Here is a 57671-nt window from a genome sequence, read left to right as displayed (position 1 = left end):
AGATGCACCACATCGACCGGAGAACGCCGTGGGAAGAGATCTGGGAGGCATTCAGCGTCCTGCGGCAGCAGGGCAAGGTCCTCTACTTCGGCTCGTCCAACTTCGCCCGCTGGCACATCGCGCAGGCGCAGGAGGCCGCGCGGTCGCGGCACTTCCTCGGACTGGTCAGCGAGCAGTCGATCTACAACCTCATGACCCGCTGGGCCGAGCTGGAGGTGCTGCCCGCCGCACGGCACTACGGGCTGGGAGTGATCCCGTACTCGCCGCTGCACGGCGGAATGCTCAGCGGTGTCCTGCGCAAGCAGCGTGCAGGGCTCGCCGTCCGCAGCGGCTCCGGAATCTGGGCCGCCGCCTTCGCCGAGCAGCGAGAAGCCGTCGAGGCATACGAGAAGTTGTGCGCCGAGATCGGCCAGGACCCCGCCCACGTCGGACTGGCGTGGCTGCTCGCGCAGGACGGGGTGACCGGGCCGATCGTCGGGCCACGGACAGCCGGGCAACTCGACGGAACGCTGCGCGCACTGCAGATCACCCTCGACGGCGACACTCTCGCCAAGCTGGACGAGATCTTCCCTTCTCCCGCACCCAACGGCGCCAGGCCCGCTCCCGAGGCGTACGCCTGGTGAAGGCCGGCTCGTTAACGGGACGCCCTCATCGGGGACGAACACTCCGCGGACAGGAAGCGATCACGGGAGGAGGCCTGTCCGCGCGGGGGCCTTCCAGGACGCGGCCCGCGGCCGGGTAGACCTGGCCCGGATCGAGCGTCACGGGGAGGACATCCTGCGGATCACCCGTTCCATCCTCGCCGGCGCGGTACGCGCCCACGACGTCGTCCGCATGCTGTCCCGGCGTGAGCCCTTCGCCGCGGCGGTCTGCGCGCGGGTTGGGAAACCGGTCTGCGCGGTCCGCCCGCCGGGGTTCTTCGCCCAGTTGGTGCTGCTGGCGCTGCTACGTGCCCCCGCCCGCGAACTCCATGGGCGGGAACTGTCAGAACTGACCGGACTCATGCCCGGCACCACCCACCCAGTCCTGCTGCGGCTGAAGACCGAGGCGTGGCCCACCTCCCGCAAGGAGGACATCGACCCCCACCTGGGAAAGCGGCCTGCCCGCCGCTACTACCGGTTCACGGCGAACGGCGCAGCACAGGCCGGCGCTGCCATGGTCACTGCCCGCCGCCCCCGCAGCACCGCCCTGCGTGGCCCGGCCGAGGAAGGCGCGACCTCCTGGTGGCCTCCCTTCTCCGCAGACGACGTCAACAGTCCCTCAAAACCGCAGCGCGGAGCCTCGGTACCGTGGTCGCGATCACCCTCACCGGCACTCGGACAGCCGGACGCGCGGCCCTCCGGTCAACGACGTGCGTCACCGGGCGCGAGGAGGCTGGTCACCTCGGAGACCGCCTCGTGCCGATGTTCCACAACCCCCTCTTCGTGCTCCCCCAGGACGACCCGGACGACCCCCGCAACCCGCCCGGCACCGCCGACCGGCAGGCGGCCCGGCCGCTGGAGCTGCTGGGCTGACGGACCGCCGGTTCAGCGGCCGAGCGGGAACGACTCCCGCAGGTGCCAGCGCGTGCCGTCGAAGGCCATCAGGTCCACCGCACGGACGCGCGAGGCGACGGGCAGCCGGGCGGCGAGCGCGGCCTCGACGTCCGCCAGGACCGCCTCGTCCTGGCCGTCGGCGACCGTCAGATGCGGGACGACACCGGCGAACCGCCCGCCGTACGGGGGCGCTTCCGGCCAGCGCGCGGCGACCGCCACGCTCAGCTCGGCCAGCGGCCCGTCCGGCTCGGGAACGAGGTACAGCACCCCGGGGAAGCGGCCGCAGCGACGGAACGCCACGTCGAAGGCGGGCCGGCCGGCGAGGAGCGCCGCGAGGTCGGCGCGGGTCGCGCGGTCGAGGCGGTTCCCGTCGAGGAAGGGCACGAGCACCGTGACGTGGGCGGGCACCCCGGCGCGGGCCGAGGGATCGTAGCGCTCCCGCCACCCGCCCACCGCCGGATCCGCCTCCGGAACCCGCACGACGAGCGCGGTCTGCCCCACCCGGAAGCCCCCGCCGTGCGCACCGCCGACCGCCGCGTCGTGCGCGGGGCCGTCCGCGCCGCCGTGAGTGGCACCGTCCGCCGCGGCGAGGGCCCCGCCGCGTGCGGCACTGTGCGCGCCGCCCGCCCCGCCGCCCGCCCCGCCGTGCGCGGCGCCCTTCGCCGCGTCGTCCGTTGCGTCCTGTGTTCCGCCGTCCGCCATGGCGCCGCATCCTGCCACGCCCCGCCCCGCCGGGGCTTCCGATATCCGGTTGAGCGGGGGGACCGGCTGGGCCGAGACTGCGGGGCGTGACCGACAGCGCGCGCGACCTCGTGACGCGGCACTTCGCGTGGAGCGGCGGGCACGCCGACGTCTGGGCCGTCTTCCGGGACGCCGCCGCGCTCGGCGCGGTCGTCGGCGCCCTCGTCGAGCCCTTCCGCGACGCCGGGGTCACCGCGGTGTGCGGGGTCGAGTCGCGCGGCTTCCTGCTCGGCGGGGCGGCCGCGGTGGCGCTGGGCGTCGGGTTCGTGGCCGTCCGCAAGGGCGAGGCGCTCTTTCCGGGGCCGAAGGCCGAGCGCCGCACGGCCCCGGACTACCGGGGCCGGCAGCATGTCCTGCGCCTCCAGCGCGCCGCGCTCGCCCCCGGCGACCGGGTGCTGCTGGTCGACGACTGGATCGAGACGGGCAGTCAGGCCGCCGCCGTCCGTGCGCTGGCCGCCGGGTGCGGCGCGGAATGGGCCGGGTGCAGCGTCGTCGTCGATCAGCTCCCGCCCGCCGGGCACGCGGCCCTCGGGCCCGTCCGCTCGATCCTGACCGCCGCCGAACTCCCGCCGGACGGCACCCTGCACGGCCGCCGCCCGCCTCCCGTCAGACGTCCGGGTCGTCCATGATCTCCCGGACCTCCTGCGCGCAGCGGCACGAGGCGGCGAACCCGGCGGCCCACCGCAGGGCCTCCTCGCGCGAGGGCACGTCGATGACGGAGAAGCCGCCGAGGACGGCCTTGGTCTCCGGGAAGGGGCCGTCCGCGACCGTACCGTCGGTGGCCACCACGCTCGCCCGCTGCCTCAGCAGCCCGCCGCCGAAGACCCACACCCCGGCGGCCTGCGCCTCGCGCACCACCGCGTGCGTGGCCTCGGACACGGCGGGCAGCTCCTCCTCGGTGATGCCGTCCATCGCACCGTCGTCGAACGAGATCAGATACCGCGTCATCGATGGCTCCCTCGCCGTCGGGCCTCCGGTTCGCGCCCACCCTACGACGGCGGTCCCCGCGAGAACGCGCACGGCGCCGGACCGCCGCCGGACCACTGGTCCGTACCTGCCGGGCCCATCGCATTGACAGCGCCCGGCGTTCGCAGTTCGCTTCTGGTGGCATCTGTTGCTTTCAGGATCCCCCTCCCTGTCGACAACGTTGTCCGACCGGCGGAACCCCGCGGCGGACCCCACCGTCGACCAGACCTGAAAGGTCATCATGCGTCTGCACCTCCTGCGGTCCCCGCTGACCGCCCTGACGGCGGCGCTCGCCGCGCTGCTGCTCGGCGCCTCCGGCGTCCACGCGGCGAGCCCGCCCGCCGCGTCCGCCCCCACCGGTACGGCGGCCGCGGCGGCGGCCACCATCTGCAACGCCTACTGCGACGCCCGCGACCCCGCGCTGAGCACCCAGGACCGGCAGCCGGTCACCGCGAGCATCTTCTCCCGCACCCTCACCCTGCACTTCGACGACGCCGACGCGATGGGCTGGGCGTCCGTCGACAACGGCAACCCCGGCGACGAGGTGTGGCTGGACCGCTCCTTCGACGGCGGGCGCACCTGGAGCTCGGGCAGCAAGCTCGGCGACACCACCACGCCCACCGGGCAGCGCGGCTGGCGCACCCTCATGTACAACGTCGACGACTGGAACACCGAGGGCGTCGGCGCGCTGCGCGCCTGCGGCAAGGCCGGCGACCGCCCCGACATCGCCTGCACGCAGTGGGCGCGCACCACCTGGAACGCCTGGGACCGCCGGACGGCCGCCGCGACCGCGCTGATGGCGTCGTTCGACCGCGGCACCAAGCTCTTCGGCGGCAACGGCTGGTGGACCGGCGCGAACGCGCTGACCGCGATCATCGACAACGTCCGGGTCTCCGGCATGCCCAGCTACCGCTACGCGGTCTCCGAGACGTACGACGCCAACCTCGGCGCCCAGCAGGGCAACTTCACCAACGACTACCTGGACGACACCGGCTGGTGGGGACTGGCCTGGGTCGACGCCTACGACCTGACGGGCGACAGCCGCTATCTGGCCACCGCCCGCGCCGACGCCGACCACATGACCGCCTACTGGGACGGCACCTGCGGCGGCGGTGTGTGGTGGAGCCAGGCCCGGTCGTACAAGAACGCCGTCACCAACGAGCTGTACCTCCAGCTCACCGCGGCCCTGCACAACCGTATCGCGGGCGACACCGCCTACCTGGGGCGGGCGCGGGCGGAGTGGGCGTGGTTCCAGGGCAGCGGGATGATCAACGGCGACCACATGATCAACGACGGCCTCACGGGCGCGTGCGCCAACAACGGCCAGACCACCTGGACGTACAACCAGGGGGTGATCCTCGGCGGGCTCACCGAACTGTCCCGCGCCACCGGCGACACCGGGCTGCTGACCACCGCCCGCACCCTCGCCGACGCCTCCACCGTACGGCTCGCGCAGAACGGGGTGCTGCGCGAGCCCGGCGAGGGCGACTCCTGCACCGGCGACGGCCCCAGCTTCAAGGGCGCCTACGTACGGGGCCTGGGCAAGCTGAACACCGCCCTGTCCGGCCGCCCCTACAGCGGTGTGCTGAACACCTGGGCCGACTCCGCCTACGCCCACGACCGCAACGCCCTCGACCAGTACGGCCCGCACTGGGCCGGAGGCGCGGGCAGCAGCGACTACGGCTGCCAGCAGAGCGTCCTGGACCTGCTGAACGCGGCCGGCTGACGTACCGCGGGACCGGCGCGCCCCGCCCGGCGGCGGGGCGCGCCGGAACGGGTCAGACGGCCCCGGTGCCGGCCAGCACCGAGCGGTGGATCTCCTCCGCCCGCACCGCCACGGTCGACAGCAGCGTGCTGGTCAGGCCGTGGCTGTGCTCGGTGCCGCCCTGGAGGTAGATGCCCGCGCTGACCTCCGGCAGCGTCGCGACCCGGTGGTCCCGGCCGACCCGGACGGCGTCCCCGTCGGTGCGCAGGCAGAGCTTGGCGGCCTCGCCGAGCAGCGCCGTCAGGTCGCGGGGGCGGTAGCCGGTGGCGAGGACGAGCACGTCGGCCGCCAGCACCTGCCGTTCACCGGTGGGCAGGTACTCCACCGTGACGTCGAGGCCGCCGTCGCCCGGCTCGACACCGCGGATGCGGGAGACGTTGAGGAAGCGCAGCCGCTCGCGGCCGGCCACCTTCTGCCGGTAGGCGGTGGCGTACAGCGCCTCGATCAGCTCCATGTCCACCACCGAGTAGTTGGTGGAGCGGTGGTAGTCCAGCAGCGACTGCTTGACCTCGGAGGGCGCCGAGAAGTAGACGTCGACCGCTTCGGGATCGAAGATCCGGTTCGCGAACGGGCTGTCGTCGGCCGGGGTGTAGCCGTACTTGGTGAAGACCGAGCACACCTCCGCGTCGGGGAAGGTGCGGTGCAGGTAGTCCACCGCCTCGGCGGCGCTCTGGCCCGCGCCGAGCACCACCACGCGCCGGACCGGGCCGCCGGCGGCGGCGAGTTCCGCGGCCCGCGGTATCAGCTGGCTGTTGTGCCAGACGCGGTCGGTCAGCTCCAGCCCCGGCGGCACGTGCGGCTCCAGGCCCGCGGCGACGCTGACGTTGCGGGTGCGGTGCGTGACGGCCGGTCCGGTTCCACCGGCGCCGCGGCTGGTGACGTCGAAGCAGGCCACGTGCCCGTCTCCGTCCCGCACCGGGACCACCCCGGTCACCTCGCTGCCGTAGGCGACCAGGTGCGCGACCCGGGCGGCGGCCCACTCGAAGTACTCGTGGAACTCCATCCGCAGCGGGAAGAGCGTCTTCTGGTTCAGGAAGTCGATCAGCCTGCCCCGCTCGTGCAGGAAGCACAGGAAGCTGTAGTCGCTGGTCGGATTGCGCAGGGTGACGAGGTCCTTGAGAAAGGACACCTGCATCGTGGCGTCGTCGATGAGCATCCCCCGGTGCCAGCCGAAGCGCGGCTGGCGTTCCAGGAAGAGCGCGTCGAGCCGGCGGTCTGCTGCTGTGAGCCCCGCGTTGTGCTCCTCAACCGCGATGGACAGAGCGAGATTTGACGGGCCGAACCCTACGCCGATGATGTCGTGGACGACGTCGGGACCCATGTGCGGTGACTTCACTTCGGTATCGCCTCCCTCAGGCAGGGCCATGCTAGATAAGGTAAGCCTTACCTAGCAATGGAGCCTTCGGAGGGGAACAACTGTCATGCGGGTCGTCATGCTCGGTTACCAGACGTGGGGTCACCGCACGCTTCAGGCGCTGCTGGACTCCGCACACGAGGTGGTCCTGGTCATCACCCATCCGAAGAGCGAGCACGCCTACGAGAAGATCTGGGACGACAACGTGGCCGAACTGGCCGCGAAGCACGGCGTGCCGGTGCTGCTCCGCAACCGCCCCGACGACGCCGAACTGCTCGCGGCCGTACGGGAGTCGCGCCCGGACATCATCGTGGCGAACAACTGGCGGACCTGGCTGCCGCCGGAGCTGTACGACCTGCCGCCGCACGGCACCCTCAACATCCACGACTCGCTGCTGCCGGCCTACGCCGGCTTCTCGCCCCTCATCTGGGCGCTGATCAACGGCGAGGAGCGCGTCGGCGTGACCGCGCACCGCATGACCGAACGGCTCGACGCGGGCGACATCCTGGTGCAGCGCGCGGTGCCGGTCGGGCCCGCCGACACCGCGACCGACCTCTTCCACCGCACCGTGGACCTGATCGCGCCCCTCGTGCACGAGTCGCTCGGCCTGATCGCCTCGGGCGCGGCGGCCGGGCAGTGGATGCCGCAGGACCCCGCCCGTGCCAGCTTCTTCCACAAGCGCGCCGCCGAGGACAGCCGCATCGACTGGACCTGGCCCGCCGAGCGCCTGGAGCGGCTGGTACGCGCCCAGTCCGACCCGTACCCCAACGCGTACGCCTTCCACCGCGGGGAGCGGCTGAGGATCGTCTCCGCGGGCGTCTCTGAGGGCCGTTACGGCGGCACCCCCGGCCGGATCTTCATCCGGGAGGGCGACGGCGTGGTCGTCGTCGCGGGCGCCGACGCGTACAGCGGGCGCGAGCGGGGTCTGCTGGTGCGCCGGGTGCGCACCGAGGACGGCGCCGAGCACGCGGCGGCCGACTACTTCCGCACCATGGGCGGCTATCTGACGTCCCGCCCGTAGCGGTCCCGGCGGAGGCCCGGCAGCCGCCGGGCCCCCGCCGCCCCGTCAGGCCGTTCCGGCCGCCGCGGGCGCGTTCGTGTCGTCGTGGTGCCGGCCCATCGGAATGACCAGCGGGGTGCCGCTGACCGGGTCGGGGACGACCCGGCAGCGCAGCCCGAAGACGTCCTCGACGGTGGCCTCGGTGACGACCTCGCCCGGCGCGCCCTCCGCGACGATCCGGCCGGACTTCATGGCGATCACATGGTCGGCGTACCGGCAGGCCTGGTTGAGGTCGTGCAGCACCATCACCACGGTACGGCCCTCGCGCCGGTTGAGATCGGTGATCAGGTCCAGCACGTCGATCTGGTGGGCGAGGTCGAGATACGTCGTCGGCTCGTCCAGCAGCAGCACCGGGGTGCCCTGGGCGACGGCCATGGCGATCCAGGCGCGCTGCCGCTGGCCGCCGGAGAGTTCGTCCACCGGCCGGTCCACCAGCTCGGTGAGGTCGGTGGCCGCGAGCGCGGCGCGCACCGCCTCCTCGTCCTTCGCGGACCACTGCCGCCACCACGTCTGGTGCGGTGCGCGGCCCCGGCCCACCAGGTCGCCCACGGTCAGCCCCTCGGGCGCCACCGGGGTCTGCGGCAGGATGCCGAGGCTGCGGGCCAGTTCGCGGGTCGGTATCGAGCGCAGCGCGGTGCCGTCCAGCTCCACGGCGCCCGCGCGCGGGGCGAGCAGCCGGGCCAGCGCCCGCAGCAGCGTCGACTTGCCGCACGCGTTGGCGCCGACGACCGCGGTGATCCGCCCGGTCGGCACGGTGAGGTCCAGGTCCTCCACCACGGGCCGGCCGTCGTAGGCGAGGTGCAGCTGCCTGGCCTGCAGCCGCGGGCCCGGCGGCGGTTCCGCCGCCTTCGCGGCGCCGGCGGGACCGGCGGACGGGCGCGGTGCGCGGGAGTCGGTGGTCGACATGGGATCAGCCTCCAGAGCCCGCGCGGTTGGCGCGGATGAGCAGCCACAGCAGGACCGGCGCGCCCAGGGCGCCGGTGACGATCCCGACCGGCAGTTCCGTCCCGTGGATCGCCTCGCGCGCGAGGAGGTCGGAGCCGAGGACGACGGACGCGCCGGTGAGACCGGAGACGAGCGGGGGCGGCGCCGAGGTGCCCGCCAGCCGCTGGGCGATCTGCGGGCAGGCCAGCGCCACGAAGGCCACCGGTCCGGCCGCGGCCGTGCCGAAGGCGACCAGGCCCACCGCGGCCAGCAGCAGGGCGAGCCGGACGCGCTGCACGGGCGTGCCGAGTCCGGCGGCCACGTCGTCGCCCAGTTGCAGGGTGCGCATCCAGCGGCCCATGCCCAAGGTGACGGGCAGCAGCACGGCCAGCGCGACGGCGAGCGAGTCCACCTGGCCCCAGGTGCGGCCGTTGAGGTTGCCGACGAGCCAGCCCATCGCCTCCTGCGCCTCGAAGCGGTTGCCGCGCGCCACCAGGAAGTCGGTGGCGCTGGTGCAGATCCACGACACGCCGATGCCGACCAGGATGATGCGGTAGCCGGTGGCCCCGCCCTTCCACGCCAGCGCGTACACCAGCAGCGCGGTCGCGAGCGCCCCGAGCAGGCCCAGCGTCGACAGGCCCAGGCCCCCGGTCCAGCCCAGGACCAGCGCGGCCACCACGGCGGTGCCGGCGCCCTCGGTGAGGCCGATCATGTCGGGGCTGGCCAGCGGGTTGCGGGTCATCGTCTGGAAGACCGCGCCCGAGACGCCGAACGCCACGCCGACCAGCAGCCCGACCAGGGCGCGCGGCAGCCGCAGATCGCGGACGACGGTCAGGGTGCCGGGGTCGCCGGCGCCGAACAGCGCCTTGACGACGTCCGGCAGGGACACCGGGTAGTCGCCGAGGGCCAGACCCCAGCAGAACAGCAGGAACGCCGCGGCGGCCATGGCCGCGCCGGTCAGCACCAGGCGGGGGCGCAGCACCCCGGACACCGGCGGCACGGCCAGCCGGAAGGGCCGGTCGCGCAGGGCCGCGCGGCGGGCCGTGGAGGAGGCGGCGGGGGAGGAGCGCAGGGACATCGTCACACCTCCGCGAGCTTGCGGCGGCGGACCAGGACGATGAAGAACGGCCCGCCGAGGAAGGCGACCAGGACGCCCGCCTGGATCTCGGTGGGGCGGTCCACCATCCGGCCCAGGATGTCGGCGGACAGCAGCAGGACGGGCGCGAGGGCGGCCGACAGCGGCAGCAGCCAGCGGTGGTCGGGGCCGATCCCGGCGGCCTGGGCCAGGACCCGGGCGATGTGCGGCACCACCAGGCCGAGGAAGACCACCGGCCCGATGACCGCGACCGACGCGCCGGTCAGCAGCATGACCGCGGTGACGCCCTGCAGCCGTATCAGTCCGAGCCGCCGCCCCAGCGAGGCGGCCACGTCGTCGCCGAGGGCGAGGGAGTTGAGCATGGGCGCGCAGGACAGCGCGAGGACGGCGCCGACGGCGAGGAAGGGCGCGACCCGCAGCAGGTCGCCCGAATCCACGTCGGCCAGCGTGCCCGCCGACCAGAAGCGGTAGCGGTCCAGCGCGTCCTGGTCGGTGAGCACAACGGCGCTGGTCAGCGACGACAGCAGCGAGGTGACGCCCACTCCGGCGAGTGCCAGCTTGACCGGGGTCGCCCCGGACCGGCCCATCCGCCCCAGCAGGAAGACCAGGACGCTCGCGACCAGCGCCCCGCCGAAGGCGAACCACACATAGCCGTAGAGCGAGGCGACCCCGAACACCGCGACCGCCAGGACGATCGCGAAGGACGCTCCGGCGCTGACCCCGAGGATGCCGGGGTCGGCGAGGGGGTTGCGGGTCAGCGCCTGCATCAGCGCGCCGGACAGTCCGAGCGCGGCCCCGGTGCACAGGCCGGTCAGGGTGCGCGGGACCCGTACCGACCAGATGACGTTGTCCACCAGGCGGTCGGGCGGGTGGCCGGACAGCGCTCCGGCGACCTGGCCGAGCGGGATGCTGAGCGCGCCCAGCGCGACGGACAGCAGGGACAGGAGGAGGAGCAGGGCGACGAGCACCGTCACCAGCACCGTGGTGCGAAGTCGTCTGCCTGGGGCCACATGAGCCACTTGAACCACTTGCCGGTCTCCATGCGCTGTGACGGTGGGCTGCGGGAACAGCCCCGGGATGCAGGTTAGGTGAGCTTAACCTCAGTTGCTGTGCCGGAGCAGGTCCGCACCGAGGGGGCCTGTTAAGTAAGGCTATCCTTACTTTAGGATGCGAGCGGTCCCGCGGCTCGGTGAGCCGTCCAACACCGCTTTGGGGAGGCACGGGCAGCTGTGTCGGGCAACTCGCGTTCTACTGCACCCTCTTCGGCCCTTCCGCCGGACGCGCCCGCCGCGACCGCGGCGGCCCACTGGCAGCGGCGGTTCGCCTCACCGGCATCAGCGACCCCGCTGCCGCTCGACCACCCCTACCCGGTGCGTCCCGGCGGAACGCCGCCGCGCGACCGCCGGACAGCCCCGCTCGGCGCGGACGCCGACGAGGACACCCTGCTCGCCGCCTTCGCGGCCCTCCTGCACCGCTACGCGGGCAGCGACGCCGCCGGCGAGGTGACGGTGGCTCACGACGGGCTGCCGCTGCGCGTCGCGGTCGACGACGGCACCCCCTTCGCCGAGCTGCGCGCCCGCGTCGCCGAGACCCGCGAGCAGGCCGCCGCCCACCGGCTGCCGACCGGTCAGCTGCTCGGACTGCTCACCGCGCCGCCCACCCGCGGCGGCGGACTGCTGTGCGCGGCGGGCTTCGGCCCCGCCCCCTGGGACGGCGGCGGCCCCCTCGACCTCGCCCTGTCCACGGCCGACGGCGAGGTGCGCGCCGACTACCGCGGCGACCTCTTCACGCCCGGCACCGCCGACCGGATCCTCGGCCACTACCGCACCCTCCTCGGCGACGCCCTCGCCCGCCCGGACACCCCCGTCGCGGACCTGGCCCTGCTGGAGACGGCCGAACGGCGGCGGATCCTCGCCGACTGGAACGACACCGCGCACGACGTGCCCGCGCGCACCTGGCCGCGGATGTTCGCCGACCAGGTCGCCGCCCGCCCCGGCGAGGTGGCCGTGGTCCACGAGGACGTGCGGCTCACCTACGCCGAACTCGCCGCGCGCGCCGGGCGGCTGGCGCACGCCCTCGCCGCCCGGGGCGCCGGCCCCGAGACCGTCGTCGCGCTGGCGGTACCGCGCTCGGCCGACATGATCGTCGCCGAGGTGGCCGTCCTGCTGGCGGGCGCGGCCTACCTGCCCGTCGACACCGACTACCCGCCGGACCGCATCGCGTACATGCTCGCCGACGCCGCACCCGTCTGCCTCGTCACCACCGCCGAGACCGTCCCCGACCTGCCCGCGGGCACCGACCCGCTGGTCCTCGACGACCCGGCGACCGCCGCGCAGATCGCCGGGCTCCCGGCCCGCGCCCCCGCGTCCGCCGCCGGGCTGACGACCGCGCACGCCGCGTACGTCATCTACACCTCCGGCTCCACGGGACGCCCCAAGGGAACGGTCCTGACGCACGCGGGAGTGGCCGGGCTCGTCGCGACCCAGCGCGAGCGGTTCGGCGTCGGACCGCACAGCAGGATCCTGCAGTTCGCCTCGCCCAGCTTCGACGTGGCCTTCTGGGACCTGTGCCTGGGTCTGCTCTCCGGCGGGCGGCTCGTCGTCGTGCCCGCCGACCGCCGGGTGCCCGACGCGACGCTCGCCGACTACGCCACCGAACACGGCGTCACCTTCATGATCCTGCCGCCCGCGCTGCTCGCCGCCATGCCCGAGGACGTGCACCTGCCGCCCGGCGCGACCCTGCTGGCCGGCACCGAGCGCGTCTCGCCCGAACTGGTCGGGCGGTACGCGCGCGGCCGGATGATGTTCAACGCCTACGGGCCCACCGAGGCCACCACCAACTCCACGCTGGGCCTGTGCGACCCGGACACCCCGCCCGGCGCCGTCGTGCCCATCGGGGTGCCCGACCCCGGCACGCGCGCCTATGTCCTCGACGGCCGGCTGCGGCCCGTGCCCGCCGGAGTCGTCGGCGAGCTGTACCTCGGCGGCGCGGGGCTGGCCCGCGGCTACCTCGGCCGTCCCGCCCTGACCGCCGAGCGCTTCGTCGCCGACCCCTTCGGCGCGCCCGGCGAGCGCCTGTACCGCACCGGCGACCTCGTGCGCTGGAAGGCCGACGGGCGGCTGGAGTTCCACGGCCGGGCCGACAGCCAGGTCAAGATCCGCGGCTTCCGCATCGAGCCCGGCGAGATCGAGTCCGTGCTGCGCTCCCACCCCGGTGTCGACCAGGCCGCCGTGACCGTCCGCGAGGACCGGCCCGGCGAGCGCCGGCTCGCCGCCTACGTCGTCCCCTCGCTCGACGGCGGGCGGGACGCGGCACCGGACGCGGGGGTCGCGGGCTGGAAGGAGCTGCACGACCAGCTCTACGCCGCCGCGGGCGCGGAGGACTTCGAGGAGAACCTCGCGGGCTGGAACAGCATGTACGACGGGCTGCCCATCCCGCTGTCCGACATGCGCGAGTGGCGCGACGCCACGGTCGAGCGCATCCGCGAACTGCGGCCCCGGCGCGTCCTGGAGATCGGCGTCGGCAGCGGCCTGCTGCTGTCCCGGCTGGCACCCGACTGCGAGGCGTACTGGGGCACCGACCTCTCGGACGAGGCCGTACGCGCCCTGTCCGCGCAGGTCACGTCCGTCCCCGCGCTCGCCGGCCGGGTCACCCTGCTCGCCCGTCCCGCCGACGACCTGTCCGGGCTGCCCGAGGGCCACTTCGACACCGTCGTCGTCAACTCCGTCGCCCAGTACTTCCCGGACGCCGACTACCTCACACGGGTGCTGCGCGGCGCCGCCGCGCTCCTGGCGCCCGGCGGAGCCCTGTTCGTGGGCGACGTCCGCAACCTGCGGCTGCTGCGCGTCCTCGCCGCCGCCGTCGAGGGCGGCCGGGCGGAGCGCGCGGGCGCCCCCGCCGACAAGGACGCGCTGCGCGCCGCCGTGGACCGGGCCGTCGCCTGGGAGGGCGAACTCCTCCTCGACCCCGACTACTTCACCGCCCTCGACGGCCTGGCCGCCGACATCCGCGTCAAACGCGGCACCCACCACAACGAGCTGACCCGCTACCGCTACGACGTCGTCCTGCGCCCGCAGCCCGCAGCACCCGCCGGAGCCCCGCCCGGCGCCGGAACGTCCGGCGCCACGACGCCGTGGGCGGCGCTCGGGTCCCTCGACGCACTGGACACGCTCCTCGCGTCCGCGGCCGGGAGGGTACGGGTGACCGGGATACCCAACGCGCGGCTCGCCGCGGACCTGGCCGCGCTCGCCGCGCTCGGGGACAGCAGCACGACCGCCGCCGGGCCGTACGGGGTGGACCCCGAGGACCTGCACACCGCCGCCGCCCGGCACGGCCGCCGGGCCGTGCTCACCTGGAACGGCGAGGCCGACGACGGCAGCCTGGACGCCGGGTTCGCCCCCGTGGACGACGCCCCGGCCCCCGCCCCGTACCGCCGGGGCGGCGGGCGCCCGACCGCGAACCGGCCCGCGCCTTTCCGCAACGTCGGCGCCCTGCTGGCGTCGCTGCACGCGCACGCCGCCGCCCACCTGCCGGACTACATGGTCCCGGCCGCCTTCACCGCCCTGCACCGGCTGCCCGTCACGCCCAGCGGCAAGCTGGACGCCGCCGCGCTGCCCGTCCCCGACCGCGCCGCGGCCGGCACCGGGCGCGCGCCCGCCACCGCGCGCGAGCGGCTGCTGTGCGAGCTGTACGCCGACGCGCTGGGGGTGCCCTCGGTCGGCGCCGACGACGACTTCTTCACCCTCGGCGGCGACAGCATCCTCGCCGTCCGCTTCCTCGTCCTCGCCCGGCGGGCGGGCCTGGAACTCACCTCCCGCGACGTCTTCCGGCACCGCACGGTTGCGGAACTGGCGCAGGTCGCCCGCACCGCCCCGGCCGCCGAGCACGCCGGCGACGGGACGCCGTGGCCGTCGCCCACCGAGGCGGAGACCGCCGCCCTGGCGGCCGCCGTGCCCGCCGTCACCGTCGAGGAGGTGCTGCCCCTCGGCCCGCTCCAGGAGGGCTTCTTCTTCCTCGCCCTGGCCGACGGCGCCGAGCGCGACACGTACGTCGTGCAGCAGGTCGTCGAGCTGTCCGGTCCGGTCGACGGCGCGCTGCTGCGCCGGGCCGCGCAGCGCCTGCTGGAACGGCACGCCCCGCTGCGCGCCTGCTTCCGGCAACTGCCGGGCGGCGGCCCCGTCCAGCTGATCGCCTCCGGCCTGGAGGTGCCCTGGCGCGAGGTCGACCTCACCGCGCAGAACGGCGCCGTGCGCGGCGCCCTCGCCAGGGCCGTCGCCGACGACGAGCGCGCCCGCCCCTTCGACCTGGCCGCCCCGCCGCTGCTGCGCTGCGCCCTCATACGCCTCGGCGCCGCCCGCAGCCGCCTGGTGCTGACCTTCCACCACATCGTCGCGGACGGCTGGTCCCTGCCGGTGCTGCACCGCGAGCTGCTGGCGCTGTACGGCGACACGCCCGCGCCGCTGCCGCCCGTCGCCCCCTACCGCGCGTACCTGCGCCGGATCGCCGCCGCCGACCGCGAGGCGGCCCGCGCTGCCTGGCGGGCCGCGCTCGCCGGGGTCGAGGAGCCGACCCGGCTGGTGGAGGGCCCGGCGGCGGCGGGTCCCGTCGAGCCCGCCCAGATCCGCGTCGAACTGTCCGAGCGCCTCACCGCACGGCTCGCCGCCCGCGCCCGCGAGCGCGGTGTGACCCTCGGCACCGTCGTCCAGGGCGCCTGGGGACTGCTGCTGGGCCGGATGACGGGCCGCCAGGACGTGCTGTTCGGCACCACCGTCGCCGGACGGGACGCCGCCGTCGAGGGCATCGAGTCGATGATCGGCCTGTTCATCAACACCCTGCCCACACGCCTGCGCTGGGCCCCCGCCGACACCCTCGGCGCACTCCTGGACCGGCTCCAGTCCGAGCAGGGCGAGCTGCTCGACCACCAGCACCTCGGCCTCGCCGAGATCCAGCGCACCGCCGGGCACGCCGGGAGCGGCGAACTCTTCGACACCCTCGTGGTGTTCGAGAACTACCCCGGCGGCTCCGGGCCCTCGGGCGTCACCGATCCCACCGGCACCCTCGCCGTCACCGGCCACGCCTTCCACGACGCCGTCCACTACCCGCTGGCCCTGATCGTCAAGCCCGGCCGCCGGCTGGACCTGCGGCTGAAGCACCACGTCCGGCGGATCGGCACCGAGGCCGTACAGGCGCTCGCCGACCGGCTCACCCTCGTCCTGGAGGCCCTGGCCGAACGGCCCGCCGCCCGGGTGGCCGACCTGGAGCTGCTCACCGCGGACGAGCTGGCCCGCGCCCACCCGGCGGGCGAGACCCGCGCCGTCCCGGACACCACGCTGGCCGCCGCCCTCGCCGCGCAGGCCGCCCGCACCCCGGACGCCACCGCGGTGGTCGCCGGGGACACCACCCTCACGTACGCCGAACTGCACGCGCGCGCCGCGGAGCTGGCGGTACGGCTGCGGGCCCGCGGGGCGCGGCGCGGGAGCTTCGTCGCCGTCGCCGTACCGCGGTCGGCCGAGCTGATGGTGGCGCTGCTCGCCGTGCTGCGGACCGGCGCCGGATACCTGCCGCTGGAACTGGACTACCCGGCCGACCGGCTGGCGTACATGCTCACCGACTCCGGCACCACGACCGTCGTGACCACCGCCGGCGCCGCCGGCCGGCTGCCGTCCGTCCCCGGCCTCGACATCGTCATCGCGGACACACCGGAGACCGCCGACCCCGCCCCGGCGGACGACCCGGCGCGGCCCGCACGCCCCGACGACCCCGCCCCGGCGGACGACCCGGCGCGGCCCGCACGCCCCGACGACCCCGCCTACCTCATCTACACCTCCGGCTCCACCGGCCGCCCCAAGGGCGTCGTCGTCACCCACCGCGCCGTCGTCAACCGCCTCGCCTGGATGCAGGGCGCCTACGGGCTGGACGCCGCCGACCGGGTGCTGCAGAAGACGCCGTCCGGATTCGACGTGAGCGTCTGGGAGTTCTTCTGGCCGTTGTGCGAGGGCGCGGCCGTCGTCCTGGCCGCACCGGACGGCCACCGCGACCCCGCCTACCTCGCCCGGCTGATCCGGGCCGAGGGCGTGACCACGATGCACTTCGTGCCCTCCGTGCTGGCCGCCTTCCTCACCTCCGACGACGTCGCCGCCGACCCGTCGTGGGCCCGCGGCCTGCGCCGCGTCTTCAGCAGCGGCGAGGCCCTGCCCGTCGCCGCCGCCCGCGGCTGGACCGCGCTGACCGGCGTGCCGCTGCACAACCTCTACGGCCCCACCGAGGCCGCCGTGGACGTCACCCACCACGCCTACGACGACACCCGCGACGGCGCGGGCGGCGCCACCGCCGTGCCGATCGGCAGGCCCGTGTGGAACACCGGGCTGCGCGTCCTGGACGCCTGCCTGCGCCCGGTGCCGGACGGTGTGCCCGGCGAGCTGTACCTGACCGGCGTCCAGCTGGCCCGCGGCTACCACGGGCGCCCCGCGCTCACCGCCGAGCGCTTCACCGCCGACCCGTACGCCGACCGGCCCGGCGCCCGCATGTACCGCACCGGCGACCTGGTGCGCCGCCGCCCCGACGGCACCCTGGACTACCTCGGCCGCACCGACCGCCAGGTCAAGCTGCGCGGCAACCGCATCGAACCCGGCGAGACCGAGGCCGCGCTGACCGCCCTGCCGTCCGTGGCGCAGGCCGCCGTCGTCGTCCGGGAGGGCCGGCTGGTCGGCTACGCGGTCCCCGCGCCCGGCGCCGCCCTCGAGCCCGCGCTGCTGCGCGCCGCCCTCGCCGACGCGCTGCCCGCGCCGCTGGTGCCCGAGGCGTACGTCCTGCTCGACGCCCTCCCGCTCACCCCCAACGGCAAGCTCGACCACGCCGCGCTGCCCGCCCCCGAGGCCGCGCACGCCCCGCGCCGGGAGCCGGAAGGACCGCTGGAGCGCCGCCTCACCGAGATCTTCGCGGCGGTCCTCGGCACCGACGACGTGGGCCCCGACGACGACTTCTTCGCGCTCGGCGGCGACAGCATCAGCTCCATCGGCGTCGCGGGACGGGCCCGCGCGGCCGGTCTCCGCCTCGACCCGCGCGCGGTCTTCACGCACCGCACCCCGGCCGCCCTGGCGCTCGCCGCGGGCACGGCGCCCGCCGCCGGCACCGGGCCCGCCACCGCGGAGGGCTTCGCGCTGGACGAGGCCGGGCACGCCCGGATCCGCGCGCTCGCCGCCCCCGCCGCGGTCACCGACGTGTGGCCGCTCGCCCCGCTCCAGGAGGGCCTGTTCTTCCACTCGGCCTACGACCGGGGCGCCCTGGACGTCTACACCGTCCACGAGACCTTCGACTTCGCCGCGGGCCTGGACACGGCACGGCTGCGCGCCGCAGTCCGCACGCTCCTGGCCCGCAACCCGGGCCTGCGCGCGGGCTTCACCAGCGACGGGCTCGACCGGCCGGTGCAGTTCGTCGTCGCGGACCCCGGCATCCCGCTGGACGAGGTGGACCTCACGCACCTGCCCGCCGACGAGCAGGACGCGCGGGTCCGCGAGCTGACCCGTGCCGAGCGCGAGCGCCGCTTCGACCTGTCCGCGCCGCCGCTCTTCCGGCTGCTCCTGCTGCGGCTCGGCGCGGCCCGCGGCGACCGGCTCGTCATCGGCCGCCACCTGATCCTGTGGGACGGCTGGTCGGCGTGGCTCCTGCTCGACGAGCTGTTCGCGCTCTACGCCCGCGGCGGCGACGCGGCCGCGCTGCGCGCCCCCGGCAGCTACCGCGACTACCTGACCTGGCTGGACCGGCAGGACGACAGCGCCGCGACCGGGGCCTGGCGCACCGCCCTGGCCGGTCTGGAGGAGCCCACGCTGCTCGCCCCGGGCGCCCCCGACGGCCTGGAGCCCGTCATCCCCGACCAGCTCGACGCTCGGCTCCCGGCCGCACTCGGCGACCGGCTGCGGGAGACCGGCCGCGCCCACGGCCTCACCCTCAACACCCTGCTCAGCGCGGCCTGGGGCCTCACCCTGGCCGCCGCCACCGGGCGCACCGACGTCGTGTTCGGCACCACGGTCGCCGGCCGGCCCAGCGACGTCCCCGACGTCGAGCACATCATCGGGCTGTTCCTCAACACCGTGCCCGCCCGGATCGCCCTCGACCCCGCCGAACCGGTCCTCGGCCTGCTGCGCCGCGTCCAGGACACACGTCTGGACCTCATGCCGTACGAGCACGTCGGCCTCGGCGTGCTCCAGGCCGAGAGCGGCCACCGCAGGCTCTTCGACACGCTGTTCGTGCTCCGCAACAGCGACACCGAGGCGCGGCTCGCCCGGCTCGCCGAGCGGTACGGCGCCACCCCCGTCGCCAACGTCGACGCCACCCACTACCCGGTCAACCTCGTCGTCACCCCCGGGCAGCGCGTCACCGTCACCCTCACCCACCGCCCCGACCTCGTCCCGGCCGCCCGCGCCCAGGCCCTCCTGGACCGCTTCACGCTGCTCGTGGACCGGCTGACCGCCGACCTGACCGCCCCCGTCGGCTCCCTCGACCCGCTGCTGCCCGCCGAGCACGCGGCCCTGCGCGACCAGTGGGCGCTCAGCAGGGTGCCCGCCCCGCAGGACACCGTCGCCGACCTGCTCGCCGCCCAGGCCGCCCGCACCCCGCGGGCACGCGCCCTGGTCTTCGGCGAGCGCACCATGACCTACGCCGAACTCGACGCGGACGTCGACCGCCTGGCCCGGCTGCTGGCCGCCCGCGGGGCGGGCCCGGAGCGGACCGTCGCGCTCGGGCTGCCGCGCTCCCTGGACACCGTCGTCGCGCTCTTCGCCGTCCTGCGCACCGGTGCGGCCTACCTGCCGCTGGAGCTGGACCACCCCGCCGAGCGGCTGTCCCTGATGCTCGCCGACGCCCGCCCGCTGCTGCTGCTCACCACCACGGCCGTCTCCGCGACCCTGGAGCCGCAAACCCCGCGGCTGCTGCTCGACGACCCCGCCGTCCGCGCCGAACTGGCCGCGCAGCCCGCCACCGCGCTGAACCGCCGGTTCAGCCTGGACCACCCCGCGTACGTCATCTACACCTCCGGCTCCACCGGCCGCCCCAAGGGCGTCGTCACCCCCTACAAGGGGCTGACGAACATGCAGCTCAACCACCGGCAGGAGGTCTTCGGGCCCGCCGTGGAGGCGGCGGGCGGGCGGCGGCTGCGGATCGCGCACACCGTGTCCTTCGCCTTCGACATGTCGTGGGAGGAACTGCTGTGGCTCGTCGAGGGCCACGAGGTGCACGTGTGCGACGAGGAGCTGCGCCGTGACGCCGACGCGCTCGTGGCCTACTGCGACCGGCACCGCATCGACGTCGTCAACGTCACCCCCACCTACGCCCGGCTGCTGATCGACCAGGGCCTGCTGGAGGGCCATGTGCCGCCGCTGGTGCTGCTCGGCGGCGAAGCGGTGCCGGAGACGGTGTGGAACGCGCTGCGCGACACCGAGGGCACCTACGGCTACAACCTGTACGGGCCCACCGAATACACCATCAACACCCTCGGCGGCGGCACCCTCGACAGCGCCACCCCCACCGTCGGCCGCCCCATCCGCGGCACCCGCGCGCACATCCTCGACCCCTGGCTGCGCCCGGTCCCCGACGGCGTGCCCGGCGAGCTGTACATCGCGGGCATCGGCCTGGCCCGCGGCTACCTGGACCGGCCGGGCCTGACCGCCGAGCGCTTCGTCGCCGACCCCTTCGGCGCACCCGGCGAGCGCGCCTACCGCACCGGCGACCTGGTGCGGCGCCGCCCGGACGGCACCATCGACTTCCTCGGCCGCACCGACGACCAGGTCAAGATCCGCGGCCACCGCGTCGAACCCGGCGAGATCGAGACCGCCCTGAGCCGCCACCCGCTCGTCTCCCAGGCCGCCGTCGTGGTCCGCGACGAGCGCCTGGTCGGCTACGTGGTGCCCGCCCCGGGCGGCTCCGGCGACCGCGCCGCGGCCGAGGCCGCCCAGGTGGGCGAGTGGCAGGAGATCTACTCCGACGAGTACGAGGAGATCGGCACCGCCGTCTCCACCGAGCGCTACGACGGCTGGGACAGCTCCTACGACGGCCGCCCCATCCCGTTCGCGCAGATGCACGAGTGGCGCGAGGCCACCCTCGCCCGCATCCGCGCGCTGCGCCCGCGCCGCGTCCTGGAGATCGGTGTCGGCTCCGGCCTGCTGCTCTCCGCCCTCGCCCCGGACGCCGACGCCTACTGGGCCACCGACTTCGCCGCGCCCGTCATCCGCAAGATCGGCGAGGAGGTGCGCCGCGACCCCGCGCTCGCCGCCAAGGTCGAACTGCGCTGCCGCCCCGCCGACGACCTGTCAGGACTGCCCGCCGGGCACTTCGACACGATCGTGATCAACTCCGTCGTCCAGTACTTCCCGAGCATCGGCTACCTGACCGCGGTGCTGCGCGGCGCCATGGAACTGCTGGCGCCCGGCGGCGCACTGTTCGTCGGCGACGTGCGCAACCTGCGGCTCGCCCGGACCTTCCACACCGAGATCCAGCGCGCCCGCGGCACCGCCGCCGCCGACCTGCCGCAGGCGGTGGAGCGGGGGCTGCGGCTGGAGAAGGAACTCCTGGTCGACCCCGACTACTTCACCACCCTCGGCTACGGCGTGGACCTGCGCACCAAGCGCGGCCGCCACCACAACGAACTGACCCGGCACCGCTACGACGTCGTCCTGCACGCGGGCGACCCGGACGTGCGGCTGGACGCGGCACGGCCGGTGCCGTGGACGACCGCGGAGGACCTGGCGCGGCTGCTCGCCGCCCCCGGGAAGGAACCGCTGCGCGTCACCGGCGTCCCCGACGGCCGTACGGCCGAAGGCGGCATCGACCCGGAGGCGCTGCGCGACCTGGCCGCTGGCGCCGGGTACCGGACGCTCACCACGTGGTCGGCCCGCACCGGCACGTACGACGCCGTCCTGCTGACCGGCGAACCGCGGCTGACCGGCGGCCTGTTCCGCCCCGGCGGCGGCACGCCCCCGTACGCCAACGACCCCACCGCCGCCCGCGAGGCGAGCGCCCTGGTCCGGCGGCTGCGCGCGGACCTGGGCCGCGAGCTGCCCGACTACATGGTCCCGGCCGCCTTCGTCACCGTCGACGGCCTGCCCATGAACGCCAACGGCAAGCTCGACGTGCGCGCCCTGCCGGACGCCGAGCCCGCCGTCGCCCTCGGCGGCGGCCGCGGCCCGCGCACCCCGCGCGAGGAGGTCCTGTGCCGCCTGTTCGCCGAGGTGCTCGGGCTGCCCGCGACCGGCGCCGAGGACAACTTCTTCGACCTCGGCGGCCACTCGCTGCTCGCCACCCGGCTCATCAGCCGCGCCCGCACCGACCTGGGCTCCGAACTCGCCATCCGCGACCTGTTCGAGGCCCCCACCCCGGCGCTGCTCGCGCTGCGCGCCGGGAGCGACACGCCCGCCCGGCCGCCGCTCACGGCCGTCGCGCGGCGCCCCGCCGACGTCCCGCTGTCGGCCGCGCAGCAGCGGCTCTGGCTCGTCGAGAGCCTCGGCGCCACCACCTCCGCGGCGCCCGGCGGCGGGGGAGCGGCGTACAACTTCCCGCTCGTCGTCCGGCTGCGCGGGGCCCTCGACCTCGACGCCCTGCGCGCCGCCCTGGCCGACCTGACGGCACGCCACGAGTCCCTGCGCACTCTGGTGGCCGAGCACGACGGCACACCCGTCCAGCGGATCCTGCCCGCCGACCGGGCGCGGCCCCCGCTCACGGTCACCGACTGCGCACCGCGCGAGCTGCCCGCCCTGGTCGCCTCCGCCCAGCGCAGGCCCTTCGACCTCGCCCGTGAACTGCCGCTGCGCGCCGACGTCTTCCGCGTCGCGGCCGACGACCACGTCGTCGCCCTGGTGCTGCACCACATCACCACCGACGAGTGGTCCGACCGCCCCTTCCTCGCCGACCTGGACACCGCCTACGCCGCCCGCGCCGCCGGGCACGCCCCCCGGTTCGCGCCCCTTCCGGTGCAGTACGCCGACTACACCCTGTGGCAGGAGGCGCTGCTCGCCCGGGTCGGCGAGCGGCAGCTCGACCACTGGACGCGGGCGCTGCGCGGCGCGCCGCACGAGCTGGCACTGCCCCTGGACCGGCCGCGCCCGGCCGAGCCGACCGGACGCGGCGCGGTCGTGCGCCGCGAGGTGCCGGCCGGGACCGGCCGCGCGCTGCGCGACCTGACCGCCGCCACCGGCACCAGCATGTTCATGCTGCTCCAGGCCGCCACCGCCGCGCTGCTGCACCGCCTCGGCGCGGGTGACGACATCCCGCTCGGCGCGCCCATCGCGGGCCGCACCGACAGCGGCCTGGACGACCTGGTCGGCTTCTTCGTCAACACTTTGGTGCTGCGCACCGACCTGTCCGCCCCGGACGACGGGAGCGAGCTGACCTTCCGCGGCCTGCTCGCCCGCGTCCGGGAGTTCTCGCTCGCCGCGTTCGAGCACCAGGACATCCCCTTCGAGCGGGTCGTCGAAGCCCTCAACCCGCCCCGCGCGGCCGGGCGCAACCCGCTCTTCCAGGTCATGCTCGGCTACCACCACCGCCCCGGCGGCGACCCCGGCACGGTGCTGGGACTGCCCGCCGACTGGTACGACATGGACACCGGCACCGCCAAGTTCGACCTCGACTTCACCTTCGTCGACGCCTCGGACACCACCGGCGGCGTCACCCTGCTGCTGGAGTACGCCACCGACCTCGCCGACGAGGCCACCGCGGAACTGCTCGCCGAGCGGCTCGTCCTGCTGCTCGACCGGGCCGCCCGCACCCCCGACGCCCCGCTCGCCGATCTGGACCTGCTGACCGAGGACGAACGGGCGGGCGCGACCGGCGCCTGGAACGCCACCGCGCACCCTGTCGAGACCCGTTCCGTCCCCGAGATCCTCAGCGCCACCGCCCGCCGCCACCCGGACCGCACCGCCCTGGTCACCGGCCCCGAGGACGCCCCGCGCCGTACCACCTTCGCCGAACTGGAGACCGCAGTCCGCGAGCTGGCGGCGCTGCTTCGCTCCCACGGCGCCGGACCCGGCGCCGTCGTCGGCCTCGCCCTGCCCCGGCACGCGATGGTCCCCGCCCTGCTCGGCGTCCTGGCCTCCGGCGCGGCCTACCTGCCGCTGGACCCCGCGCTGCCGCCCGGACGGCTGGAGTTCATGCTCGGCGACGCCGCACCCGTGTGCCTGCTCACCACTCCGGCGCTCGCCGGGCGCCTGCCCGCCGCGCCAAGGATCCCGCGGCTGCTGCTCGACGCCGCGCGCCCGGCCGCCGCACCGGCCGCGGAACTGCCGCCCCCGCACCCGGCGCAGGCCGCGTACACCATCTACACCTCCGGCTCCACCGGCCGCCCCAAGGGCGTCATCGGCACCCACCGCGGCCTGAGCAACCTCTACGGCTCCCACCTGCGCGACCTCGTCGCCCCCGCCGTCCACGACACCGGCCGGGACGTGCTGCGCGCCCTGCACGCCGCCTCCTTCAGCTTCGACGGCTCCTGGGAACCGCTGCTGTGGCTGCTGGCCGGGCACGAACTGCACGTCGTCGACGAGCCGGTCGTGCTGGACCCGGCCGCGCTGCTGCGCCGGATCGACCGCGAGCGCGTCGACTTCGTCGACCTGACGCCCACCTACCTGCGCGAGCTGCTGCACCACGGCTTCCTGGCACCCGGCAGCCACGTCCCCGCGGTGCTCGCGGTCGGCGGCGAGGCGACCCCGCCCGCGCTCTGGCGGCGGCTGACCGCCCTGCCCGGCACGGCCGTCCACGACCTGTACGGCCCCACCGAATGCGCGGTCGACGCCTACGGCTGGCACCGCACCGCCGCCCCGGACGGCCCGGCCGACTGGGCGGCCCCGCTGGACAACATCCGCGCCCACGTCCTGGACGCGCGGCTGCGCCCCACCCCCGTCGGCGTGCCCGGCGAGCTGTACCTCGCCGGTGAGGGCCTGGCCCGCGGCTATCTCGGCCGCCCCGCCCTGACCGCCGAGCGCTTCACCGCCGACCCGTACGGCGCCCCGGGGACGCGCATGTACCGCACCGGCGACCTGGTATGCCGCCGCCCCGACGGCACGCTGGTCTTCCTCGGCCGCGCCGACGGCCAGGTCAAGCTGCGCGGCTTCCGCATCGAGACCGGCGAGGTCGAGTCCGTCCTCGCCGCCCACCCGGCGGTGTCCGCCGCGGCCGTCGTCGTCCGCGACGAGCGCCTGGTCGCGTACGTCGTCCCGGCGGCCGCAGGCACGACGGGCCCCGCCGACGACCCGGCCGACGCGCAGGCCGGGGACGCCGACGGTACGGACGGCAGCGCTGCCCCGGGCGCCGGGGCGAGCTCCGGCCAGGCCGCCGCGTTCGAGGACGCGCTGCGGCGGCACGCGGCCGCCGCGCTGCCCGAGCACATGGTGCCCGGGGCGTTCGTGGCGCTGGACGCGCTGCCCCGCACCGTCAACGGCAAGCTCGACACCGCCGCGCTGCCCGCGCCCGAGCCGGTCGCCGCCGCGGGCGCCTCCCGGGCGCCGCGCAGCGCCCGGGAGGCGATGCTGTGCGGCGCGTTCGCCGCCGTCCTCGGGGCCGAACGGGTCGGGCCCGACGACGACTTCTTCGCCCTCGGCGGCCACTCGCTCGCCGCGATGCGGCTGGTCAGCAGGATCCGCACCGCGCTGGAGAGCGGCCCCGGCGCCGCGCCCGGCGTGGCGATGCGCGACGTCTTCGACGCCCCGACGCCCGCCCGGCTCGCCGCCCGGCTGGACGCGGGCACCGCCGTCGCCCGGCCCGTGCTCGCCGCCGCGCGACCCCGCCCCGAGCGGCTGCCGCTGTCCTTCGCGCAGCGGCGGCTGTGGCTGCTGCACCAGGTGGACGGGTCCGGTCCGGCCTACACCGTCCCCGCGCTGTGGCGGCTCACCGGGACCCTGGACACGACGGCGCTGGAGGCCGCGCTCAACGACGTGGTCGCCCGGCACGCACCGCTGCGGACCCTCTTCCCCGCCGTGGACGGCGTCCCCCACCAGCACGTCCTGGCACCGGGGGAGGCGCGCGTCCGGCTGGCCACCGCCCCCTACGGGCAGCTCGCCGCCGAGGCCGCCCGCCCCTTCGACCTCGCCCGCGACCTGCCGCTGCGCGCCGTGCTGGCCGCGGACGGCGCCGGGGCGGACGAGCACCACCTGCTGCTGCTCCTGCACCACATCGCCACCGACGAGTGGTCGGACCGGCCGTTCCTCGCCGACCTCTCGGCCGCCTACGCGGCCCGCACCGCCGGACGCGCCCCCGAGTGGGCTCCGCTGCCCGCGGCCTACGCCGACTACACGCTCTGGCAGCGCGAGCTGCTGGAAGCCGACGGGCCCCGCCTGCTCGCCCACTGGACCGGCGCCCTCGCCGGGCTCCCCGCCGAGCTGGCGCTGCCGGCCGACCGGCCGCGCCCGGCGGAGTCCAGCGGACGCGGCGGCACGGTCGGCTTCACCGTCCCGCCCCAGCCGGCGGCCGGACTGCGGGCGCTGGCCCGCGACCACGGCGTCAGCATGTTCATGATCGCCCAGGCGGCCGTGGCGGCGCTGCTGCACCGCCTCGGGGCGGGCGACGACATCCCGCTCGGCGCCCCGGTGTCCGGCCGCGCCGACGAGGCCCTGGAGGACCTGGTCGGATTCTTCGTCAACTCCCTGGTGCTGCGCACCGACCTGTCCGGCGACCCGACCTTCGCCGAACTGCTGGCCCGGGTCCGGGAGACCGACCTGGCCGCGTACGAGCACCAGGACCTGCCGTTCGAGCAGCTGGTGGAGGCCCTCAACCCCGAGCGGTCGCTCGCCCGGCACCCGCTCTTCCAGGTGATGGTCGTCCACCTCCCCGCCGGACAGGAGGGCCCGGCGCTGCCCGGTCTCACCGCCCACCGCGAGAGCCTCGGCCAGGACACCGCCAAGTTCGACCTGAGCTTCGACTTCGTCGAGCAGGGCGACGGCGGCGGCATCCAGGGCTGGATCGAGTACAGCGCCGACCTCTTCGACGCCGGGACGGCCGGACTCCTCGCCCGCCGCACCGAAGCCGTGCTGGAGCAGATCGCCGCCGACCCCGGACGGAAGGTCGGCGCCCTCGACGTCCTGCGCCCGGACGAGCACGCCCTCGTCCTGACCGGCTGGAACGACACCGCCCACGCCGTGCCCGGTGACACGCTGCCGGAGATGTTCCGCGACCGGGCCGCCCGCACCCCCCAGGCGGTCGCCGTCGAGTTCGAGGACACCTCGCTCAGCTACGCCGAACTCGACGCCCGCGTCGAACAGTTGGCCCGCACCCTTGCCGCGCGCGGCGCGCGCCCCGAGGCGGTCGTCGCCGTCGCCCTGCCGCGCTCCCTCGCGCTCGTCGTGGCGCTGCTCGCCGTGCACCGCGCGGGCGCGGCCTACCTGCCGCTGGACACCGGCCACCCGGCCGAACGGCTGGCCCACATGCTCGGCGACGCCCGCCCGGTGTGCCTGGTCACCACCGAGGGCGTCGCCCTCCCGGAGACGGCCGTGCCCCACCTCGCCGTGGACGCCGGGGGGCTGACCGCCGAGCCCGCGCGGGCGCCGCTGCCGTCCGGGTACGACCCGCGCCACCCGGCGTACGTCATCTACACCTCGGGCTCCACCGGCCTGCCCAAGGGCGTCGTCGTGCCCCACCAGGGCATCGCCAACCGCCTGCGGTGGATGCAGGACACCTACCGGATCGGCGCGGGCGACCGGGTGCTGCAGAAGACCCCGGCCGGTTTCGACGTGTCGGTGTGGGAGTTCTTCTGGCCGCTCGTCACCGGCGCGACGCTGGTCGTGGCCCGCCCCGGCGGCCACCAGGACCCCGCCTATCTGGCCCGGCTCGTCCGGGAGCGGGGCATCACCACCGCGCACTTCGTGCCCTCGATGCTGCGCGCCTTCCTCGACGAGCCCGCCGCCGCCGGATGCGGCGGGCTGCGCCAGGTGATGTGCAGCGGCGAGGCGCTGCCCGCGGCGCTGGCCGCCCGCTTCCACCGCGTCCTGCCCGGCACCCGCCTGCACAACCTGTACGGCCCCACCGAGGCGTCCGTCGACGTCACCGCCCACGAGGTGCCCGCCGACCCGGTCACCGTGCCGATCGGCCGCCCGGTGTGGAACACCCGCGCCTACGTCCTGGACGCGGGCCTGCGCCCCGTCCCGCCGGGCGTGCCGGGCGAGCTGTACCTGTCCGGCGTCCAGCTGGCCCGCGGCTACCTCGGCCGCCCCGCCCTGACCGCCGAGCGCTTCACCGCCGACCCGTACGGCGCCCCGGGAACGCGGATGTACCGCACCGGCGACCTGGCCCGCTGGACGCGCACCGGGGAGCTGGAATACCTCGGCCGCACCGACGACCAGGTCAAACTGCGCGGCTTCCGGATCGAGCCGGGCGAGGTCGAGGCGGTGCTCGCCGCCCACCCCGGCGTCGCGCACGCGGCCGTGGTGCTCCGCGACGACCGGCTCGTGGCGTACGCCGTCCCGGCCCCCGGCGCGGTGCCGGACCCCGCCGCGCTGCGCGCGCACGCCGCCGCGGTCCTGCCCGACCACATGGTCCCGGCCGCCGTGGTCGTCCTCGGCGCGCTGCCGCTGACCGGCAACGGCAAGTTGGACCGGCGCGCCCTGCCCGCCCCCGACTTCGCGGCCGCGGCCACGGACACCGCCGCGCGCACACCGCTGGAGCAGACCCTCTGCTGCCTCGTCGCGGAGGTCCTCGGACTCGAACGCGTCGGTGTCGAGGACGACTTCTTCGCGCTCGGCGGCGACAGCATCGTCGCGATGCAGCTCATCGCCCGCGCCCGCGCCGCGGGACTGGCGCTCAGCCCGCGGGACGTCTTCCGCCACAAGTCGGCCGCAGGCCTCGCCACCGTGGCGGCCGCGCACGTCCCCGGCGGCGGGCCCGTGGCGGACACCGCCCTGTTGGACCTCACCGACGCCGAACGGGCCGAGACCGCCGCACTGCCGCCCGGCACCGAGGTGCTGCCCGTCTCCCCGCTCCAGGCCGGGCTGCTCTTCCACGCCGCCCTGGACTCCGGCGACGACGGGCCCGACGTCTACACCGTCCAGGTCACCCACGACCTCGACGGCCCGCTCGACGCCGAACGGCTGCGGGCCGCCGCGCAGGACCTGCTGGACGCCCACGAGAACCTGCGCAGCGGCTTCCGCCACCTGTCGTCCGGGCGCCCCGTCGCGGTCGTGCCCCGCACCGCGGTGCTGCCCTGGCGGCGCCTCGACCTCACCGGGGACGGCACCGGGCAGGAGTGGCAGCGGCTGCTGCGCCAGGAGCGCCGCCGCTTCGACCCCGAACGCCCGCCGCTGCTGCGGCTGCTGCTCGCCGAGGTCGGCCCCGACCGGCACCGCCTCGCGCTCTCCCACCAGCACCTGCTGCTGGACGGCTGGTCACTGCCGCTGCTCACCGCCGAGCTGTGGGCGCGCTACGAGGGCCGGACCCCGGCCCCGGCCGCGCCCTACCGCGCCCACCTGCGATGGCTGGCCGCCCAGGACACCGCCGCGTCCGCCGCCGCCTGGGCCGGGGCGCTGGCGGACCTCGCCGAGCCCTCCCGGCTCGCCCCCGCCGACCCCGACCGGGCCGCCGCCGTCCCGCACACCCGCACCGTCGAGCTGGACACCGCGGCGACGGCGGAGCTGGAGGCCTTCGCCCGCAGCCGCGGCGTCACCCTCAACACCCTGGTGCAGGCCGCCTGGGGCGTGCTGCTCGGCCGCCTCACGGGCCGCGACGACGTCGTGTTCGGCGCCACCGTGGCGGGCCGCCCGCCCGAGCTGCCCGGGGCCGAGACGATGATCGGCCTGTTCATCAACACCGTGCCGGTCCGGGTACGGATCGACCCGGCCGAGAGCGCGGGCGACCTGCCGGTACGGCTCCAGGACGAGCAGTCGCGGCTGATCGCCCACCAGCACCTGGGTCTGGCGGACATCCAGCGGGCCGCCGGGCTCGGCGAACTGTTCGACACGCTCGTGGTGTTCGAGTCCTACCCGGTCGCGGACGACGCCGGGCACCCGTCCGGCGACGCCCCGGCCGCGACCGTCCGCGCGCACGAGGACTCCACCCACTACCCGCTCGCCTGGGCCGTCGAGCCGGGCGAACGGCTGCGGCTGACCGCGGAGTTCCGCCCCGACCTGTTCGAGGCGGCGACCGTCCGGCGGATCACGGCGGCGCTGGCACACCTGCTGACCGCGATGGCCGCCGACCCGGACCGCCCGGTCGGCCGCCTCGACCTGCTCGCCCCGGCCGACCGCGGGACCGTCCTGGAGACCTGGAACGGCGCCGCCCTGCCCGTGCCGGGTGGCGGGCGCACCGTCCCCGCGCTCCTCGCCGACCGGGCGGCCGAGTTCCCCGGCGCCGTCGCCGTCACCGACGGCCGCACCACCTGGACCTTCGCCGAACTCGACGCGCACACCGACCGGCTCGCCCGCGTACTGGCCGGACACGGCGCCGCGCCCGAGCGGATCGTGGCCCTCGCGCTGCCCCGCACCGCGGGCCACATCGCCGCGATCCTCGCCGTGATGAAGGCGGGCGCCGCCTACCTGCCCCTCGACCCCGACCTGCCGAGGGCCCGGCTGGAGAGCATGCTCGCCGACGCCGCCCCGGTGCTGGTCCTCGCCACCCGGGAGACCGCGGCCGCCCTGCCGCCCGGCACCGGCGTCCCGGTGCTGCTGCTCGACGAGCGCGCCGAGCCCGCGCGGCCCGCCGGAGGGCTCCCGGAGGCCGACCCCGTCGCCCCGGGGCCCGCCCACCCGGCGTACGTCATCTACACCTCGGGCTCGACCGGCCGCCCCAAGGGCGTCGTCGTCACCCAGGGGGGCCTCGCCAACCTCTTCCACAGCCACCGCCGCGACCTGCACGAGACGGCCCGGCGGCTGACCGGGCGGCGGCACCTGCGGATCGGCCACGCCTGGTCGTTCTCCTTCGACGCCTCCTGGCAGCCGCAGCTGTGGCTGCTGGACGGCCACGCCCTGCACATCGCCGACGACGAGACCCGCCGCGACCCCGACCTGCTCACCGCCTTCGTCCGGGACCGCGGCATCGACTTCATCGAGGTCACCCCGTCGCTGCTGGCCCGGATGGCCGACAGCGGCCTGGTCGGCCCGGACGGCGACTGCCCGCTGGCGGTCGCCGGATTCGGCGGCGAGGCGGTACCGGAGTCCCTGTGGACCCGGCTGGCCGCGCTGCCCCGCACCGAGGCGTTCAACCTGTACGGCCCGACCGAGGCGACCGTCGACGCCCTCGTGGGGAGGGTGCGGGGCAGCGCCCGCCCGGTCGTCGGGCGCCCCGTCCACAACTCCCGCGCGTACGTGCTGGACACCGCCCTGCGCCCGGTTCCGCCCGGTGTCACCGGCGAGCTGTACCTGTCGGGCCCGGGTCTGGCCCGCGGCTACCTGGGCCGGCCTGCGCTGACCGCCGAGCGCTTCACCGCCGACCCGTACGGTGCCCCGGGGACGCGGATGTACCGCACCGGTGACCTGGCGCGCTGGACCGAGGACGGCCTGCTGGAGTTCGCCGGGCGCACCGACGACCAGGTCAAGATCCGCGGCTACCGGGTCGAACTCGCCGAGATCGAGGCCGCGCTCGACACCCACCCGGCCGTCACGCACAGCGTGGTCGTCGCCCGGGAGCACCGGCCGGGCGTACGCCACCTCGTCGCCTACGCGGTCACCGGACCGCACGGCCGGGAGGAAGAGGCCGCGGACGGCGCCGCCCTGCGCGCGCACGCCGCCGCGGTCCTGCCCGACTACATGGTCCCGGCCGCCGTGGTCGTGCTCGACGCGCTGCCGCTGCTGTCCAACGGCAAGCTCGACCGGGCCGCACTGCCCGCCCCGGACTTCACCGCGGCGAGCGGCGGCCGGGCCCCGGCCGGCGCCACCGAACGCGCGCTGCGCGACCTGTTCGCCGACGCGCTCGGCCTGCCCGCCGAGGAGCTGGGCACGGACGACGACTTCTTCGCCTTCGGCGGCGACAGCATCGTCGCCATGCAGCTCGTCGCCCGCGCCCGCGCCGCCGGATGGAAGGTGACGCCCCGCCAGGTCTTCCAGCACCGCTCGGTCGCCGCGCTGGCCGCCGTCGCCGTGCCGCTCGGCGCGGGCGAACGGCAGGCCGTCCACGACGACGGCACCGGCACGGTCGCCCTCACCCCGATCATGCGGGCGCTGCTGGAGCGCGGCGGCCCGCTGGCCGCCTACCACCAGGCCGCCCTGGTCCGCACCCCCGCCGGGCTGACCGAGGCCGGGGCGAGGGCCGTGCTGGCGGCGCTCATCGCGCGCCACGACATGCTGCGGGCCCGGCTGGTCCGCGAGCCCGAGGCCGCGCTGCTGGTGCCGCCCGCCGGCGGCACCGGCGCCGCCGACCTGCTGGTGCGCGTCGACGTCGGCGCGGTCGCCGACGACGACGCCGGGCTGCGGGCCGCCGTCGCCCGGCACGCCGCGACCGCCCGGGACGGGCTGGATCCGGACGGCGGCGCGATGGTGCGCGCGGTGTGGTTCGACGCCGGGCCCGACCGCCCCGGGCGGCTGCTGCTCCTCGTCCACCACCTGGTGGTCGACGGCGTCTCCTGGCGCGTGCTGCTCCCCGACCTGGAGGCCGCGTGGGCCGCCGTACGGGACGGGCGCACCCCCGAACTGCCGCCCGTGGAGCTGTCGTTCGCCCGCTGGAGCGGCCTGCTCGGCGCCCACGCCACCGACCCGGCCACCGAGGACGAGATGCCCTGGTGGACCGCGACCCTCGCCGAGGGCGCGGCCCTGCCGCTGCCCGGCGCCCTCGACCCCGCCCTGGACACGGTCGCCGGCACCGGCTACCTGTCCGTCACACTGCCCGCCGAGGTGACCGGGCCGCTGCTCGGCGCGGCCCCGGCCGCCTTCGGGGCGAACGTCAACGACGTGCTGCTCACCGCCTTCGCGCTCGCCGTCGCCGACTGGCGGGCCGGGACGCTCGGCGCGGGGGAGCCCGGCGGCCCCGTGCTGGTGGACCTCGAAGGCCACGGCCGCGAGGAACGGTTCGCGGGCGACGCGGACCTGTCCCGTACGGTCGGCTGGTTCACCAGCGTCGTGCCCGTACGCCTCGACCCCGGCGCCGCAGGCCCGGACGCCCTCGCGGGCGGCCCCGCGCTGGACGACGCCCTGGCCCGCGTCCGCGACCACCTCGCCGCGCTGCCCGCGGCCGGTCTCGGGCACGGTCTGCTGCGCCACCTCAACCCGGCGACGGGCCCGCGGCTGGCCGCGCTCGGCGAGCCGCAGATCGAGTTCAACTACATGGGCCGCTTCGGCCACGGCGAGACCGCCGACTGGTCCTACGCCCCCGAGGAGGACGCCGCCGACCTCGACGCCGACCCCGGCATGCCGATGTCCCACGCCCTGACCCTCAACGCCCTCACCCAGGACCGCCCCGACGGCCCGCGGCTGACCGCCCACTGGGCCTACGCGACCCGGCTGCTGACCGAGGAGCAGGTGCGCGACCTCGCCCACGGCTGGTTCCGCGCCCTGGAGGCGGTGGTACGGCGGGCCGCCGCCGTACGTCCGCCGCAGTAGGCCCCCCTGCGCACCCCACATCGAGAACCCCACACCGGACCACGGAAGGCAAGGACCCGACATGAGCAACCCGTTCGAGAATCCCGACGGCGTCTACCGCGTGCTCGTCAACGACGAGGGGCAGCACAGCCTGTGGCCCGACTTCGCCGCCGTACCGGCGGGCTGGACGGTCGCCCACGGCCCGGCCGGGCGGCAGGACTGCCTGGACCACATCGAGGCCCACTGGAAGGACATGCGGCCCCGCAGCCTCGCCGAGGCCGAGGACTCCTGAGCCGCGCCGGGCACGGCGAAGGGGGGGCGGGCCCGCGGGCCCGCCCCCCCCTTCACGCCGTCCGGCGAGCGGTCAGGACACCGACTCGTCCACCTTCGTGGCCGGGTCGCCGTCCACCGCGGCGGCGAGCTGCGGCACCAGGCGGTCCAGGACGAAGGGGATGCTCAGCACGGTCGACAGGGACACGGCGTTGCCGTAGTCGCTGGTCTCCTTGACGAAGACCTCGCGGCCCTGCTTCACCACGTTCAGGTCCCCGTAGATCTTGTCACCGTGCAGCTTGGTCACCGCGGAGGTCAGGTCGGGCACGATCCACACCGCGACGCCCTGGTCCAGCAGGTCCATCCGCTCCTTGCTGATGTTGGCGCCGAACTGGTCGCCGATCACCGCGTCGAGGTTCTTCGGCAGCGACAGGCCCAGGTCCGACAGCAGCCGCGAGCGCGGGTCCTGCGTGCCGTAGACGAACGTCCCCTCGTAGGGCGTGGCCATCACCGCGGTGGCCTTCGCGAACTCCGGGTGCGCCTGCTTGGCCGCGGCGAACTTCGCCGTCACACCGTCCACCAGCTGCTTCGCCTCGGCCGGCTTGCCGAGTGCCTTGCCGATCTCCTCGGTCTGCTGCTCCCACGGCACGCCGAAGTCGTTGTACTCCTTGGGCTGCGCGACGACCGGCGCGAACTTCGACAGGCTGTCGTACTGCGCCTTCGTCAGACCCGAGTAGACGGCGAGGATCAGGTCCGGCCGCAGCGCGGCGATCTTCTCGACCTGCGGGCCGGTGCCGTTGTCCTTCAGGACGGTCGGCGCGGGCGCGCCGCCCAGCTTGTCCTTCGCCCAGGGGCCGACGGCGCCCTTGTAGCCGCCCAGCCACTCGGTGGTGCCGACCGGCACGGTGCCCAGCGCGAGCACCGCGTCCTGGTCGGTGAGCCCGACCGTCACGACCCGCTTGGGCGCCGACGTGATCGTCGTGCTGCCGAACTTGTGGGCGATCGTGACGGGGAAGGCGTTCGCCTCGGGGGCCGCGGAGGCGGACGCCGACGTGTCCTTGCCGGAGTCCGCGGACGGGCCGGAGCTGTCGTCGGAGGAGCCGCAGGCGGCCGCCGTGGTGAGCAGGAGGACCGAGAGGAGGGCGCCGGCCAGCCGCGATATGCGGCGGGAGGCTCCGGGAGTGCGGGACATCGGGTGATCTTTCTGTGGATGCGGTGGGCGGTGCGGGGCAGTGGCGGGCGTCGTCGGCGGGCGGTGGGCGCGGCGGGGCGTCAGCTCCGGCCGCCGGGACCGGCCCGGTCGCCGGGGCCGGGGGTGCGGCTGTCCGACCAGGCCTTCCACAGGGCGGCGTAGGCGCCCCGCGCGGCGAGCAGCTGCTCGTGCGTGCCCTCCTCCACGACCCGGCCGTCGCTCAGGACGGCGACGCGGTCCGCGGCAGCGGCCTGGCTGAGCCGGTGGGCGACGACCAGTGCGGTACGGCCGCGCAGCGCGCGCTCGGCGGCCTCGTCGAGCAGCCGGGCGCCCGAGCTGCCCGCCTCCGCGGTCGCCTCGTCCAGGACGACGACCGGCGGGTCGGCCAGCAGCAGCCGGGCCAGGGCGAGCTGCTGGGCGCGGTCGGGGGTCAGCGGGTGGCCGCCGTTGCCGACGACCGTCTCCAGCCCCCCGGGCAGGGCCTCGGCCCAGCCGAGCGCCCCGACCGCCTCCAGCGCCTCGCGCAAGTCGGCGTCGGTCGCGCCGGGGCGGGCCAGCCGCAGGTCGTCGGCGAGCGGGCCGGCGAAGACGTGGACCTCCTGGGTGACCAGCCCGACGACGCCGCCGGACTCCTCGGGTGCGGCGCCGCCGACCTCGACCGTCCCGGCGGCCGGGCGGTGCAGCCCGGCCACCAGCTTGGCCAGCGTCGTCTTGCCCGCACCGGTCGTGCCGACCAGCGCGACCCGCTCCCCGGGCCGTACGCGCAGGTCCACGTCGTGCAGGACCGGCCGCCCGGGGACGTACGCATGGGACACGCCGGACAGCGTCACGGCCGCCTCCCGCGCGGCGGCGGCCGGTGCGGCGGCGGGCGCAGAGGGCGCGGGTTCGTCCACCACGCCGATCAGCCGGGCGAGGCCCGCGGTCGCCGACTGGGCGTCGTCGAGCAGCACGAGCGCGGTGTTGACCGGGCCGAACAGGCCCAGGAAGTACAGCGCGGCGGCGGTCGCGGTGCCGACCGACGCGGCCCCGGAGCGCACCAGCAGGAAGCCGGTGACCAGGACGGAGGCCAGGCCCGCGTACTCGGCTATGTGCAGCCGGCCGTAGAAGCGCAGGACCAGCCCCACCCCGCGCATCGTCAGCTCCACCGCGGCCCGCGAGGTCTCGGCGACCCGCCGGGTGCGGCCCTCCTGGAGCCGGTAGGCGCGGACGGTGCGCGCGCCGCCGATGGTGTCCAGCAGCTGCTGCTGCTGCGCGCCGGTGGCGACGCGCTCACGGGCGTACAGCGGGACGGCGTTGCGGACGTACCAGCGCGCGGTGTGCGCCTGCACGGGGACGGCGACGAGCGCGGCGGGCAGGAAACGCCAGTCCAGCAGCGCGAGGGCGCCCAGCGTCAGCACGATCGACAGCCCCGACCGGGTCAGCTCGGGCAGCGCCCCGCGCACCGCCTCGGCCACCCGCGAGACGTCCCGGGTCACCCGCGCGCTCAGGTCGCCCGAGCCCGCGCGCTCCACCCGCTCCAGCGGCAGCGCCAGGGCGCGCTCCACGAAGGACTCGCGCAGCCGGGCGAGCACGGTCTCGCCGAGCCGGGACAGCAGCGACAGCCCCCCGGCGGTCAGGAGGCCCTGCACGGCGGCGACGGCGGCGAGCGCGATCACCGGGCGGGTCAGGGCGTCCGCGGAGCGCTTCTCGGTGACCAGGTCGACGATGTGGCCGAGCAGCGGCTGGGTGAGGAGCCCGACACCGGTGGCGAGCACCATCAGGCCGAACCCCGCGGCGGCCAGGCCCCGCTGGGGGCGCACCAGCGCGCGCACCACGGCGCGGGTGCGGGCCGGGGTCGCCGTGGGCAGCAGCTCGCGGCCGGAGGCGGCGTCGGCGGTGGCGGCGGGCGCGCTGTCCCGGGCCGCCGTGTCCACGGTGTCGTACGCGGTCATACGAGCACCGCCGACCGGTAGGCCGCGTCGGTCCTGACGAGACCGGCGTGGGTGCCCTCGGCGCCGACCCGGCCGCGGTCGAGGAGAACCACCCGGTCGGTCACGGCCAGCAGCGCGGGGCTGTTGGTCACCACCAGGGTCGTGCGCCCCTGCCGCAGTTCGCGCAGCCCCTCGGCGATCCGCGCCTCGGTCACGGCGTCCACGGCGGTCGTCGGGTCGTGCACCACCAGGACGGGCGGTCCGGCCCGCAGCGCGCGCGCCAGCAGGACGCGCTGGCGCTGGCCGCCGGACAGCTGCCGTCCGCCCTCGCCGACACCGGCGTCCGGCGGCAGCGACCGCGCCACCTCGTCGGCGTGCGCGGCGGCCATGGCACGTTCCGTCAGGGCGTCGTCGGCCCGGCCACCGGCGCCGTCCGCGTCCGGCGGTCCGACGTTGGCGGCGAGCGAACCCTCGAACAGCGCCGCGTCATGCGGGGCCACCAGCACCGCCCCCCGCAGCTGCGCCGGGTCCAGCCGGGTCAGCGGCACACCGTCCAGCTCGACCGCCCCGGCCTCCGGGTCCCGCTCCCGGCCCAGGCAGCTCAGCAGGGCCTCCGCGCACGCCGGATCGGTCACCGCGATCCCGGTCAGCCGCCCGGCCGGGAGGTCGAGGTCGACGCCGTCCAGCGGGCCGAGCCGTACCCCGCGCAGCCGCAGCGCGCCGTGCACCGGCTCCGGCGGGGCCTGCGTGCCGCCCGTGACGGCCGGGCCCGCGGTGAGCACCTCGGCGATCCGCGCGGCCGACGCGCGGCCCTGCGCCAGCTCCGCGTTGACCCACGCGAAGGTCTCCAGCGGTCCCAGCAGGAACAGGGCGAGGCCCACCGCCGACACCAACTGCCCGAGGCTGAGCGAGCCGTCCAGCGCCAGCCGCCCGCCGACCAGGGCGATCAGCGCGATGAAGCCACCGGTCAGGGAGAGCACCAGCCCGGTCTGCCAGGCCTCCGCGCGGGCCGCCCGCAAGGTGGCCGCGAGCGAGACCCGGCTCGCCCCGCGGTAGCGCTCGACGGCCGCCTGCCGGGCCCCCAGGCCCTTCAGCACCCGCAGCCCGGACACCAGGTCGGCGGCCACTCCCGCGGCCTGCGCGGCCCGGTCCTGCTCGGCCTCGCTGCGGCGCTCCAGCGGTTTGCCGAGCAGGTGGCCCACCCACAGCAGCACCGGGGTCCCGAGCAGCACGATCAGCCCCAGCGGCACGGAGATCACCAGCAGGGCCACCGCGCTCACCGCGATGCCGGCGACCGCCCACGCGCCGCTCATCAGCGCCATGTTGACCGCGCCGACCCGGCGAGCGTCCTCGGTGGCCACGTTGGCCAGCTCGCCGGGCAGCCGCCCCTGCTCGGCGCCGCCGCGGGCGTCGAGCACCCGGCGCAGGACGGCCAGCCGGAGGGTGTGCGCGCTCTCCTCGGCCGCGCGCTCACCGGCCCGCGCGCCCAGCCGGAAGCTCCACGACAGGCACACGTACACCACGGCGAGGACGGCCAGCCAGACCACGAGCCGCCGCCCGTCCCGTCCGGCCACCGCCTGGTCGACGACGATGCCGACGAGCACCGGGACCAGGCCTTCCCCCAGTTGGTGCACGGCGCCGAGTGCCGCGCCGAGGGCGCAGCCGCGTGCCTGCCCCCTGACCGAGTGTGCCAGGACGTCCCGTCCCGACAGTTCCGCTGCTCCCACCGGCCACCCTCCGCACCCGGACCGCGCTCCCGGACTCCGCCCGGGAAAACTTAGGGCAGGCTATCTTAAGTTCACCGGCGGTGGGTGCGCGGCCGACCGGTGGCCCCCGGAGGGCGCGGCGCCGTCGCCCCGTCAGGCCGGCGGCGGATGCGCCCGGTTGACGGGGCCGTGCCGTATTCGGTTAGGTTAGCCTCACTTACCTTGCCCGCGACGGGGGGAGCGCGCATGAGCCTGGACCAGGCCTACCGGCGGCTCGCCGAGGCGTGCGACCTCGACCTCGCCCTCGGCGCGCCCGGCCCCGCGGACGGCCCTGACTGGGTGGACGGCGGTCGCCTGGCCCGCGAACCGGCCGCCCTGCGCGCATGGCTGGAGGGCGAGGCCGGGCGCATCCGGGCGGACTGCGGAAAGCAACTGTCCGGGCATGTCACGGCCTCCCGGGCGCTGCACGGCTACCTCTGGTCGGCCTGCCTGCTGATCAGCGGGCCCTGGTACCTGGAACGCCGGGTGCCGAGGCTGCGGCCCGAGGACCTCTGGCTGCGGCCCGACGGCGCCCTGCGCGTCGCCCCCGCCCCTTTCGCCTGCCTGCCCGGCGACCCGGCCGCCCGCCGCCCCGAGGCCACCGTGCTGGCCGGGGAGCAGGACCTGCGCGCGGCGCTGCGCCGCGCGGTGACCGAGCACGCGGCCCCGCTGCTGGCCGCGCTGCGCCCCCATGCCCGGCGCGGGGAGCGGGCGTTGTGGGGAATGGTGGGCGACGACCTGATCGCCGCACTGTGGGAGCTGGGCGCGGCCCTGGGGGACGGGGAGCGCGGCGCCGCGCTGGCCGCCGCGGTGCTGCCCGCCCCGCTGGCGCCCTTCCCCGGCGGCGCGGACTTCCGCCGGTCACCGGACGGGGAGGGGCTGACCCGGACCCGCGCCGGATGCTGCCTCTACTACGCGATCGACCCCGACGACATCTGCGCCACCTGCCCCCGCCGCCGGGCGGGGGCAGGCGCCGCGACCGCCCGTCAGCCCACCGGGATACCGGGGTTGACCAGGCCGTTGCCGCCGGTCACGGTGTTGTCGGCGGCGACGGTGACGGGGCAGGAGGCCGCGTCGTAGTTCGTCACGTGGATGGCGTAGCGGTCCGGGCCGGTCGCGCCGGTCAGGTCCGAGGCGTTGCCGCGGAAGACGGTGCCGCAGCCCCAGCCGTCGAACTGGCTGTGTGTCTGGTAGCCGTCGTTGGTGGTGCGGCTGCCCCGGTTGCCGGTCACCGTGTAGCCGTTGCCCTTGACGTCCACCCATGAGTCGTCGTAGTTCGCGCCGGTCAGGCCGCTGCCGTCGAAGGTGTTGCCGGAGATCACGCCGCCCGTGGTGCCCTCCTTGATGTCGATGTTCTCGCCGCCGATGTTCGGGCCGATGACGTTGTCGCTGATCCGCACGTGGTCGCTGGTGTCGGTCAGGGTGTTGGCCGTTCCGACGTAGACGCCCTCGCCCATGCCGTTGCCCGAGGTGCCGGTGTCGTGGACGAAGGAGTTCTGCACCACGCCGTAGCTGCTGGAGGTGCGGAAGTGCACGCCCTCCATCGTCGTGCCGTACACCTCGACTCCGTCCACGGTGACATGGTCGGAGGAGTCGATCATGATGCCCTTCTGGGCGTGGGTCAGGGTGACGCCGCGGATCGTCCAGTACGGGGAGGAGGTGAGCTGGACGACGTTGCCGCCGCCGCTGGACGTGGTCAGGACGGCGCCCCGGGAACCGGTCAGCACGATGGGCGCGGCCGCGGTGCCCGCGGCGGTGATCTTGAAGTTGCCGGTGTAGGTGCCGTCCGCGAGGGAGATGGTCTGGCCGGGCTGCGCCGCGGCGAGCGCCGCCTTGAGCGACTTGCTGTCGGTCACCTGCACGAGCTGCCCGGCCGGGCTCGTGGGGGCGCCGGTGGTGGGTGCGGCGGTGGTCGGGGGCGCGGTGGTGGGCGGAAGGGTCGTCGGCGCGGTGGTCGGCGGGGTGGTCGTGGGCGCCGTGGTGCTCCCGGCGGCCGGGCCGCTGAGCACGGCGTCGTCGGCGGATACCGCGCCGGTGCCGTACCAGCCGCTGACGGTGACGGTGAGCGCGCTCGTCGCGGCCGCCGCGGTGACGTCCAGCGAGAGCGGTGTCCAGGCGGTCGCCGCGGTCCAGGTGGACCGGGAGACCCCGGTCCCGGACACCGAGATCTGCGCGTACGGGCCCTTGACCCACACGCTCAGCGTGTACCGGCCGCCGGGCCGGACGGCGACGGTCTGCGAGCAGGCCGCGATGTCGGAGCCGGTGGGCGTGGACAGCAGCGCGTACGTGCCGGAGTGCGGGGCGTTCGCGGTGACGGCCGACCGGCCGGAGCACGTCCAGCCCGCGGCGGTGCCGGTCTCGAAGCCGCCGTTGGCCAGCAGGCCGGGCGTGTCGTCCGCGGACGCCGCGCCGGGCAGCACGGCGAGCGCCGCCGCCGCGGTGACGAGGACGGCCGCGGCCGCTGTCGCGGCGGCGCGGGCGGACCGGCGTGGGGGGAGGGGCATGACGGGTGCCTCCAGGGGGCGGTGGGGGGATACGGCCGCGGCCGTGCCCGTACCCGTGCGCCACGCCGCGGCGGCTGCGACAAGGGGTAGCGGCGGGCGAGGGGGCACGTCAAGAGGCTGGACGGCGCAAGGACTAGACCAATCCGGCCCGCATCCGCCCGCCGCCGCCGCGTTCCCGGCGTCCGCGGAAGGACCGCCCCCCGCGCGCGACCGCCCGTCAGTCCTTCATCGGCGCACCCGGCGCGTCCGCCGTGCTGACCCGGGGCAGCGCGTACGGGTGCTCGTCCCGCAACCAGGCGACCAGCCCCTCGCGCACCACGCAGCGCAGGTCGAACAGGTCGCCGGCGTCCTTCGCGGTGAGCAGGGCGCGCAGTTGGAGGGTCGTCGGGGTGGTGTCGATCACCACCAGGTTCCAGGCCCGGTGGTCCCACTCGGGGGCCTGCTCCAGGATCTCGTGCAGCCGCTTGCGCATGGCGTCGACCGGCGTGGCGTGGTCGACGTGCAGCAGGACCGTGCCGGTCATCCGCGGGTCGCCGCGCGTCCAGTTCTCGAACGGCCGCCCGGTGAAGTACGACACCGGCATGGTGATGCGCCGCTCGTCCCAGGTGCGGACGATGAGGTAGGTCAGGGTGATCTCCTCGACCGTCCCCCACTCGCCGTCCACCACGACGTTGTCGCCGATCCGCACCATGTCGCCGAAGGCGATCTGCAGCCCCGCGAAGAGGTTGCCCAGCGTGGACTGGGCGGCGACGCCCGCGACGATGCCGATGATGCCCGCGGAGGCCAGCATCGAGGCCCCCAGCGTGCGCATCGCCGGGAAGGTGAACAGCATCGAGGCCGCCGCGATCACGCCCACCGTCGCGGTGAAGACCCGCTGGATGAGCGTCGACTGGGTACGCAGCCGGCTGATCTTGGCCACGTCCCGGGAGACGGCCGCGTAGCGCGCGTACGCCGAGTCGGTCACCGCGGTCGCGACCCGGACCGTGAGCCACGCCGTGGCCGCGATGAGCGTCAGTGTGAGCACCTCGCCGGTGGCCGGCAGATGCCGCCCGTGCACCACGTGCGCCGCGCGGTAGCCGCCGCGCAGGATCGCCGCGCAGATGATCACCTGGAGCGGGAGGCGGCAGCGGCGCAGCAGATGCCACAGGGGTGTCTCGGGGTGCCGCGCGTCCACCGCGCGCAGCGCTCTGTCGACCGCGTAGCCCACGGCGATCGTCACCGCCAGGGCCGTCCCCACCACCAGAACCGGTCGCAGCGCGCCTTCCATGCCCAACTCCTGTCGCCTCCGTGTCGCCTCCGTGCGGCCCCCGCGGTGCCACCGCCCGGCGGCACCCGGTACGCGTACCCGCCGGACGCCGCCGAACGCTGTGACGGCCGTCCCTTCGCGCTGTGTGCGTGTCCGACCGCGCACCGCAGCCCCGCGCCGCCCGGCGCTCCGGCGGTGGACGACCGGCTTCCCCGCCCGGCTCCGCACGGCCGGGTGCGGCCCGTGCGGAGCGGCTGTTCGACACCTGGCCGAAACCGTGGACAACGGTGTCGGGGCGGATGCGTACGACGCGGCCGGTACGGGACGGCCGGAGCGCCGCTCTCCCGCCCGCAGGCGCGGGCGCAGCGGCACGCCGTTGCCCGCGGTGACGGCTCCGGGACCTGGCCGGATCCTCTGCGCACCGGCTCCCGGCGCCCGTCCGGCGCCGGTTCCGCCCGCGGGCGCGCGGGCGACGGCGCGACGGCGCGACGGCGTGCTACGCGTCGCACGCGGGGTCAAGGATGTCTAAAAACCGTATACGCAAAGGTGGTTGACGGCCCGCCACATCCCCTGACAAGATCCCGATTCTTCGGTGTCTGAGATGTGTCGACGGGGGTTTGACATGCCGATGGGAGCGCTCCCATGAAGATCACCACCGACGCCGACGGCCGCGCGCCGTCCGCGTCCGCGGGGGCCGCGGCGGCGGTCAAGCAGTACATCGACGACCTCACGCTGGCGCTCGCGCAGATCGAGGTCGCGGCCATGGCCGACGTCCTGGAACACCTCGTGGCCGCGCTGCGCGAGGGCCGCCGGGTGCTGGTCGCCGGCAACGGCGGCAGCAGCACGGCCGCCCTCCACATCGCCTCCGACCTGGCCGCGGCCGCGCAGGGCTGCGGCCCGGAGCGGCAGGCGGTGGCCCTGACCGAGAACATCGCCCGGGTCACGGCGATCGCCAACGACTACTCCTACGACGAGATCTTCTCCCGGCAGCTCCCGTCCTGGGCCCGGCCCGGTGACGTCCTGCTGCTGCTGAGCGTCAGCGGCCGCTCGCCCAACCTGGTGCGGGCCGCGAGGACCGCCCGCGAGCTGGGGATGACGGTACTGGCCGCGCTCGGCGCGCCCGGCGAGGTCGCGGCGCTGGCCGACCGCCATGTCGTCGTCGGCCAGGCGGACTACGGCCTCACCGAGGACCTGCACGTCTCCCTCGGCCACATGGCCGTCCGGGTCCTGGGCGGCGGCGAGGCCTGCCGCGTCCCGGCCGCCGCCGGTACCGCGGACGGGGGGTGAGCGCGATGAGCCGCTTCACCTCCCGGGTCTTCCTCACCGTCCGCTGGCTCGTCGGCCTGTTCGGGCTGACCCTCACCCGCACCTCGACCGAGCTGACCAGCTTCCGGATCCACGCCGGACACGGCCGGCACGACGGCTCCACACCGCCGCCCGCCGAGCTGGCGGCCGTCCTGGACGACCGCAACCCGGAGCTGGAGCAGCTGCGGGCGCGCTACCGCGGGCTGGACTCGCCCTACCGCCCCGGCAGCTTCTGGCGCCGCAGCCGCCGGCTGCGCGACCTCGACCTGAAGTTCTTCCGCGGCGACAACGCCTACGTCTGGCAGCTGCGCCAGGTCGGCGACAACGCCCGGCTGAAGTACTTCCTGCTCACCCAGTACATCAGCCGCCAGGACACCCACAAACTGCTGGACCGCACCCGTGAGGACGGCGCGTTCGGCTGCTGGACGTTCGGCTTCCAGGGCCTGCCGACGGCGAGCCGCGACCTGCTCGACTCCGTCAACGAGATGTACTTCCTCGACCGGCACTGGGACCTGCTGTCCCGCGAGGACTTCACCGTCCTCGACATCGGCGCGGGCTACGGCCGCCTCGCCCACCGGATGTCGGAGTGCGTCCCGGGCCTGGCCCGCTACCTGTGCGTCGACGCGATTCCCGAGTCGACCTTCCTCAGCGAGCAGTACCTGCGGTACCGCCAGGTGACCAAGGCGACCGTGATCCCGCTGGACGAGACGGCGGACAGGCTGGCGGGGGAGCGGCCCGACCTGGCCGTCAACATCCACAGCTTCTCCGAGATGCCGCTGTCCGCGATCGAGGCGTGGATCGCGCTGCTCGCCGGGCTGGACGTGCCCGCGCTGATGATCGTGCCCAACGAGGGCGACAAGCTGCTCAGCCTGGAGAACGACTACCTGCGCACCGACTTCACCCCGGTCCTCGAACGCCACGGCTACGTCCTCGCCGCCCGCGAGCAGACCATCGCCGATCCGGACGTCCGCGAACTGGTCGGCGTCGGCGACTGGTTCCTGCTCTTCCGGCGCGCGGCCGCCGCCCCGGCCCCGGACGCGCCGTGACCGGCGGCACGGCGGCGCCCGAGGCCGCGGCCGACGTACGCGAACCGGTCGCGCTGGAGTTCACCGGTCTCGACGGCGGGACCGCGGAACTGACGTGGGGCCAGCGGTTCGTGTGGGACATCCTGGCCGCCCTCGCCCCGCACAACCACTTCATCAGCCTGCGGCTGCGCGTGCACCTGCCGCCGGACGCGACCCGCGAGCGGGTGCTCGGCGCCCTGCACGCCCTCGTCCGCCGCCACGAGGTGCTGCGCACCCGCTTCCCCACCGGCCCGGACGGCGAGCCCCGGCAGGAGTGCGACGGGCACGGCGCACTGACCGTCGAGTTCACCGGGACCACCCCCGGCCGGGTCCGCCGGACCGCGGAGCAGGACGAGGACCGGCTGTGGCACGAGCCCTTCCGGCACGCGCGGGAGTGGCCGCTGCGGGCGAGCGTGGTCACCGCGGGCGGCAGGCCGCGTCAGGTCGTGCTCGTCGTCTCGCACCTCGCGGCCGACGCGTGGGGCCTGACCGCGCTGCGCGCGGACTTCCTCGCGCTGCTGCGCGGCGGGGAGACGGAGCGGACGCCGCCGCCCGGCGTCCAGTCCCGGGCCAGGGCCGCGTACGAGGCCTCCGAACCCGGCCGCCGGGCGGGCGAGGCCTCCCTCGCCTACTGGCGGCGGGCGCTGGAGACCGCGCCGCAGACCGTCTTCCCCAACCTGCCCGAGCCCGGGGAGAGCCCGCTCTTCCCCGGCGTCGGCCTGCGGTCGGTCGCGCTGGCCGCCGCCGCGCAGGCCGTCGCCGGTCGGCTGCGGGTCAGCCCGTCCGCGGCGTTGCTGGGCGCGCTCGCGGCGGTCCTCGCCGTACGCACCGGCACCCGGACCGTCCCGCTCGCGCTCGCCACCGGCAACCGCTTCACCCCCGCGGACGCCGCCTCGGTGGGCACCTACTACCAGGTCGCGCCGGTGCTGCTGCCGGTGGACACGGGCTCGCTGGCCGCTACGGTACGGGCCGCGCACCGGGCGTCGTCGCTGGCCTACCTGCGCGGCAACAGCGACCCGCGCGAGGTCGCGCGGCTGACGGCGGCCGAGCGGATCCGGCGCGGGGCCGCCCTCGGGACGCTGAGCACGGTGAACATCGCCCCCGAGGCGGGCCCGGCGCTCCCGCCCGCGGCCCGCAGCGCCGCGGAGCTGCGGGAGCTGGCCGCCGACACCGTGCTGACCGACCTCGAAGGGCGCGACGAGGAGCAGCTGAAGATCTACTTCCACGTCAAGGCGCTGCGCTCACGGGCGGTCGTCGAGCTGTTCACCGACAGCCGGTACCTGGACGCGGCGACCGCGCGGGCGCTGCTGGCCGGGCTGGAGACCGTCCTGACCGAGCTGTTCGAGGCCGGCGACCTGAACCTGGACCGGGTCGCGCGGCTGACCGGCGTCACCCCGCTCCGGCAGCCCGCCGACGCCGCCGTGGCCGACCACTGCCGGATCTCCCCGCAGGCGGTGGAAGCCCTGCTCGCCGCGCTGCCGGGCACGTCCGCCGCCCGGGTCCTCACCGAACCGGTCCCCGCCGCGGGACCGGTTGCCGGCGGGGGCGGCGGCGTACGGCTGGTCGGCTACCTCGCGACCGAAGGGCCGACCACACCGGAGCAGGTGCACACCGCCGTGCTCGACCGGCTCGACGGAGCCCTGACCCTGGCGCCGCACCACTACGTGCTGTGCCGTGACGCCCCCGCCCGGCCGGAATCCCGCGCCGCGTGGGAGCGCGTGCCGGTCGTCCTCCAGGGCAGCGGCCGTCCGGGCGACCCGCCCGCGGCCGCCGGCCCGACGCCAACCACCGACGCATCCCCGGGGGCCTGAACGTGCTGTCCATCGTCATCCCGACCTACAACCAGGTCGACTGTCTGGAGCTGACCCTCGGGGCGCTGGCCCGCCAGACCGCGGACCGGGACCTCTTCGAGGTGGTGGTGGCCGACGACGCCTCGGTGCAGGACGTCGGCGCCGTGGTCCGCCGCCACGAGGCCGCCCTCGACGTGCGCCGCGTCCGCCACGAGGTCAACCGCGGCCGGTCCGCGGCCCGCAACACCGGCGCCGCGGCGGCCCGCGGCGACCGGCTGCTGCTCATGGACGCCGACTCGGTCGCCTCCCCCGACCTCGTCGCACGGCACTTGCGGCAGCCCGGCGACACCGGCCCCGAGGTGGTCTACGGCCGCCGCACCGAACCCAGCTGGGGCACCTTCGCCGCGCTCGCGGCGGGCACGCTGCCCTCCGACGACACCCTGCTGCCGATGGAGGGCGACCACCGCGACCTGCCGCAGACCGACCCGGCCGCCTTCGACGTCTACCGGCGCACCGGCTGGATGTTCGGCTTCACCCACAACCTCTCGCTGCCGCGCGACCTCTACGAGGCCGTCGGCGGGTTCGACGAGTCCTTCGTGCAGTGGGGCTACGAGGACACCGACTTCACCTACCGCCTCTACCGGCACTTCGGCCGCGACAGCAGCCGCTTCCGGTACGAGCCCGCCGCCGTCTGCCACCACGCCCCGCACTTCCGGGACTGGACGACGGAGTGGGAGCGGACCAAACCCGTGCTGCCCTTCCTCGTCGACAAGTACCGCCACTACGACATCGAGTTCTTCACCCACCCCTCGGACAATCACCGCCGGGTCGCCCGCACGCTGCCCTACTACGAGGACTGCCGGGAGTTCCTGCGCGACCACCCCGGCCGGGTCCCCGCCGACCGCGTCGCCAAGGCGCTCGGCCTGCCGGACTCCGCGAGCAGCCTGTGGATCGGCTTCGACCTCGCGGCGGCCGCCGCCACCGGCCGCGCCACCACCGTCGACCACGGCGCCCCCTTCGGCCCCGGCAACCCGCACCTGTTCGGGGTGCGCACCCACTACCCGGACGGCGCCTTCGACGCCGCCGTGCACCTCGACCTGTGGCGCATGCTCACCCCCATCGACCTGTCCGCGCTGGTCATGGACAGCCTGCGCGTCGCGCGCACCACCCTGCTCGTCCGCTCCAAGCACGTCCGCCGCGACCCGGCGGACGGCATCGGCCTGATCGACGACCTCGGCTACCTCGTGTCGATGCTCGGCCCCCGCTACGAGGCCCGGATCCGCCACGAGGACGACGAGACCGCCGTCCTCGCCCTCGCCCCGCGGAAGGACGCCCGATGACCGCCCCGGCCCCGGCTCCCGTGGCCGCCGTCGCCTTCGACCTCGACGGCACGCTCGTCGACCTGGAGCGCTGCCACCACGACGCCTGGCTCGCCGCCGCCCGGCAGGCGGGCGTCACCCTCACCCGCGAGGAGGCACCGCACCGGCTGCCGCACCTCGTCGGCGGCCCCGACCCGCTGGTCGCGGCCGAGATCGCGGCCCTCTCCCCGTCGGGCGCCACCGCCGCCGGGATCCTCGCGGCCAAGCACCCGGCCTTCGACGCGCTCGTGGGCCGCGTCCCGCAGATCGTGCCGCGCGCCGGGGTCCGCACCGTCCTGGAGGGGCTGCGTACCCGGGGCGTGCCGCTCGCCGTCGGCACCGCGACCGAGCGGGACACCGCGCTGGCCGTCCTGCGCCGGGCCGGTCTGCTGGAGCTGTTCGGCGAGACCCGGGTCGTCGCCGCCGGGGACGTACCGCGGCTGAAGCCCGCACCGGACGTCTACCTGGCGACCGCCGGGCTGCTGGGCGTCGCGCCCGACCGTCAGCTCGTCTTCGAGGACTCCGCGACCGGGGCCGCCGCCGCACGCGCCGCGGGCTGCCCCGTCGTGGCCGTCCCCACCGTCCACGACCCCGACTACCTGCGGCGCTTCCCCGAGCTGGGCGCCGTGGCGGTGGCCGGGGACTGGGCCGACCCCGCGCTGGCCGCCCTGCTCGGCCGCCTGCTCGGCGACGGCACCGACAGCGTCACCGTGCGAGCCGCGTATGTCCGCGCCTGACCGCGAACCGCCCGTGGCCGCGGGGCGGGAGGTGCCCGTGACGTCCTCGGGGGGAGTCCCCGCCGCCGACCGCGGCCCGCTGACCGCCGCGCAGCGCAGGCTGTGGTTCCTCGACCGGCTCGACCCGGACGACGCCGCGTACAACATCTCCGCCGCCGTACGGCTGCGCGGCGACCTCGACACCGACCGGCTGGTCCGCGCGCTCGACACCGTCGTCGCCGGGCACGAGAGCCTGCGCACCCGATTCACCGACCGCGACGGCGAGCCCGCGCAGGAGGTGCTGCCGCCGCGCACCACCCCCGTGCACCGCGCCGCCACCGCGGGGGAGGAGGAGCTGCGGGCGGCCGTCGAGGAGCTGATCCGGCGGCCGTTCGACCTGGCCGAAGGCCACCTGGTCAGGATCGGGCTGCTGACGGCGGGCCCCGGCGACCACGTGCTGTGCGTCGTCACGCACCACATCGTCGGCGACGGCTGGTCGCTCAACCTGCTCTACCGGCAGACCGCCGACGCCTACCGCGGCACCGCCCCCGCCCCGCCGCACCTGCGCTACCTCGACCACGCCCGCGCCCAGCGGCCCCCGGGCGAGGCGTCGCTGGCCTTCTGGCGCGAGACCCTGGCGCAGCCGCCCGTGCTGGAACTCCCGCTGGACCGGCCCCGCCCGGCCCGCCGCACCTCGGCCGGAGTCGCGGTGCTGCGCTCCTACGACGACGGCACCTGGGACGAGGTGCAGCGTGTCGCCCGCGAGCTGCGCTGCACGCCCTTCATGGTGCTGATGACCGCCTACCAGCTGATGCTCGGCGGGCTCACCGGGCAGGACGACCTGTGCGTGGCCACCCCGGTCGCCGGGCGGGACGACGTCGCCGCCGAGTCGGTCTTCGGCTACTTCGTGCGGATGCTGGTGCTGCGCGCCGACCTGTCCGGCGAGGTCACCGTGCGCGACCTGGTCCGCCGCACCCGGACCGCGTGCATGGGCGCCTTCACCCACCAGGAGGTCCCCTTCGAGGAGCTGGTCGCGGGCCTGGGCCCGGCCCGCGACCCGGGCCGCAACCCGTTCTTCCAGGCCGTCTTCACCCTGCACTCCACGATGGACGTCTCCGCGACCGGCTTCGACGGGGCCGAGGGCTTCCCCGGCGTCACCGCCGAGGGATACGGCGACGGGCCGCGGCACACCCTCACCGACATCGCCATGGACGTCTTCGTCACCCCGACCGCGATCAACGCCCGCGCCGGGCAGGACCGCATGGACGTCCTGCTCACCGCGGGCGCCGACGTCTTCACCCCGGACACCGCCGAGCGGTTCGCCGACCGCTTCGCCGCCGTGCTGCACGCCGTCCTGACCGGACTGGACACCCCCGTACGGGACCTGCCGCTGGTCGGCGCCGACGCCGAGGCCGAGCTGATCGCGCTCGGCACCGGCCCGGACCCCGCTTCCGGCCCCCCGCTGCTCGACGCGGTGGCGGCGGCCGTCGCCGCGACGCCCGACGCGGTCGCCGTCCGCAGCGGCCCGGTCGAGGTCACCTACCGGGATCTGTGGGAGCGCGCCGGGGCACTCGCCGGGGACCTGCACGCGGCGGGCGTCCGCCCCGGACACCTGGTCGGGGTGAGCCTGCCGCGCGGCCCCGGGCAGATCGCCGCGCTGCTCGCGGTCTGGCGGGCCGGGGCCGGGTACGTCCCCCTCGACCCCGCACTGCCCGAGCGCCGCCGGGACGCCATGACCGCGCGGTCCGCGGTGGCCGCGGTCCTGACCGCCGACGGCGTCGGGCCCGGAACGCCGGACCCGGTGCGGGTGCCGGACGAGCCGGGTTACGTGCTGTTCACCTCCGGCTCCACCGGCACGCCCAAGCCCGTCCTGGTCGGGCGCGCCGCACTGCGCGAACGCGCCGCCTGGATGGCCGGGGCGTACGCGCTGACCGGCGCCGACCGCGTCGTGCAGTTCGCCGACCTCGGCTTCGACACCCACGCCGAGGAGATCTGGCCCTCCCTCGCCGCGGGCGCCACCCTGGTGCTGCTGCCCGGCGGCACCCGCACCCTGCCCGACGTGCTCGCCGCCGACCCCGGCATCACCGTGCTGGACCTTCCGACGGCGTACTGGCACGCGCTGCTCGACCTCGACCCGGCCTGGCCCGAGGCGCTGCGGCTGGTGATCCTCGGCGGCGAACAGGCCGACGCCTCCGCGGTCGCCCGCTGGCGCGAGCGGCACGGCGACCGGATCCGGCTCGTCAACACCTACGGCCCGACCGAGGCCGCGGTCATCGCCACCGCGACCGACCTGACCGCCGCCGACGCCGTCCGCCGACCGCCGATCGGCCGTCCCGTCGCCGGGGTGCGCGCGTACGTGCTGGACGCCTCGGGGCGGCTGGTGGCGCGCGGCGCCGCGGGCGAGCTGCACCTGGCCGGCGGCGGCCTCGCCGACGGCTACCTCGGCCGCCCCGACCTCACCGCCGAACGCTTCGTCCCCGACCCGCGCGGCGGCGGCCGCATGTACCGCACCGGCGACCGCGTCCGCTGGCGCACCGACGCGCCCGTGCTCGAATTCCTCGGCCGCCTCGACCGCCAGCTCAAGGTGCGCGGCGTGCGCGTCGAACCCGGCGAGGTCGAGGCCGTGCTGACCGCCCACCCGGCGGTGGGCCAGGCCGCCGTCACCGTCGTCGGCCAGCTGCTGGTCGCCTACGTCACCGGCGCCGCCACACCGCAGGAGGTACGCGCCCACGCCGCCGAACGGCTGCCCGCGCTGCTGGTCCCGGGCGCCGTCACCGTCCTGCCCGAGCTGCCGCTCACCGCCAACGGCAAGATCGACCTCGCCGCGCTGCCCGCCCCGGCACCGGACCCCGCCCCCGGCACCTTCCGCCCGCCGCGCACCGACGCCGAACGGCTGGTCGCCGAGGTCTTCGCCGAACTGCTGACAGCCGAACGCGTCGGCGCCCTCGACGACTTCTTCGCCCTCGGCGGCCACTCCCTGCTCGCGGTGCGGGCCATCGGCCGCCTGCGCGCGGCCGTCGGCCTCGACCTGCCCGTCCGCCTGCTGTTCGAACAGCCCACCGTCGAGTCCCTCGCCCGCGCCGTCGAGGCCGAACTCGTCGCGGAGATCGCACGCCTGACGGACGACGAGGCGGCCCAGGAACTCGCCGCCGGAACGGGGGCACCATGACCGGTTCCCGCACACCGAAGCCACCGGCCGCGCCCGGCGCCGCGCCCGTACGCCGTTCCGCCGCCGCTCGCGATGCCGCGAGGCCGCGGGCGGGTGCGGCCCGGGGCCGCGGCGCGGCGGGCCGGCGGCAGGGCGGCGCCCCCGGTCCCGCCACCGCTGCCCCGCGAGCCCGCGCCGCGGCCCGGCGCCGTCCCGGGGCTGACGTGAGCGTCCTGCCGGTCGCCGTCGGCCGGGTGGCTGTCGCTACGGGCGGGCCGCCCGGGGCCGTACGGGGTGGCGGCCGCGCCGTCCGCACCCACCCCGGCGCGCGGGAGGTGCGATGAGCGGGCGACGACCGGCCGCCGCGGCGCGGGCCGCCCTCACCGTGCCGCACCTGCTCGTGGCCCGGTCGGCGGCCCAGCCGGACCACGTCGCCGTGCGGCAGGGCGACGACACGCTGTCGCTGCACGCGTGGCAGGACCGTACCCAGGCCGTCGCCGCCGGGCTGCGGGCCGCGGGAGTACGGCCCGGTGAGCGGGTCGGGCTGCTGTACGGGGCACGGGACTGGATCGCGTACGCCTGCTCCTACACCGGCGTGCTCGCCGCCGGGGCCGTCGCCGTACCCATCTCCACCCGCACCGCGCCCGCGGAAGCCGCGTACATGCTGGAGCACAGCGGCGCGACCGCCCTGCTGCACGGACCCGGCGCCGAGCGCTTCGACGCCCCCGTGCGGCTGCGCTGGGGCCCGCAGGACGTGGACGCGCTGCCGCAGGCCGGACCCGCCGGAGGGCCGCGGCCTGGGGATCCGGCGCAGATCCTCTACACCTCCGGCACGACCGGGCGGCCCAAGGGCGTCCTCGCCGCGCACGCCAACCTCACCTACGGCATGCGGCTCGACCCGCCGCTGCGGACCCTCGCGCACTCCCGGATCTTCCTGCACGCCTTCCCGATCGGCACCAACGCCGCCCAGACCATGCTCTTCAACGCGCTCACCGCGCACCCCGGGATGCTCGTCACCGCGCGTTTCGCGCCCGACCCCTTCGCGCGGCTGATCGAGCAGCACCGGGTGGGCAGCGTCTTCGTCGTCCCGGCGATGGCGATCGAGCTGCTCGCCTCCGGCGCGCTGGAGCGGCACGACACCTCCGGCGTCGCGCTGTTCGGCTCCACCGCCGCCGCGCTCCCGCCCAGCGTGGCCACCGGGCTCGCCGCGACGCTGCCCGGCGCGACGATCGTCAACTACTACACCTCCACCGAGGCCGCGCCCACCCAGACCAGCATGGTCTTCAGCCCCCGGCGCCCCGCGGCCATCGGCCTGGCCGCCGGGGGCGGCGTGCTCCGGGTGTGCGACGCGGACGGCCGGGCCTGCCCCGCCGGGGTGACCGGCGAGGTGTGGATGCGCGGCGCGGGCGGCGCGCCCCGCTCCTACCTCGACGACCCCGCCGCCACCGCGCGGGTCTTCCGGGGCGGCTGGACGCGGATGGGCGACATCGGCTACCTCGACGACGACGGCTACCTCTTCCTCGTCGACCGGGAGAGCGACGTCATCAAGAGCGGCGCGGACAAGGTGTCGACGATCGCCGTGGAGGCGGCGCTGCACGAGCACCCGGACATCGTCGAGGCGGCCGTCCTCGGCCTGCCCGACCCCGTCCTCGGACGGGCCCCCGCCGCGGTGCTCGTCGCCACCCGCGAGCTGCGGCTCGCCGAGGTGCGCCGCTTCCTCGCCACCCGCCTGGCCGCCCACGAACAGCCCAGCCGTATCGCGTACGTCACCGAACTGCCCCGCAACGCGGGCGGCAAGGTCGTCAAACACCGACTCCGGGACCTGTTCGGCCCCACGCCGCCAGCCCCGGCCACGAGCACCGGCACGCCCACGCGGCCCACTTCGGGCGCGCACCCCGGCGCGGGTGCGGGCGAAAATCCCGGGCCCGGCAACGGCCCGAGCAGCGGCAACGGTACGGCCCCGGCCACCGGCACGGCTCGTGGCCCAGGCGCGGACCCCCGCACGGACGCGAGCAACCGCCTGAGCCTCGGCCCCGGCAACAGCTCGGGTGCGGATCCCGGTGCGGGTGCGGGCAACAGCCCGAGCGCGGGCAGCGGCACCGGCACGACTGCGGGCCCGGGTACGGGCAACAGTCCGGGCGCGTACCCCGGCCCAGGTGTGGGCGAAGGCTGCGGCGACTGGCCGGGCGACGGCACGACTCCGGGCGCAGGCGCGCCCGCCCGCACGGACGCGAGCGACAGCCCCAGCGCGGGCGGAGGCCCGAGCGACGGTGATCGCGACGGCACAGGCGCCGGTGACGGCAAGCTCACAGGAGAGGAAGCGGCAGCACATGGCTGAGGCAGCGACCGGGATTCCCATGACTCCCGCCCAGCAGGGGCTGTGGTTCGCCGAGCGGGCCATCGGGGCTTCGGCGGCGTACCTGGTTCCGGCGATCGTGACCGCGCCGGACGGCGTCGGGGCCGCCGCCCTGGAGGCGGCCTGGGCGGCGCTGGTCCGGCGGCATCCGCTGCTCGGCGCGACCGTCGCCGAGACGGACGGCGAACCGCTGTTGCGCCCCGGCGCCCCGGCGCCGGTCGTGCACCGCACGGTCGGCGCGGACCGGCTGACCGCCGAGCTGGCGGCCGAACTCGCCACCGGCTTCGGCTTCGCGGACACCGGCGGGAGCGCGGGGCCGTTCGCCCGCTGCACGGTGCTGCGCGTGGACGACGGGCGCACCGTCGTCATGGCCGTCGCCCACCACCTCGTGCTGGACGGGCTCGGCCGCGACATCCTGGTCGCCGACCTGGGCGCCGCCGTGGGCGGCCGCGACCTCGGCAGCGGCGACCTCGGCACCTTCGCCGCCCTGGCGCGGGCGCAGACGGAGCGTGTCGCGGCGGCCCTGCCCGCCGCGCGCGGCTTCTGGGCGCAGCGGCCGGTGCCACCCGCCGACGCCGTCCTGCCGGGGCTCGCCGCCACGCCCACCGCCGCCGAACCCGCCACCCATCTCGACCTCGGCTGGACGCCGGAGCTGGACGAAGCCCTCGCCGCGGGCAAGGAGGCGCTGGGTGTCACCCGTTTCGAGGTGCTGCTCGCCGGGATCCACGCCCTGCTCGCCCGCTACGGCAACCCGCTGGTGTCGGTGGCCGTGGACGTCTCCACCCGCACCCCGCAGACGGCGGGGGAGCTGGGCATGTGGGTCAGCGAGCTGCCCGTCACGCTCGACGCCCGCCCGCAGGCCTCCTTCGCCGAGCTGGCCCGCGCGGTGCGGGAGGAGGCCCGCGCGGTCTACGGCCACCGCGAGGTGCCGTTCGGCAGGGCCGTGCCGCACCTGCCGCCGCGGCTGGCGATGGCCCCTGTGTCGACCAGCTACATCCGGCTCGGTGCGGAGTCCGAGGGCCAGGCGTCCGCCCCGGTGGACCGGCTCTTCGCCACCGCGACCGTCCGCGCCGCGATGCACCTGCACTTCATCGACACCCCGGGCGGCCTCACCGGGCGCGTCCACATCCCCACCCGGCTGCTGGCCGCCGCCGACGGGGAGCGTGCCGTCGCCCACTTCCGTACCCTGCTCGCCGCCGCGCTCGCCGAGCCCGACCGCCCGGTCGGCGATCTCGACCTGCTGCTGCCGGCCGAACGCGCGCTGCTGGCGCGGCTCGACGGCCCCGCCCGTCCGCGACCGGCCACCACCGTCCTGGACCAGGTGCGGTCCGCCGCCGCGGCGGCGCCCGGCGCGGTCGCCGTGACCGCCGCCGACGGCACCCTGACGTACGGCGAACTCGTCGCCGCCGCGCACCGTGTGGGCCACGGGCTGCGCCGCCGCGGCATCGGCGCCGGGGACATCGTCGGGCTGTGCGCGCACCGCGGCACCGAACTCGTCGCCGGGCTGCTGGGCATCCTCGCGGCCGGTGCCGCCTACCTCCCGCTGGACCCCGCCCTGCCCCCGGCCCGGCTGGACTTCCTCGCCGCCGACGCCGGGGCGAAGCTGGTCCTCGGTCACGCCGACGCCCTGCCGGGCGTCGCCGCGAGCCCCGCGGAACCGCTGCCGCTGGACGGCCTGGCCGCCTTCGCGGACGAGCCGGCCACCGCGCCCGCCGCGGCCGACCCGGACGGGCTCGCGTACGTCATCTACACCTCCGGCTCCACCGGCCGCCCCAAGGGTGTCGAGGTCGGCCACGCCGCGCTCGCCAACCTCGTCGCCGCCGTCGGCGAGCTGGTCGGCGCCGACCCGGCCGACCGCTGGCTGCACCTGACCAGCCTGTCCTTCGACATCAGCGGCCTGGAGCTGTTCGCGCCGCTCACCACCGGCGGCCGGGTCGTGGTCGCCGCCGACGCGGCCGTACGCGAGGGCGCCGCGCTCGCCCGGCTCGTGGCGGACGCCGGGATCACGCACGTCCAGGCCACCCCGTCCGGCTGGCAGCTGCTGCTGGACGCCGGGTGGACCGGTGCCCCGGTCACCGCCCTGTGCGGCGGCGAGGCGCTGCCGCTGCCGCTGGCCCGCGGGCTGCGCCCGCTCGTACGGCGGCTCGTCAACGTCTACGGCCCGACCGAGACCACCATCTGGTCCACCGCCGCCGACATCCCCGCCGACCCCGGCCGGATCACCCTCGGCGGCCCGCTCGCCAACACCGGGCTGCGCGTCGTGGACGACCGGCTGCGCCCCGTGCCGCCCGGCGTCCCCGGCGAGCTGTGCATCGGCGGCGCGGGACTGGCCCGCGGCTACCGCGGCCGGCCCGACCTCACCGCCGAACGCTTCGTCACCGCCGCGGACGGCGGCCGCTGGTACCGCACGGGCGACCGCGTCGTCCTCGGCCCCGACGGGCAGCCGGAGTTCCTGGGCCGCTGGGACGACCAGATCAAGCTGCGCGGCCACCGTGTCGAACTCGGCGAGATCGAGCGCGTCCTGCTGGACGCGCCCGGCGTCGCGCAGGCCGCTGTCGCCGTGCACGGCGGCGAGCTGGCGGCCTACCTCGTCGGCGGCGCCGACCCCGCCGCGGTACGGGCGCACGCCGCCGGGCGGCTGCCGCGCTACATGATCCCGCGCGACCTCGTACCGCTGGACGCGCTGCCGCTCACCTTCAACGGCAAGCTGGACCGGGCCGCGCTGCCCGCACCGCGGGACACCGTGGCGGACGACCCCGCCCCCACCGGTGACGCGGACCTGACCGGGATCGTGACGGACATCTGGCGGGAGGTGCTGCGGGTCGAGGCGATCGCCCTGGACACCGCGCTGTTCGACCTGGGCGGGCACTCCCTGACGATCATGCAGATCACCGCCCGGATCCGCGACCGGCTCGGCGTCGACGTGCCCTTCGACGCCTTCTTCGACACCCCCACCGTCGAGGGGGTCGTCGCCACCGTCGACGAGCTGCTGCAGGAGGAGAGCGCATGACCGCCCCCGCCACCCCCGATTCCGGGCTCCACCACGAGCTGGCCGCTCTCGTGGCCGAGGCCAGCGACGGGCTGATCAGCGCCGAGGAGGCGCTGGAGGAGCCCGAGTCGCTGGGGCTGCTCGGCCTGACGTCGCTGGGCTTCGTCCGGCTGATCCAGGCCGTCGAGCTGCGCTACGGCGTGGCCGTCGGGACCGACGACGACCTGACCGCGCTGGACACCGTGCCCGCGCTCGCGGAGTACCTGCGCGCGCAGGGGGCCGTGCGGTGAAGGACATCGTCGACGCCGTCGTCTCCGGGCACACCGGCGCCCGGGACATCGCCGCCCTCCGGCTGCCCGGCAGCTACCGGGCCGCGACGCTGCACAGGACCGAGACCGGCATGTTCGAGGGCATGGCCACCGTCGACAAGGACCCCCGCAAGTCCATCCACCTCGACGAGGTGCCGGTGCCCGAACTGGGGCCCGGCGAGGCCCTGGTCGCGGTCATGGCCTCCTCCGTCAACTACAACACCGTGTGGTCGTCGATCTTCGAGCCCGTGCCGACCTTCGCCTTCCTGGAGCGCTACGGCCGCCGCGGGGACCTCGCGGCCCGGCACGACCTGCCCTACCACGTCATCGGCTCCGACCTCGCGGGCGTCGTCCTGCGCACCGGCCCCGGCGTGACGCGGTGGCAGCCGGGCGACGACGTCGTGGCGCACTGCCTGAGCGTCGAACTGGAGTCGGCCGACGGGCACGGCGACACGATGCTCGACCCCGAACAGCGCATCTGGGGCTACGAGACCAACTTCGGCGGCCTCGCCGAGATCGCCCTGGTCAAGTCCAACCAGCTGATGCCCAAGCCCGGCCACCTCACCTGGGAGGAGGCCGCGGCCCCCGGCCTGGTCAACTCCACCGCCTACCGGCAGCTGGTCTCCCGCAACGGCGCCGGGATGAAGCAGGGCGACAACGTCCTCATCTGGGGTGCCAGCGGCGGACTCGGCTCCTACGCCACCCAGCTCGTCCTGGCGGGCGGCGGCACCCCCGTCTGCGTCGTCTCCAGCGAGCACAAGGCGGCGATCTGCCGGGCGATGGGCGCCGAGGCCGTCATCGACCGCAGCGCCGAGGGCTACCGCTTCTGGCGCGACGAGCACACCCAGGACCCGAAGGAGT

Annotated in this window: 28 protein-coding genes and 1 pseudogene (1 of these 29 running past the window's edge); 17 read left to right on the top strand and 12 right to left on the bottom strand. The window is 76.0% G+C overall.

The genetic code is table 11. From position 1 onward, the window contains the following. On the top strand, nt 1-623 hold the 3' portion of the coding sequence (locus ACWERV_RS26530; protein WP_452937489.1) for an aldo/keto reductase. 370 nt of this gene lie to the left of the window's left edge; the window shows 623 of its 993 coding nt (coding positions 371-993); the start codon falls outside the window, past its left edge; it ends in the stop codon at nt 621-623. 903 nt (nt 624-1526) lie between these two features. Here the strand turns inward: ACWERV_RS26530 and ACWERV_RS26525 are convergent. Next, nucleotides 1527-2237 carry a 2'-5' RNA ligase family protein gene (locus tag ACWERV_RS26525; protein ID WP_452937486.1) on the bottom strand — a complete coding sequence of 237 codons (711 nt, stop codon included), beginning with the start codon at nt 2235-2237 and terminating at the stop codon, nt 1527-1529. An 86-nt stretch (nt 2238-2323) separates the two neighbouring features. Here ACWERV_RS26525 and ACWERV_RS26520 point away from each other — a divergent pair, with 86 nt between their 5' ends. After that, nucleotides 2324-2905 carry a phosphoribosyltransferase family protein gene (locus ACWERV_RS26520; RefSeq protein ID WP_452937483.1) on the top strand — a complete coding sequence of 194 codons (582 nt, stop codon included), beginning with the start codon at nt 2324-2326 and terminating at the stop codon, nt 2903-2905. On the opposite strand, the gene ACWERV_RS26515 is transcribed toward ACWERV_RS26520, so the two are convergent. Then, nucleotides 2883-3224, bottom strand: a complete 342-nt coding sequence (locus ACWERV_RS26515) for a YciI family protein (RefSeq protein ID WP_398183920.1) — start codon at nt 3222-3224, stop codon at nt 2883-2885. The genes ACWERV_RS26520 and ACWERV_RS26515 overlap by 23 nt on opposite strands. Nucleotides 3225-3483: 259 nt before the next feature. On the opposite strand from ACWERV_RS26515, the gene ACWERV_RS26510 reads away from it, so the two are divergent. Next, complete coding sequence (locus ACWERV_RS26510) at nt 3484-4968, top strand: glycoside hydrolase family 76 protein (protein WP_452937480.1); 1485 nt, start codon at nt 3484-3486, stop codon at nt 4966-4968. 52 nt (nt 4969-5020) lie between these two features. Here ACWERV_RS26510 and ACWERV_RS26505 read toward each other — a convergent pair whose 3' ends face one another. Then, the gene (locus ACWERV_RS26505) at nt 5021-6328 is read right to left on the bottom strand and encodes a lysine N(6)-hydroxylase/L-ornithine N(5)-oxygenase family protein (RefSeq protein ID WP_452937520.1); all 1308 of its coding nucleotides are present in this window, start codon (nt 6326-6328) and stop codon (nt 5021-5023) included. 100 nt (nt 6329-6428) lie between these two features. On the opposite strand from ACWERV_RS26505, the gene ACWERV_RS26500 reads away from it, so the two are divergent. Next, nucleotides 6429-7382 carry a methionyl-tRNA formyltransferase gene (locus ACWERV_RS26500; protein WP_452937477.1) on the top strand — a complete coding sequence of 318 codons (954 nt, stop codon included), beginning with the start codon at nt 6429-6431 and terminating at the stop codon, nt 7380-7382. A gap of 45 nt (nt 7383-7427) precedes the next feature. Here the strand turns inward: ACWERV_RS26500 and ACWERV_RS26495 are convergent, their stop codons facing one another. The 3 genes from ACWERV_RS26495 to ACWERV_RS26485 are packed head-to-tail and all read right to left on the bottom strand — an operon-like array spanning nt 7428 to nt 10451. Then, entirely contained in the window at nt 7428-8327 is a 900-nt protein-coding gene (locus ACWERV_RS26495; protein ID WP_452937474.1) for an ABC transporter ATP-binding protein, read from the bottom strand. A gap of 4 nt (nt 8328-8331) precedes the next feature. Continuing rightward, entirely contained in the window at nt 8332-9423 is a 1092-nt protein-coding gene (locus ACWERV_RS26490; protein WP_452937472.1) for a FecCD family ABC transporter permease, read from the bottom strand. 2 nt (nt 9424-9425) lie between these two features. Next, entirely contained in the window at nt 9426-10451 is a 1026-nt protein-coding gene (locus ACWERV_RS26485) for a FecCD family ABC transporter permease (RefSeq protein WP_452937469.1), read from the bottom strand. Nucleotides 10452-10670: 219 nt separating this feature from the next. Between ACWERV_RS26485 and ACWERV_RS26480 the strand changes: the two genes are divergently transcribed. Then, a complete protein-coding gene (locus tag ACWERV_RS26480; RefSeq protein WP_452937467.1) occupies nt 10671-32930 on the top strand; it encodes a non-ribosomal peptide synthase/polyketide synthase in 22260 nt (7419 codons plus the stop codon). A 61-nt stretch (nt 32931-32991) separates the two neighbouring features. Continuing rightward, a complete protein-coding gene (locus ACWERV_RS26475; protein WP_452937464.1) occupies nt 32992-33201 on the top strand; it encodes an MbtH family protein in 210 nt (69 codons plus the stop codon). Between the two features lie 72 nt (nt 33202-33273). On the opposite strand, the gene ACWERV_RS26470 is transcribed toward ACWERV_RS26475, so the two are convergent. From ACWERV_RS26470 to ACWERV_RS26460, 3 genes are all read right to left on the bottom strand, one after another. Continuing rightward, complete coding sequence (locus tag ACWERV_RS26470; RefSeq protein WP_452937462.1) at nt 33274-34371, bottom strand: iron-siderophore ABC transporter substrate-binding protein; 1098 nt, start codon at nt 34369-34371, stop codon at nt 33274-33276. 80 nt (nt 34372-34451) lie between these two features. Beyond that, a complete protein-coding gene (locus ACWERV_RS26465) occupies nt 34452-36302 on the bottom strand; it encodes an ABC transporter ATP-binding protein (protein WP_452937460.1) in 1851 nt (616 codons plus the stop codon). Beyond that, entirely contained in the window at nt 36299-38008 is a 1710-nt protein-coding gene (locus tag ACWERV_RS26460; protein ID WP_452937457.1) for an ABC transporter ATP-binding protein, read from the bottom strand. The genes ACWERV_RS26465 and ACWERV_RS26460 overlap by 4 nt, the downstream gene beginning before the upstream one ends. A gap of 225 nt (nt 38009-38233) precedes the next feature. Between ACWERV_RS26460 and ACWERV_RS26455 the strand changes: the two genes are divergently transcribed. Further along, the gene (locus tag ACWERV_RS26455) at nt 38234-39106 is read left to right on the top strand and encodes a (2Fe-2S)-binding protein (protein WP_452937455.1); all 873 of its coding nucleotides are present in this window, start codon (nt 38234-38236) and stop codon (nt 39104-39106) included. Here the strand turns inward: ACWERV_RS26455 and ACWERV_RS26450 are convergent. The 3 genes and pseudogenes from ACWERV_RS26450 to ACWERV_RS26440 all read right to left on the bottom strand — a co-directional run bounded on the left by ACWERV_RS26450 (nt 39013) and on the right by ACWERV_RS26440 (nt 41797). Then, a complete protein-coding gene (locus tag ACWERV_RS26450; RefSeq protein ID WP_452937517.1) occupies nt 39013-40035 on the bottom strand; it encodes a NosD domain-containing protein in 1023 nt (340 codons plus the stop codon). The two genes, ACWERV_RS26455 and ACWERV_RS26450, sit on opposite strands and share 94 nt — an antisense overlap. 102 nt (nt 40036-40137) lie before the next feature. Next, nucleotides 40138-40530 (bottom strand): annotated as a pseudogene (locus ACWERV_RS26445) (carbohydrate binding domain-containing protein); the annotation flags it as partial. 217 nt (nt 40531-40747) lie between these two features. After that, complete coding sequence (locus ACWERV_RS26440) at nt 40748-41797, bottom strand: mechanosensitive ion channel family protein (RefSeq protein ID WP_398183914.1); 1050 nt, start codon at nt 41795-41797, stop codon at nt 40748-40750. 621 nt (nt 41798-42418) lie between these two features. On the opposite strand from ACWERV_RS26440, the gene ACWERV_RS26435 reads away from it, so the two are divergent. The 10 genes from ACWERV_RS26435 to ccrA form a co-directional block, all read left to right on the top strand. Further along, nucleotides 42419-43063, top strand: coding sequence for a D-sedoheptulose-7-phosphate isomerase (locus ACWERV_RS26435; RefSeq protein WP_452937453.1), 645 nt, complete (start codon nt 42419-42421; stop codon nt 43061-43063). A 5-nt stretch (nt 43064-43068) separates the two neighbouring features. Beyond that, nucleotides 43069-44127 (top strand): putative sugar O-methyltransferase, encoded by a 1059-nt coding sequence (locus tag ACWERV_RS26430; protein WP_452937452.1) that lies wholly within the window; start codon nt 43069-43071, stop codon nt 44125-44127. Then, nucleotides 44124-45956 carry a condensation domain-containing protein gene (locus ACWERV_RS26425; protein WP_452937449.1) on the top strand — a complete coding sequence of 611 codons (1833 nt, stop codon included), beginning with the start codon at nt 44124-44126 and terminating at the stop codon, nt 45954-45956. Before ACWERV_RS26430 ends, ACWERV_RS26425 begins: the two co-directional genes overlap by 4 nt. A 2-nt stretch (nt 45957-45958) precedes the next feature. Then, nucleotides 45959-47275 carry a glycosyltransferase gene (locus ACWERV_RS26420; protein WP_452937446.1) on the top strand — a complete coding sequence of 439 codons (1317 nt, stop codon included), beginning with the start codon at nt 45959-45961 and terminating at the stop codon, nt 47273-47275. Continuing rightward, on the top strand, nt 47272-48030 hold the full coding sequence (locus ACWERV_RS26415; RefSeq protein WP_452937444.1) for an HAD family hydrolase: 759 nt from the start codon (nt 47272-47274) through the stop codon (nt 48028-48030). The genes ACWERV_RS26420 and ACWERV_RS26415 overlap by 4 nt, the downstream gene beginning before the upstream one ends. Beyond that, a complete protein-coding gene (locus tag ACWERV_RS26410) occupies nt 48017-51178 on the top strand; it encodes an amino acid adenylation domain-containing protein (RefSeq protein ID WP_452937442.1) in 3162 nt (1053 codons plus the stop codon). Before ACWERV_RS26415 ends, ACWERV_RS26410 begins: the two co-directional genes overlap by 14 nt. A gap of 319 nt (nt 51179-51497) precedes the next feature. Next, a complete protein-coding gene (locus ACWERV_RS26405; RefSeq protein WP_452937439.1) occupies nt 51498-53495 on the top strand; it encodes an AMP-binding protein in 1998 nt (665 codons plus the stop codon). Next, a complete protein-coding gene (locus ACWERV_RS26400) occupies nt 53488-56523 on the top strand; it encodes a non-ribosomal peptide synthetase (RefSeq protein ID WP_452937436.1) in 3036 nt (1011 codons plus the stop codon). The genes ACWERV_RS26405 and ACWERV_RS26400 overlap by 8 nt, the downstream gene beginning before the upstream one ends. Beyond that, complete coding sequence (locus ACWERV_RS26395) at nt 56520-56792, top strand: phosphopantetheine-binding protein (protein ID WP_452937433.1); 273 nt, start codon at nt 56520-56522, stop codon at nt 56790-56792. Before ACWERV_RS26400 ends, ACWERV_RS26395 begins: the two co-directional genes overlap by 4 nt. Continuing rightward, nucleotides 56789-57671, top strand: an 883-nt coding sequence (gene ccrA, locus ACWERV_RS26390; RefSeq protein WP_452937431.1) for a crotonyl-CoA carboxylase/reductase, incomplete at its 3' end; no start/stop codon positions are given. The genes ACWERV_RS26395 and ccrA, both read left to right, overlap by 4 nt.

It is taken from the genome of Streptomyces sp. NPDC004031, assembly GCF_053604375.1.
This window is presented reverse-complemented; position numbering and strand designations above follow the sequence as displayed.

Excerpts from the sequence above, each read along its gene's own strand:
- ACWERV_RS26470 (WP_452937462.1), bottom strand. The coding sequence starts at position 34,371 with ATGTCCCGCACTCCCGGAGCCTCCCGCCGCATATCGCGGCTGGCCGGC.
- ACWERV_RS26505 (WP_452937520.1), bottom strand. The coding sequence starts at position 6,328 with ATGGGTCCCGACGTCGTCCACGACATCATCGGCGTAGGGTTCGGCCCG.
- ACWERV_RS26475 (WP_452937464.1), top strand. The coding sequence starts at position 32,992 with ATGAGCAACCCGTTCGAGAATCCCGACGGCGTCTACCGCGTGCTCGTC.
- ACWERV_RS26410 (WP_452937442.1), top strand. The coding sequence starts at position 48,017 with ATGTCCGCGCCTGACCGCGAACCGCCCGTGGCCGCGGGGCGGGAGGTG.
- ACWERV_RS26395 (WP_452937433.1), top strand. The coding sequence starts at position 56,520 with ATGACCGCCCCCGCCACCCCCGATTCCGGGCTCCACCACGAGCTGGCC.
- ACWERV_RS26400 (WP_452937436.1), top strand. The coding sequence starts at position 53,488 with ATGGCTGAGGCAGCGACCGGGATTCCCATGACTCCCGCCCAGCAGGGG.
- ACWERV_RS26455 (WP_452937455.1), top strand. The coding sequence starts at position 38,234 with ATGAGCCTGGACCAGGCCTACCGGCGGCTCGCCGAGGCGTGCGACCTC.
- ACWERV_RS26510 (WP_452937480.1), top strand. The coding sequence starts at position 3,484 with ATGCGTCTGCACCTCCTGCGGTCCCCGCTGACCGCCCTGACGGCGGCG.
- ACWERV_RS26515 (WP_398183920.1), bottom strand. The coding sequence starts at position 3,224 with ATGACGCGGTATCTGATCTCGTTCGACGACGGTGCGATGGACGGCATC.
- ACWERV_RS26495 (WP_452937474.1), bottom strand. The coding sequence starts at position 8,327 with ATGTCGACCACCGACTCCCGCGCACCGCGCCCGTCCGCCGGTCCCGCC.
- ACWERV_RS26440 (WP_398183914.1), bottom strand. The coding sequence starts at position 41,797 with ATGGAAGGCGCGCTGCGACCGGTTCTGGTGGTGGGGACGGCCCTGGCG.
- ACWERV_RS26435 (WP_452937453.1), top strand. The coding sequence starts at position 42,419 with ATGAAGATCACCACCGACGCCGACGGCCGCGCGCCGTCCGCGTCCGCG.
- ACWERV_RS26500 (WP_452937477.1), top strand. The coding sequence starts at position 6,429 with ATGCGGGTCGTCATGCTCGGTTACCAGACGTGGGGTCACCGCACGCTT.
- ACWERV_RS26430 (WP_452937452.1), top strand. The coding sequence starts at position 43,069 with ATGAGCCGCTTCACCTCCCGGGTCTTCCTCACCGTCCGCTGGCTCGTC.
- ACWERV_RS26490 (WP_452937472.1), bottom strand. The coding sequence starts at position 9,423 with ATGTCCCTGCGCTCCTCCCCCGCCGCCTCCTCCACGGCCCGCCGCGCG.
- ACWERV_RS26525 (WP_452937486.1), bottom strand. The coding sequence starts at position 2,237 with ATGGCGGACGGCGGAACACAGGACGCAACGGACGACGCGGCGAAGGGC.
- ACWERV_RS26415 (WP_452937444.1), top strand. The coding sequence starts at position 47,272 with ATGACCGCCCCGGCCCCGGCTCCCGTGGCCGCCGTCGCCTTCGACCTC.
- ACWERV_RS26405 (WP_452937439.1), top strand. The coding sequence starts at position 51,498 with ATGAGCGGGCGACGACCGGCCGCCGCGGCGCGGGCCGCCCTCACCGTG.
- ACWERV_RS26465 (WP_452937460.1), bottom strand. The coding sequence starts at position 36,302 with ATGACCGCGTACGACACCGTGGACACGGCGGCCCGGGACAGCGCGCCC.